Source organism: Micromonospora noduli (genome assembly GCF_003264365.1).
Taxonomy (GTDB): domain Bacteria; phylum Actinomycetota; class Actinomycetes; order Mycobacteriales; family Micromonosporaceae; genus Micromonospora; species Micromonospora noduli.
In genome coordinates this window covers 1-41,172 of sequence record NZ_PYAK01000055.1, presented here as the reverse complement: position 1 = coordinate 41,172, position 41,172 = coordinate 1, and the positions used below count along the sequence as shown (strand labels likewise).

37 protein-coding genes, 1 tRNA gene, 1 pseudogene and 1 riboswitch are annotated in these 41,172 nt (G+C 70.7%); of the genes and pseudogenes, 20 read left to right on the top strand and 19 right to left on the bottom strand.

Translation table 11 applies throughout. From position 1 onward, the window contains the following. Both GUI43_RS27655 and GUI43_RS27650 read right to left on the bottom strand, forming a co-directional pair. Window positions 1-255, bottom strand: a pseudogene (locus GUI43_RS27655) (hypothetical protein); the annotation flags it as partial. Continuing rightward, window positions 252-1,052, bottom strand: coding sequence for a DUF881 domain-containing protein (locus GUI43_RS27650; RefSeq protein WP_091396339.1), 801 nt, complete (start codon window positions 1,050-1,052; stop codon window positions 252-254). The gene GUI43_RS27650 and the pseudogene GUI43_RS27655, both read right to left, overlap by 4 nt. 222 nt (window positions 1,053-1,274) lie before the next feature. On the opposite strand from GUI43_RS27650, the gene GUI43_RS27645 reads away from it, so the two are divergent. The 5 genes from GUI43_RS27645 (at window position 1,275) to GUI43_RS27625 (ending at window position 7,483) form a co-directional block, all read left to right on the top strand. After that, window positions 1,275-1,538, top strand: a complete 264-nt coding sequence (locus GUI43_RS27645) for a cell division protein CrgA (protein ID WP_112601206.1) — start codon at window positions 1,275-1,277, stop codon at window positions 1,536-1,538. 206 nt (window positions 1,539-1,744) lie between these two features. After that, window positions 1,745-3,943 carry a (Fe-S)-binding protein gene (locus GUI43_RS27640; RefSeq protein ID WP_112700122.1) on the top strand — a complete coding sequence of 733 codons (2,199 nt, stop codon included), beginning with the start codon at window positions 1,745-1,747 and terminating at the stop codon, window positions 3,941-3,943. A 39-nt stretch (window positions 3,944-3,982) separates the two neighbouring features. Continuing rightward, a complete protein-coding gene (locus tag GUI43_RS27635; RefSeq protein WP_249037864.1) occupies window positions 3,983-5,308 on the top strand; it encodes a hemolysin family protein in 1,326 nt (441 codons plus the stop codon). Next, window positions 5,301-6,302 (top strand): hemolysin family protein, encoded by a 1,002-nt coding sequence (locus tag GUI43_RS27630; protein ID WP_112601088.1) that lies wholly within the window; start codon window positions 5,301-5,303, stop codon window positions 6,300-6,302. The genes GUI43_RS27635 and GUI43_RS27630 overlap by 8 nt, the downstream gene beginning before the upstream one ends. 167 nt (window positions 6,303-6,469) lie before the next feature. After that, window positions 6,470-7,483 (top strand): C40 family peptidase, encoded by a 1,014-nt coding sequence (locus GUI43_RS27625; protein WP_225855105.1) that lies wholly within the window; start codon window positions 6,470-6,472, stop codon window positions 7,481-7,483. Window positions 7,484-7,538: 55 nt separating this feature from the next. Here GUI43_RS27625 and GUI43_RS27620 read toward each other — a convergent pair whose 3' ends face one another. Further along, a complete protein-coding gene (locus GUI43_RS27620) occupies window positions 7,539-9,521 on the bottom strand; it encodes an N-acetylmuramoyl-L-alanine amidase (protein ID WP_112700119.1) in 1,983 nt (660 codons plus the stop codon). A 235-nt stretch (window positions 9,522-9,756) separates the two neighbouring features. After that, window positions 9,757-9,892: riboswitch (cyclic di-AMP (ydaO/yuaA leader) on the top strand. Window positions 9,893-9,905: 13 nt separating this feature from the next. On the opposite strand from GUI43_RS27620, the gene GUI43_RS27615 reads away from it, so the two are divergent. Then, window positions 9,906-10,946 carry a C40 family peptidase gene (locus GUI43_RS27615; protein ID WP_112601090.1) on the top strand — a complete coding sequence of 347 codons (1,041 nt, stop codon included), beginning with the start codon at window positions 9,906-9,908 and terminating at the stop codon, window positions 10,944-10,946. A 73-nt stretch (window positions 10,947-11,019) separates the two neighbouring features. Here GUI43_RS27615 and dcd read toward each other — a convergent pair whose 3' ends face one another. Continuing rightward, window positions 11,020-11,598, bottom strand: coding sequence for a dCTP deaminase (gene dcd, locus GUI43_RS27610; RefSeq protein ID WP_030332009.1), 579 nt, complete (start codon window positions 11,596-11,598; stop codon window positions 11,020-11,022). A gap of 99 nt (window positions 11,599-11,697) precedes the next feature. Here dcd and GUI43_RS27605 point away from each other — a divergent pair, with 99 nt between their 5' ends. Together GUI43_RS27605 and GUI43_RS27600 are read left to right on the top strand one after the other, a co-directional pair. Continuing rightward, on the top strand, window positions 11,698-12,255 hold the full coding sequence (locus tag GUI43_RS27605) for a pyridoxamine 5'-phosphate oxidase family protein (RefSeq protein ID WP_112586041.1): 558 nt from the start codon (window positions 11,698-11,700) through the stop codon (window positions 12,253-12,255). A 235-nt stretch (window positions 12,256-12,490) separates the two neighbouring features. Then, a tRNA-Gly gene (locus GUI43_RS27600) sits at window positions 12,491-12,564 on the top strand. A 484-nt stretch (window positions 12,565-13,048) separates the two neighbouring features. Here GUI43_RS27600 and GUI43_RS27590 read toward each other — a convergent pair. Further along, window positions 13,049-13,672 (bottom strand): hypothetical protein, encoded by a 624-nt coding sequence (locus GUI43_RS27590; RefSeq protein WP_112601103.1) that lies wholly within the window; start codon window positions 13,670-13,672, stop codon window positions 13,049-13,051. Here GUI43_RS27590 and GUI43_RS35195 point away from each other — a divergent pair. Further along, a complete protein-coding gene (locus GUI43_RS35195) occupies window positions 13,623-14,174 on the top strand; it encodes an integrase core domain-containing protein (RefSeq protein ID WP_112700118.1) in 552 nt (183 codons plus the stop codon). The genes GUI43_RS27590 and GUI43_RS35195 overlap by 50 nt on opposite strands. A gap of 647 nt (window positions 14,175-14,821) precedes the next feature. Here GUI43_RS35195 and GUI43_RS27580 read toward each other — a convergent pair. Beyond that, window positions 14,822-15,385, bottom strand: a complete 564-nt coding sequence (locus GUI43_RS27580; protein ID WP_112586042.1) for a 2'-5' RNA ligase family protein — start codon at window positions 15,383-15,385, stop codon at window positions 14,822-14,824. Between the two features lie 165 nt (window positions 15,386-15,550). After that, window positions 15,551-16,489 (bottom strand): LD-carboxypeptidase, encoded by a 939-nt coding sequence (locus GUI43_RS27575; protein ID WP_249037863.1) that lies wholly within the window; start codon window positions 16,487-16,489, stop codon window positions 15,551-15,553. 262 nt (window positions 16,490-16,751) lie between these two features. Between GUI43_RS27575 and GUI43_RS27570 the strand changes: the two genes are divergently transcribed. Continuing rightward, window positions 16,752-19,889, top strand: a complete 3,138-nt coding sequence (locus GUI43_RS27570) for an ATP-binding protein (protein ID WP_112700116.1) — start codon at window positions 16,752-16,754, stop codon at window positions 19,887-19,889. On the opposite strand, the gene GUI43_RS27565 is transcribed toward GUI43_RS27570, so the two are convergent. Both GUI43_RS27565 and GUI43_RS27560 read right to left on the bottom strand, forming a co-directional pair. Beyond that, window positions 19,873-20,622, bottom strand: coding sequence for an ABC transporter permease (locus tag GUI43_RS27565; RefSeq protein ID WP_112586046.1), 750 nt, complete (start codon window positions 20,620-20,622; stop codon window positions 19,873-19,875). The two genes, GUI43_RS27570 and GUI43_RS27565, sit on opposite strands and share 17 nt — an antisense overlap. Continuing rightward, window positions 20,619-21,563 carry an ATP-binding cassette domain-containing protein gene (locus GUI43_RS27560; RefSeq protein WP_112700115.1) on the bottom strand — a complete coding sequence of 315 codons (945 nt, stop codon included), beginning with the start codon at window positions 21,561-21,563 and terminating at the stop codon, window positions 20,619-20,621. The genes GUI43_RS27565 and GUI43_RS27560 overlap by 4 nt, the downstream gene beginning before the upstream one ends. A 142-nt stretch (window positions 21,564-21,705) precedes the next feature. On the opposite strand from GUI43_RS27560, the gene GUI43_RS27555 reads away from it, so the two are divergent. Continuing rightward, a complete protein-coding gene (locus GUI43_RS27555; RefSeq protein WP_112586050.1) occupies window positions 21,706-22,071 on the top strand; it encodes a VOC family protein in 366 nt (121 codons plus the stop codon). A gap of 25 nt (window positions 22,072-22,096) precedes the next feature. On the opposite strand, the gene GUI43_RS27550 is transcribed toward GUI43_RS27555, so the two are convergent. The 3 genes from GUI43_RS27550 to GUI43_RS27540 form a co-directional block, all read right to left on the bottom strand. Further along, window positions 22,097-22,741 (bottom strand): dihydrofolate reductase family protein, encoded by a 645-nt coding sequence (locus GUI43_RS27550; protein ID WP_112601094.1) that lies wholly within the window; start codon window positions 22,739-22,741, stop codon window positions 22,097-22,099. A gap of 32 nt (window positions 22,742-22,773) precedes the next feature. Further along, window positions 22,774-23,478, bottom strand: a complete 705-nt coding sequence (locus GUI43_RS27545) for a dihydrofolate reductase family protein (protein WP_112700114.1) — start codon at window positions 23,476-23,478, stop codon at window positions 22,774-22,776. 77 nt (window positions 23,479-23,555) lie between these two features. Further along, window positions 23,556-23,924 carry a hypothetical protein gene (locus GUI43_RS27540; protein WP_112700113.1) on the bottom strand — a complete coding sequence of 123 codons (369 nt, stop codon included), beginning with the start codon at window positions 23,922-23,924 and terminating at the stop codon, window positions 23,556-23,558. A 182-nt stretch (window positions 23,925-24,106) separates the two neighbouring features. On the opposite strand from GUI43_RS27540, the gene GUI43_RS27535 reads away from it, so the two are divergent. Further along, window positions 24,107-25,015: an LLM class flavin-dependent oxidoreductase gene (locus tag GUI43_RS27535; RefSeq protein WP_112700112.1), complete on the top strand. Its 909-nt coding sequence runs from the start codon at window positions 24,107-24,109 to the stop codon at window positions 25,013-25,015. A 32-nt stretch (window positions 25,016-25,047) separates the two neighbouring features. On the opposite strand, the gene GUI43_RS27530 is transcribed toward GUI43_RS27535, so the two are convergent. From GUI43_RS27530 to GUI43_RS27520, 3 genes are read right to left on the bottom strand one after another with little or no spacing between them, the layout of a single operon-like run. After that, window positions 25,048-25,479 (bottom strand): ASCH domain-containing protein, encoded by a 432-nt coding sequence (locus GUI43_RS27530; protein ID WP_112700111.1) that lies wholly within the window; start codon window positions 25,477-25,479, stop codon window positions 25,048-25,050. Between the two features lie 49 nt (window positions 25,480-25,528). Beyond that, window positions 25,529-26,575: a questin oxidase family protein gene (locus GUI43_RS27525; RefSeq protein ID WP_112700110.1), complete on the bottom strand. Its 1,047-nt coding sequence runs from the start codon at window positions 26,573-26,575 to the stop codon at window positions 25,529-25,531. Between the two features lie 33 nt (window positions 26,576-26,608). Continuing rightward, a complete protein-coding gene (locus GUI43_RS27520) occupies window positions 26,609-27,160 on the bottom strand; it encodes a phosphoribosyltransferase family protein (protein WP_112700120.1) in 552 nt (183 codons plus the stop codon). A gap of 187 nt (window positions 27,161-27,347) precedes the next feature. On the opposite strand from GUI43_RS27520, the gene GUI43_RS27515 reads away from it, so the two are divergent. The 4 genes from GUI43_RS27515 (at window position 27,348) to GUI43_RS27500 (ending at window position 31,663) form a co-directional block, all read left to right on the top strand. Further along, a complete protein-coding gene (locus GUI43_RS27515; protein WP_181541774.1) occupies window positions 27,348-27,986 on the top strand; it encodes a septal ring lytic transglycosylase RlpA family protein in 639 nt (212 codons plus the stop codon). A 104-nt stretch (window positions 27,987-28,090) separates the two neighbouring features. Next, the gene (locus GUI43_RS27510; protein ID WP_112586070.1) at window positions 28,091-29,215 is read left to right on the top strand and encodes a PP2C family protein-serine/threonine phosphatase; all 1,125 of its coding nucleotides are present in this window, start codon (window positions 28,091-28,093) and stop codon (window positions 29,213-29,215) included. 129 nt (window positions 29,216-29,344) lie between these two features. Next, window positions 29,345-31,201, top strand: coding sequence for an acyl-CoA dehydrogenase (locus GUI43_RS27505; RefSeq protein WP_112700108.1), 1,857 nt, complete (start codon window positions 29,345-29,347; stop codon window positions 31,199-31,201). A gap of 192 nt (window positions 31,202-31,393) precedes the next feature. Then, window positions 31,394-31,663, top strand: a complete 270-nt coding sequence (locus tag GUI43_RS27500; RefSeq protein ID WP_030487564.1) for a DUF6458 family protein — start codon at window positions 31,394-31,396, stop codon at window positions 31,661-31,663. A gap of 48 nt (window positions 31,664-31,711) precedes the next feature. On the opposite strand, the gene GUI43_RS27495 is transcribed toward GUI43_RS27500, so the two are convergent. Continuing rightward, the gene (locus GUI43_RS27495) at window positions 31,712-32,251 is read right to left on the bottom strand and encodes a SixA phosphatase family protein (protein WP_112601101.1); all 540 of its coding nucleotides are present in this window, start codon (window positions 32,249-32,251) and stop codon (window positions 31,712-31,714) included. 112 nt (window positions 32,252-32,363) lie between these two features. Here GUI43_RS27495 and GUI43_RS27490 point away from each other — a divergent pair, with 112 nt between their 5' ends. After that, complete coding sequence (locus tag GUI43_RS27490; protein WP_091396272.1) at window positions 32,364-32,651, top strand: DUF6458 family protein; 288 nt, start codon at window positions 32,364-32,366, stop codon at window positions 32,649-32,651. 633 nt (window positions 32,652-33,284) lie between these two features. Here GUI43_RS27490 and trhA read toward each other — a convergent pair. Further along, the gene (gene trhA / locus GUI43_RS27485; RefSeq protein ID WP_112601190.1) at window positions 33,285-33,962 is read right to left on the bottom strand and encodes a PAQR family membrane homeostasis protein TrhA; all 678 of its coding nucleotides are present in this window, start codon (window positions 33,960-33,962) and stop codon (window positions 33,285-33,287) included. Window positions 33,963-34,069: 107 nt separating this feature from the next. On the opposite strand from trhA, the gene GUI43_RS27480 reads away from it, so the two are divergent. From GUI43_RS27480 to GUI43_RS27470, 3 genes are read left to right on the top strand one after another with little or no spacing between them, the layout of a single operon-like run. Further along, window positions 34,070-34,981 carry a 5-oxoprolinase subunit B family protein gene (locus GUI43_RS27480; protein WP_112700107.1) on the top strand — a complete coding sequence of 304 codons (912 nt, stop codon included), beginning with the start codon at window positions 34,070-34,072 and terminating at the stop codon, window positions 34,979-34,981. Continuing rightward, complete coding sequence (locus GUI43_RS27475) at window positions 34,978-35,841, top strand: 5-oxoprolinase subunit C family protein (RefSeq protein ID WP_112700106.1); 864 nt, start codon at window positions 34,978-34,980, stop codon at window positions 35,839-35,841. The genes GUI43_RS27480 and GUI43_RS27475 overlap by 4 nt, the downstream gene beginning before the upstream one ends. Beyond that, window positions 35,825-36,574 carry a LamB/YcsF family protein gene (locus GUI43_RS27470; protein WP_112586082.1) on the top strand — a complete coding sequence of 250 codons (750 nt, stop codon included), beginning with the start codon at window positions 35,825-35,827 and terminating at the stop codon, window positions 36,572-36,574. Before GUI43_RS27475 ends, GUI43_RS27470 begins: the two co-directional genes overlap by 17 nt. An 87-nt stretch (window positions 36,575-36,661) precedes the next feature. Here GUI43_RS27470 and GUI43_RS27465 read toward each other — a convergent pair whose 3' ends face one another. Together GUI43_RS27465 and GUI43_RS34030 are read right to left on the bottom strand one after the other, a co-directional pair. Then, entirely contained in the window at window positions 36,662-38,494 is a 1,833-nt protein-coding gene (locus GUI43_RS27465; RefSeq protein WP_112586084.1) for an NHL domain-containing thioredoxin family protein, read from the bottom strand. A gap of 117 nt (window positions 38,495-38,611) precedes the next feature. Beyond that, window positions 38,612-41,172, bottom strand: a 2,561-nt coding sequence (locus GUI43_RS34030; protein ID WP_112700105.1) for an LppU/SCO3897 family protein, incomplete at its 5' end; no start/stop codon positions are given.

Genomic DNA, 41,172 nt, shown 5'->3' with positions numbered 1-41,172 from the left:
CGGAGGCGCTTCGGCACCCGGGCGGCCCGGGGTCCCGGTCGGCTCGGGCCGAGTGGCGCTCGGCGGCGGCTGCTCGGCTCGCTGCGGCTGCGGCTGCTCGGCTCGCGGCGGCTGCAGCACCGGCTCGGGCCAGTTGCCGGCCGGGGTGGGTCGGACCGGTGCCGACTCGGGCCGGTCGAACTTGGGCAGGAAGGCGGTCGGCTCGTCGGTCTGGTCCCGGTGTCGCCCGTCGCGTCGCTCGTCCGGCCCGCTCACTTGGGCACCGTAGCCGAGCGCAGGGCGGTGGAATCCTCGAATGCGGGAACTCGCACCGTGGAGGCCGTCTCCTTGTAGCCAAGCTGGTAGTCGTCGACCGCGTCCTTGAACAACCGGACTCCCTGAGAGCTGGCGAGGGCCTGCTGGAGGGCAGCGGGATCGCCGATTGCTACGATCTTGAACGGTGGGGAGTACACCCGGCCGTGAAGTAGCAGGGTGTTACCGACGCAGCGTACCGCGCTGGTGGTGAGCACGCGGACATTCATGATTGACATCGCCTCGGCTCCGCCGGCCCAGAGCGCGTTGACCACCGCCTGTACGTCCCCCTGATGCACCACCAGGTCGTCGTTGCTGGCGTCCGACTGCGTCTGGTCCAGCTGGGGCGCGTCGTTCAGCTCGACGGTTACCCCGGGCCCGCTGAGGGCGGTGAACCCGGCGTCCTGGAGGCTGCCCTGGGCGCGATTCTGCTGAGCCTTGATCGGGGCGTCCGAGCCGGCCAGGGTGTTGGTCCGTTGCTCGACCTCGCCGCGCAGCGTGGCGGCGCGACGCTCGCTGGCGGCGACCTGTTCGCGGCGGTCCTCGATGAGCTGGTTGAGCTGGGGGCGCCGGTCCTCCCGGAGAGCGGTGCCGCCCGCTGTGGTCGCAGTGGTGGTGAAGAGCAACCCGGCCGCCGCGGCGATCAGGGGCACCCCGATCGACCAGCCCGGACGGCGTTGGCGCGGTCGCCGGGGCAGCAGCCCGGCGGCGGCCCGTCGGAGGACCTTCTGCCAGGAGGTTGCGCCGGATGTGTACTCCACCGAGCGTTCCTTCCGCGTGTCGGGGATCGGTCCGTGCCGGCTGGGCCGGCGATGCGAACAGTCCCGCCTCTTTCGGTCACTCCGTGCACCGGCCTGACCCCATTCGTGGTCCAGGCGGCCAATCGGGACTACGCTAGCTCTCGAAACATTATTGGCCATGGACCGTCGCCCCCGCGCCCGGTTGTCAGGCCGGACGAGGTCGTCACCCCTCTGGAGAGCGCCGTGCCCAAGTCTCAGGTCCGTAAGAAGAAGGTGTACACCCCGCCGACGGACGTCCGTCCGACGACGTCGTCGTCGTCGCGCAAGCCTAGCCCGGTGTGGTTGCCGATCACCGCGGTCGCCTTGATCGTCGTCGGCATCGGCTGGCTGGTGCTCTACTACCTGTCCGAGCAGGAGTACCCGGTCATGGCGTGGGGTTACTGGAACCTCGCCGTCGGCTTCGGTGCGATGGTCGCCTCGCTGGCTCTGCTCTCCCGCTGGCGCTGATCAGAGCAGACCGCCGCGTCGGCGGTCACACGTCACCCCGTCGAGCCCCTGCCCGGCAGGATCGGGTGGGGCCCCCTATGGTGTGCGCAGGCAGCGCGGCCTACTGCGAGATGACTCACGTTACCGCTGGGTAACCTTCGCGTAGGCTGCATTGCATGACCGAGCAGAGCGAGGTCATCAGGCAGCAGACCGGGGAGGCCAACTCGATGGGCAGCGTCCAGATCGTCACCACGATCCTCGCGGCCGCCATCACCGCCGTGGCGGTGTGGCTTGCGGTGCGTGCGGTCCTGAAGTTGGTGGCAGTCATCCGGCTCGGGCAACCCGCGCCGGAGCGGTTCACCGACAAGGTCGCCCGCGCCAGGACGATGCTGGTGGAGACGGCCGGCCACACCCGGATGCTCAAGTGGGGCGTGGTGGGCGCCGCGCACTGGTTCGTGATGGTCGGCTTCGTCGTGCTGTCGCTGCTGGTGCTCGAGGCGTACTTCGAGGTGGTCACCACCGACGGCGGTCTGCCGATCATCGGGCACTGGACGATCTTCGGCCTGGTCACCGAGATCATCGGGGTGCTGGGTCTGATCGGCATCCTGGTGCTGATGGCGATCCGGCTGCGCAACCGGCCGACCCGTCCGGGCGGGCGGTCCCGGTTCACCGGCTCGACCATGTGGCAGGGCTACTTCGTCGAGTGGATCGTGCTGCTGGTCCTGATCTTCGGCTTCGTGATCCGGGGCTTCAAGGTCGCCACCGACCACTTCGAGTTCCCGTTCTGGGCCACCCCGGTCAGCCACGCGGTCGGTGCGGTGCTGCCCGACTGGGCGGACGGCGTGAGCGTCGCCGCCGCCATCAAGATCATTATCTCGATGACGTGGCTGATCGTCATCTCCCTGAACGTCACGATGGGTGTCGCCTGGCACCGCTTCCTGGCGTTTCCCAACATCTTCTTCAAGCGGGAGCCGACCAAACCGGCCGGCTCCGGTCTCGGCGCGCTGCGCCCGATGACGAGCCAGGGCAAGCCGCTCGACTTCGAGGAGGCGGACCCGGAGAAGGACCAGTTCGGCGTTGCCCACGTCGAGCAGTTCAGCTGGAAGGGCCTCCTGGACTTCAGCACCTGCACCGAGTGCGGTCGCTGCCAGTCGCAGTGCCCGGCCTGGAACACCGGCAAGCCCCTGTCGCCGAAGCTGCTCATCCTGAGCCTGCGTGACCACGCGTACGCGAAGGCGCCCTATCTGCTGGCCGGCGGCGGCAAGGACCTGACCGGCGAGGAGAAGGCCACCCAGGCGCAGCTCGCCCACCTGGACGTGCTGGCCCTCGCCGAGGCGGACAAGCCGTTGATCGGCACCGCCGAGGAGGGCGGTGTCATCGACCCGGACGTGCTCTGGTCCTGCACCACCTGCGGTGCCTGCGTCGAGCAGTGCCCGGTGGACATCGAACACGTCGACCACATCGTCGACATGCGCCGCTACCAGGTGCTGATCGAGTCGAGCTTCCCCTCCGAGGCCGGGGTGATGCTGCGAAACCTGGAGAACAAGGGCAACCCGTGGGGCGCCCCGCAGAACACCCGCGAGGACTGGACCAAGGGCCTGGACTTCGAGGTGCCCCGGGTCGGCGAGGTGGACGACTTCGAGTACCTGTTCTGGGTCGGCTGCGCCGGCGCGTTCGAGGACCGGGCCAAGAAGACCACCCGCGCGGTGGCCACGCTGCTCAATGAGGCGGGCGTGAAGTTCGCGATCCTGGGCGAGGGCGAAACCTGCTCCGGCGACCCGGCGCGACGGATCGGCAACGAGTTCGTCTTCCAGATGCTCGCCCAGCAGAACGTGGAGACGCTGAACGAGGCGTTCGAGGGCCGGGACAAGGCCAAGCGCAAGATCGTCGCGACCTGCCCGCACTGCTTCAACACCCTTGGCAACGAGTACGGGCAGCTCGGCGGGGAGTTCGAGGTGGTCCACCACACTCAACTGCTCGCGCACCTGGTCGCCACCGGCAAGCTCACGCCGGTGCAGCCGGTCGACGGCGGCGTCACCTACCACGACCCCTGCTACCTGGGTCGGCACAACCGCGTCTTCGCGGCCCCCCGGGAGGTCCTCGGCGACGCCATCGCGGGCGACCTGACCGAGATGCCGCGGAACAGCGAACGCTCCTTCTGCTGCGGTGCTGGCGGCGCCCGGATGTGGATGGAAGAGAAGATCGGCAAGCGGATCAACGTGGACCGCGTCGAGGAGGCCATGGCCACCGGGGCGAAGACGGTCGCGGTCGGCTGCCCGTTCTGCTCGACCATGCTCAGCGACGGGGTCAACGGCAAGGGTGCCGGCGAACAGGTCGAGGTGATCGACGTGGCCAGCGTGCTGCTCCGCTCGGTCAAGCCCGAGCAGCCGCAGGGCGGCAAGGAGACCGCGCCGATCGGCGGCTGAGACGCGTACCCCTGGGATCTGTTCATCGACGGCCTACTCTTGACGACGCTGTTGCCCCTGGTCGGCTTCGTAGCCCTGACCGCGGGCAACGCGTTCTTCGTCGCGGCCGAGTTCGCCCTGGTCACGGTCGACCGGGCGGAGATCGACCGGCGGTCCGCCGCGGGCGACCAGGCCGCCCTGACGGTACGCACGGCGCTGCGCGAACTCTCCTTCCAGCTCTCCGGGGCACAGCTCGGCATCACCATCACCGCGCTGCTCACCGGCTACCTGGCCGAGCCGGCCCTGGCCCGGCTCTTCACCCCGCTGTTGCGCCCGCTGGCCGGAGACAGCACCGAGCGGCTCACGCCGTTCCTCGCGTTGGCCCTGGCCACGCTGATCTCCATGCTCTTCGGCGAGTTGGTGCCGAAGAACGCGGCGCTGGCCCGGCCCATGCCGGCGGCGCTGGCCACGGCCGGCCCGATGCACACCTTCTCCCGGACGTTCGGCTGGGTGATCCGGGGGTTGAACGGCTCGGCGAACCGACTGGTCCGGGCGCTCGGCGTGGAGCCGCAGGAGGAGTTGGCAAGCGCCCGCTCGCCGGAGGAGCTGGGCCTGCTGGCGGCCATCTCGGCGCGGGCCGGCGCGCTGCCCACCGACACGGCGATGCTGCTTCGTCGCACCATCCGCTTCGGTGACAAGCGGGCCGCGGAGGCGATGACCCCCAGGGTGGACGTGGTCGCGCTGCGTGCAACCGCCACCGTGGCCGAGCTGCTGGAGGAGTCGCGGCGGACCGGGCGGACCCGGTTCCCCGTGTACGAGGAGACCCTGGACCTGGTGACCGGGGTTGCCGCGGTGCCCGACGCGTTGGGGGTGCCGCTGGCCGACCGGGCGTCGACGACTGTCGGCTCGGTGGCCCGCGAGCCGGTGTACGTGCCGGAGAGCCTGAACCTGGACGGTGTCCTGGCCGCGCTGAAGGCGGCCGGGGCCGACCTGGCCATCGTGGTCGACGAGTACGGCGGCACTGACGGCGTGGTGACAGTCGAGGACCTCGTCGAGGAGCTGGTCGGAGAGATCGCCGACGAGTTCGACCCGGCGAGCGTGGACGACAACGGGTCGGCCGAGCTGACGGTGCCGGGCGGTGAGCGCACAGTGCTGGTCGACGGTGTGCTCCGCTCCGACGAGTTGGCCGAGCAGACCGGCTTCCGGCTGCCCGAGGGGCCGTACGAGACCCTGGCCGGGTTCCTGATGGCCCAGCTCGGGCACATCCCGCTCGCCGGCGAGACGGTCGAGGCGGACGGCTGGGAGTTCACAGTGGTCGAGGTGGAGCGGCACCGGATCGAGCAGGTCCGGGTGTTGCGCCCGGCGGATCCGGACGACGATGACTGAGCTGCTGGTGACAGTGCTGTTGCTGCTCGGCAACGGGTTCTTCGTGGGCAGCGAGTTCGCGCTCATCGCGTCGCGCCGGACGGTGATCGAGCCGCTGGCCGCCGGGTCGAAACGCGCCCGCTGGGCGTTGTCGGCGATGAACCAGATCCCGCTGATGATCGCCGGTGCGCAGCTCGGCATCACTGTCTGCTCGTTGGGTCTGGGCGCGATCGCCGAACCGGCGCTGGCCCACCTGCTGGAGCCGCCGTTCCACGCGGCCGGCCTGCCGGAGCGGGCGGTGCACCCGGTGGCGTTCGTGCTGGCACTGGGCGTGGTGGTCTTTCTGCACACGGTCGTCGGTGAAATGGTGCCGAAGAACATCACGCTGGCCGGTCCGGAGGTCTCCGCGCTCTGGCTCGGCCCGGCGATGCTGGCATTCTGTGTGGCCACCAAACCGTTGTTGCTCGCGATGAAATGGGCGGCCCGGCGGGTGCTCGCGTTCTGGCGGATCGAGGCGTCCGAGGCGGTGAAGACGGTGTTCACCGCCGAGGAGTTGGCCGGGTTGGTCTCCCAGGCGCGCACCGAGGGGCTGCTCGACGCGGAGCAGCACGCGCGGATCACCGGCGCGCTGGCCCTGCACGCCCGGACGGCGGCGGACGCGCTGCAACCGTGGTCGACGGTGGTGACGGTGGCCGAGGACGTCTCGCCGGCGTCACTGGAGGTGCTGGCGACCCGGACCGGCCGGTCCCGGTTCCCGGTGGTGCAGCGGTCGACCCGTCGGGTGCTCGGCTTTGTGCATGTCAAGGACGTGCTCGGGTACGCCGGGCAGGGCCGCCGGTCCCCGGTGCCGGCCGACGTCTACCGCCCGCTGGCGGTGGTGCCGCCGGACCGTACGCTGGCCGACCTGCTGCTGGCGATGCGTCGCGAACGGCGGCACATGGTGCTGGTCAGCGACGGGCGACGGCCACTCGGTGTGGTCACTCTTGACGATGTATTGACCGCAATCGTTGGGTGATGGACGAATACCCTTGGTGTGCAAGCGGTTGCACGACAGTGATGGTTACCGCGCTCGCCTTGATTACCGTCCCGAGCTTCCCTAATGTGGGGCACCGACCGCTGTGGGTCGTCTGCCTCGGCCCTTCCCTCACGCGAGGCGCCCGGCGGTCGGTTGCAAAGGAGTCGGTGCCGGTGGCAACCATGCCCCCTCATCGTCACGACCTGAACGCGTCTGCTCGCTCTGGTGGTCTGCGTCGCGCCGCGCACCGGGTGCTGGTCCTGGTCGCCGCCGCGGCGGTCGGTGCCGGTCTTCTGACCGCGCCGGCACACGCCGCGCCCTCGGTCGACGAGATCGAGGCGCAGATCGACAAGAAGTGGGAGCAGTTGGAGCCCACCATCGAGCAGTACAACAAGGTCCGGGCGCAGCTGAAGGTCAACCGGCAGAAGTCGGCGGACCTGCAGAAGAAGATCGAGCCGCTGGCGCTGCAGAGCGAGTTGGCGCTCAACCGGGTCGGCGATCTCGCCTCCCGCTACTACATCTCCGGCCCGTCGCACGACATCGGCGCGCTGCTGGTCAGCGCCAAGCCGGACACGCTCACCGAGCAGCTCACCATCCTCGACCGGCTCGCTTCGCAGGAGCGCAAGGAGGTCGAGGGTGTGCTGGCCGTGCGGGACAAGTACGACGGCGAGAAGCGGAAGCTGGACGCGCTGATCGTCACCCAGACCAAGCAGCAGAACGACCTGGCGGCGAAGAAGAAGCAGATCGACGGCGAGATCAAGAAGCTCGAGGCGTCGATGCCGAAGACCACTGTCAAGACCGCGGCCTGCCCGACCATCAACGGGGTGGTCAGCGCGGCGGCCCGTACCGCGATCAAGACCGCCTGCGGCAAGGTCGGCAAGCCGTACGTCTGGGGTGCCACCGGCCCGAACTCGTTCGACTGCTCGGGGCTGACCCAGTACGCCTACAAGGCGGCCGGGATCTACCTCACGCACCACACCGGTGACCAGTGGAACGAGGGCAAGGCCATCTCGCGCGGCGATGCCCGCCCCGGTGACCTGGTCTTCTTCTTCTCCGGCCTGAGTCACGTCGGGCTCTATCTGGGCAACAACACCATGGTGCACGCGCCACGTGCCGGCAAGCCGGTGCAGGTGTCCAGCATCAACACCATGCCCGTCGCCGGATTCCGCAGACCCGGCTGATCCATCTCGCGCGACACGAAGGCCCCCGGTCACCGACCGGGGGCCTTCGTGGTTCTCAGCGCGGCGCGCCGACCGGGGACGGCAACAGCTGCACGTCGGCGAGGTCGACGTACATGATCCGGTGGCCGAACTGGATCTGCGCGTACCGGTTCTTGCCGCGAATCACCGTCCAGTCGCCGGGCGAGGAGCCGTCGAACGTGCTGGCCCGGTAGTACTCGCCGGCCAGCACCGCGCCGACGGCGTACCGCTGCCCGGCGGCCAGGGTGTACTGGAGCGGCGAGATCGCCTGGTAGGGCACCCCTTCCGGGTACGCGGACTGCTCCGGGTACGCCCGTCCGTAGACCGGAACGGTGGTCCGGCCGGGCTTCGGCGTGGCCACGACGCCGATGGTCCAACTGGCGGTCGGCGCGGACGCCGGGTTGTGGAACCAGGCCCGCTGCCCGAGGTACCAGATCGCCGTCCAGTCGCCCTGCCGCCCGGCCAGCGCGTATGTCTGCCCGGCGGATGCCCGGGCCCCGTGGTCCGACACGGTCATCGTGTTCGGGCTGCCGTCCGGGCGCAGCGCGATGTCGTTGACCAGCGGCGCGTCCGCGGACGGTGCGCTGCGCAGCACCACCGCCGAGGAGCCGCGTGGCGCGCAGGGCACGCCCGGGGTGACGCAGCCGGTGAACGCCGGCTGGTTGGTGGTGTAGTCCGGGTCGATCCGGACCATTCCGGTGGCCGGGGTGCCGGTGTCCAGCCGAGGTGCGTGCAGCAGGTCGAAGTAGTGCGTCCAGTCCCAGTACGGGCCCGGATCCCAGTGCATTCCCCGCACTGTCGAGGCGATGGTGCCGGGCACGTTGTCGTGGCCGATGATGTGCTGGCGGTCCAGTGGGATGCCCAGCCTCAGCGCCAGGTGTCGGACCAGCTTCGCCGAGGTCCGGTACATCGCCTCGGTGTACCAGGTGCCCTGTGCCGCGAAGCCCTCGTGTTCCAACCCGATCGACTTCGCGTTGACGTACCAGTTGCCGGCGTGCCAGCCGACGTCCTTGGTCTTCACGTGCTGCGCGATGTGCCCGTCGACCGAGCGCAGCGAGTAGTGCCAGCTCACGTAGGTCGGGTCCTGGACGAGTTTCAGGGTCGTGGCCCAACTCGCCTCGGTGTCATGGATGACGATGTACTCGATCTTCTGCCGGGCGGGTCGGTCGGAGAGGTCGTGGTTGCCGTAGTCCCCGTCGCCGAACGCTTCGTAGGGCGCCGGGATCCACTCGCAGGAGATGGTGCGGGGGCACTCCACCCCGTCCGGGCGGGCCAGGCGGCGCAGGCCCAGCCGGTCCAACCAGTAACGCTCGGGCCGCACCACACGGGCCGGCAGGGTGATCCGCTGGCCGTCGTCGGTCACCCGGGCTTCGCCCGCGCCGATGGTGGTGAAGACCTCGTCGGCGAAGGCTGCCGCGGCGTCGGCGCTGTCCGCGCCCGAGTAGCGGGCGACCGCGCCGTACCAGGCCGCCGGGTCGGTGTCCGCGCCGACCGGCGCGCCCAGATCCCTCTGGTACGCGCTCAGCAGCGCGGCCCCACCCCGGATGTTGAGGCCCGCGTCGGTGCGCAGTGCCTCGGGGGTGGCGCCGGTCAGCGTGGCGGCGGCGTCGACGGTCTGCAATGCGGCGGTGGACGGCTCGGGTGCCTCGACCGGCCGGGGCGCGGGCACCCGGGCGGGACGGGAGTCGTCGCCGCGTGGGTCCTCGGCGCCGGCGTCGTGGTGGCCGCGCCCGGGTAGGGCGGCCACGTGCCGCGCATCGGTCAGGTGCATCGGACCGTAGCCGCCACTGGTGCTCGGTGTGCCGGCGTTGGTGTCCCAGCGCGACTCCAGGTAGGAGACGCCGAGCAGCACGACGGCCGGCACGCCGTACTCGGTGGCCGCTGCGGCGTACTGCTGCTGGCGGTCGGTGGTGGGCGCGGCGGCGGCCGGGCCGACGGAGAGTGGCACAGTGGTTGCGGCGGCGACCACGGTGGCGGCGAGCAGTGCGCGCCAGCCGGTCGACAGGGTTGGATGGTGCATCGAACCCCCTAGATTTTCGCGGAGTGAGGTCAGGTCACCATCGCGCCGTCCGGGAGGTCACGTCAATACCTTTCCATCTATCGAAGCATGCGGAAAGAATTCTTCACACACGGTCGGTGACCTCGTCCAATCCGTACGGAGTGTCACTGCCGTACGGGTTGCGGATCGGTAACAAGCGTCTCTACTCTGGTCATTCGTCGGCCCGACAGCAGCTCCGCCCAGCCCGGGCGGTAACGGACCGACACCGCCGAGTCGTTTCCGAACGAACCGGGGACCCAGGTCCCTCGGGGTGAATCCGCAGCCACTGCGGTAGGGCGCCGACTTCCCGCCCGAACCCGTCAGCTAACCCGGTAGGCGGTCAGGAAGAAGGAGTACGGAACCCCGGTGGCACTCCATGCCCCGCGGCCGTCGTCCGAGCGGTCGGCATCAGCCGGCCCGTCGTCGATCGTGCCGCGCCCACGCTGGTCCCGCTTCACCACCGCACTCGCCGCGCTGGCCGGCATCGCCGTCGTTCTGACCGGCAGTGCCACGGCGGCCCATGCCGACCCGTCCGTCGCCGAGATCGAGCGCCAGATCGACGCCGACTGGAACAAGCTCGAACCGATCATCGAGCGGCACAACGCCACCCGCACCGACCTCACCGCGAAGCGCAAGCAGGCCGACGCGCTGGCCGCCCGGATCACTCCGCTTGAGCGCCAGGTCGACGCCGCGATGGACAAGGTCAGTGCCCTGGCCGTACGCGCCTACAAGGGTGAGAACGTCTCGACCGTCAACGCCGTGCTGGGCAGTCGGTCGCCCGGCGAGGTGGTCGGCCAGCTCGAAATGCTCGACCGCTTCGCGCACAACCAGCAGAAGGACGTACGCCAGGTGGCCGACCTGCGCGACCAGCTGGCCGCGCAGAAGGCGCCGCTGGACGAGATGGTGGCTCAGCTGACCCGCACGGAAGCTCAGCTGGCGGCGAAGAAGAAGCAGATCAACGACGAGATCGACCGCCTGCAGAAGCTGCGCCTGAAGGTGTACGGCAGCGGCGGCGGCGGTCCGCTGCGCCCGGCGCCCTGCCCGGGTAGCTACCCTGGCGGTGCCGCGGGCACGGCGGTCAAGTTCGCCTGCGCGCAGATCGGCAAGCCCTACGTCTGGGGTGCCGAAGGCCCGAACTCGTACGACTGCTCCGGGCTGATGCTGGCCGCCTGGGCGAAGGCCGGCGTGTCGCTGCCGCACAACGCCGCCGCGCAGAGCCGGGTCACCAAGAACGTCAGCAAGGGTGACCTGCGCCCCGGCGACCTGGTCTTCTACTACAGCGACATCCACCACGTCGGCATGTACGTCGGTGGCGGCTGGGTGGTGCACGCCTCGCAGGCCGGTCAGCCGGTAAAGATGAAGAAGGTCGACGACGGCCCGATCCACAGCTACGGCCGTCCAGGCTGACCCCGGGTGATCGAAGGGCCCGTCGCGATCCGTCGCGGCGGGCCCTCGTCGTCTCGGTCCTGGCGGCCGAACCTCAGCGGGTTGGCCAGGTGCGCCAGTGCTGCCAGGCGCGGCTGGGTGTCGGCCCCCGCTGGCCCTGGTAGCGCGAGCCGTAGACCACCGAGCCGTACGGGTGCTCGGCCGGCGAGGAGAGTCGGAAGATGCAGAGCTGCCCGATCTTCATGCCCGGCCACAGGGTGATCGGCAGGTTCGCCACGTTCGAGAGTTCCAGCGTCACGTGACCGGAGAAGCCCGGGTCGATGAAGCCGGCGGTGGAGTGCGTGAGCAGCCCGAGCCGGCCCAGGGAGCTCTTGCCCTCCAGTCGGCCGGCGAGCTGGTCACCCAGCGAGATGACCTCCAGTGTCGAGGCGAGGACGAACTCCCCCGGGTGCAGCACGAACGGCTCGCCGTCGGGGACCTCGACCGCCGAGGTCAGGTCGTCCTGCTGCATGGCGGGATCGATGTGGGTATAGAGGTGGTTGTTGAAAACCCGGAACAGCCGGTCGAGTCGGACGTCGATGCTGGACGGTTGGACCAGCGTGGGCTCGAACGGCTCCAGGCCCAGCGTGCCGGCCTTGATCTCGGAGACCAGGTCGCGGTCGGAGAGCAGCATCGGACCACCATAGCCGCGTTGCCAAAAGTGGCCGGATTCGGTGCCGGTGACCAGCGCGTCGAGGTCGCTGCTCGTACATTTGTTCGATAGAATGCCCACATGGCTTCCTGGTCCGAATTCGCCGCCGACGAGCCCCGACTCGCCGACGGGATCCGCGTTCTCCTCCAGCAATACGGGCCGGGCTTCGGCTATCTGGCCACGGTCCGTGCCGACGGCGGGCCCCGCGTCCATCCGGTCTCCCCGGTCATCACCGCCGAGGGGCTGTTCTGCTTCATCATCGACTCGCCCAAGCGCCGCGACCTCGAACGTGACGGCCGTTACGCGCTGCACTCGTTCCCTGCGGAGGAGAGCGACGACGAGGCGTACGTGGCGGGGCGTGCCCGTCCGGTGACCGATCCGGTCCTCGTGGCGCAGTTGGCGCACAGCGCCCGGGCCGAGCCGCAGGTCGACTGGCGGCTCTTCGAGTTCACTGTCGACGTGGCCATGCTCACCCGCCGCGAGCAGCACATCGCTGGCATCCCGGGCCTCGCGCCGGGTCGGCCGGCCGTTCGGGTCTGGCTCGACCCAAACGCCCCGTCGGCGGTGGCCGCGCCCCTCGCCGTCCCGCAGGCGCGCCCGACCCGCCTCAGCCGTGACGTCCAGTGCACGGCCGCCTGACCAGGGCCGGAAGATCATCGGTGCCGGCTCAGTCGTAACGGAGCCGGCACCCGCCGCCCGCCGCCTGCGGTGATCAACTCGACTTCAAGAAGATCGCGGTGTCCCAGCGCTCCGGATGCCCCGACTTCCAGAAAGCCGAGTGGATCAACCCGGGCGGAGCGGTACGGGGACACCTGCGGCCGGCGGGGGTACCTGGGTGCACGGGTTCGACGACTCGGGTACAGTGGTGCCGCTTGCGGGTGTAGTTCAATGGCAGAACATCAGCTTCCCAAGCTGACAGTGCGGGTTCGATTCCCGTCACCCGCTCCACTGCGAAGGCCCTGGTCAGGACGTCAGTCCGAGCCAGGGCCTTCGACGTTGCGGGGGCCTGCAGCGCCGGACGGGCCATCCACGGGCCAGTAGCCACGCTTCTTGCCCGCCTTTGCTCGGCCTTTCACGGCGTCGCTCACAGGTTCGCCCCGGTCCGGGACACCAGGGCGTTGCCGGTGTGCCTCAGGTCGTGGAAGTGGAAGCCGGGCAGGCCGGCCGCAGCCACCGACTCGCGCCACTTGCAGGCGGTCTGGAAGTTGGAGCGGCGTAGGACGGCACCCTTCGCACCGGTGAGGACGAGGGCGTCCTGGTCCTCGTCGACGAAGTCGTCCAGGTATGAGCGGATGTTGCGCGACGGCCCTGCGGGCCGCCCTTGAGCACGGAACCTTTGCGACCCCTCGGCCGGCTATTGCCGGGCAGGCCAGGGGCCTGCCCGGGGTGCACGCGCCGCATCCCCGCCACGGCCTCGTCGTGACGTGCGGCGTCAGTTCTCGCTTGACGTTGGAAGGGTCTTCACGATCGCCGCCGCCAGGGTCATCGCCTTCTCCTGAGCCGCGGCGGTGATCTCGGCAGCGGAGTTTTGCTTGCGTGGCCACAGCGTGAGCGCCTCGATGCTGATCAGCAGTGGTCCGTGCGCGAAGACCAGCCGGGCGTCGCCGGGCAGATAATTGACCCCTGCGTCGATTTCCGGGTTCACTCGTTTCACCGTCGCCGTGGTTAGCCGCGCGCTCGTCGAATCGATGGTCACCGCGCGTGACCCCCACCGGGCAGTCGCTTGGCCGATGTTGAGGTGGAAGTCGTCGCTCGGGCAGCGTGCGGTTCGCGCCCTCGTTTCGGCGGCGACGGCCGCAGACGCATCGGACAAATGGACCACCCTGACGTCCAAGAGGGTCATCGGGGTTTGAATGTTCTGAAAAGATGGCACGGGGTTGACCTCAAGGCCAGCCGCCCACACCGCATCAAGCTGCAACCCGGCCCCCTTTGCCCGGTCCGGGTCGGCGGTGAGCAAGTCGCAGGGTTCGTACCACGCTTCGCCGATCTCAATCTCGCCCTGCCGGATGTCGTCGCCGACACCGGCCTGCTCGACCAGCCCGCCAACAGTCGCCATCAGAGCCTGCGGCTCGCTGGGTAGAGCCGAGCGCGTGGGGCTCACCGACGGCGGCGGCGGTGCCGGCGGGACAGGCTGTTCCACGCAGCCGGCAAGTCCCGCCAATACCAGCACGCTCGTGATGAGCGGTCCCCCGCGTATCCGATCACCCACACTCATTGATCCCCCGATTCCATTCGGGCCGCAGCATACGGTTTTTCGCCTCCGGCGACTGCCCGTGCCGTTTGGACGACGAGGCTGGCGCTGTCGCCTCGGTCGGGTCCAAGACGACTCGTACGACAACGCGATGCCCGAGGCGTTCAACTCCCTCTACAAGGCCGAACTCGTCCGCAACCGAGGTCCGTGGCGCGGGCTCGACGACCTGGAGATGGCCACCGTCGAGTACATCGACTGGTACAACAACCACCGCTTGCACGGCGAGCTCGGGCACATCCCGCCCGCCGAACACGAGGCCCTACACGCGATGACCCACCCGGTCACCGCACCCCTGAAAACCAGCTGACCATCAAACTCGGGGCTTGACATTGTGCGAGTCCCAAGCTGACAGTGCTGGTTCGATTCCCGTCACCCGCTCCACTGCGAAGGCCCAGGTCAGGACATGTTCCCGACCTGGGCCTCATCCGTTCCGATCACTTCTTGCGCTTGCCGTACCCGCTATCTGCCCGATCCTGACTCCTCTTGCGCTGCGAGTCGAGCGAGCGGCGATCTGCTCGTCCTGGTGCGGTTACGGCGCTACTACTCCAGAGCTGCGAGAAGGCTAGCGACGGCACCGACGAGCGCAGCGATGCTGCCGATCAGCGCTGCCCACTCACCTGGCGTGGTTGGCCGGCCTTGGCCTGTCCGTCTCTCTCGCCTGTTCGTTCGCCTCATCAACCCTGCGCCCTCCTCGGCCCGTGGTTGCAGGTCAGGAGCAACACCGACAACGGATGCACTGCCCTGTCCCCGCACCTTCTGCTGGTCTCACAGGCAGTAGGTCCGTCACCAAATTGGCTTACGTAGCGCTTGAATGCAGGTTGCATCACCAATGGGCATGCACCCCGCACGGGTCCTCGCTGGCGGGCTGCTGTGGGAGGCAGGGCGCACCCAAGTGGACGGCGTGGTCCTGTCATTCGGTGTCGCCCGTCGCCCGCTCCACGGTCGAGGCCCTAGTCAGGACGCTGTGACTTCCGTACCAGCCGGCGCCGGTGGTATCGCACCCAGCGGGAACTCGCAGATGGTAGGCCAAGGGTTGATGTCCGGCGTTCCGGCAATGAGCCGGACTCTGTCGATGGCTGCGTTGATCGGTAGGTGCGCGGAGATGGTTTCCGCGGCGTGACTCAGCGTGAGCTTGGCGGCGTCGTGACCGATGGTCAGGTGCGGCACCACGTCGCTGTGCGCCCCGGCATACGGGGGCGCCTCGGGAAACTGCTGACACACCGCCGAAGTGAGCCCCCGGAACGGGCGAGCTGGCTGCGGAGCAAGCCAGACGACGGTCTCACCAAACCAGCCGACGTGTGTCAGTGCGACGTCGAACCGCGGTATGCCGGCGATGGTCTCGCGCAGCACCGCCAAGACCTGCTCATCGATCTGCTGCGGGGGCAGGAACGGGTAGAGGACTGTCACGTGCGCTGGCACCCCCCACCCGGCGGCCCTGTCGAGCGATGCCCGGAACCGCCCCACCGCCTCCTCAGCCTCGGGTATCGGCACGATGAGGGCCGTCTGTGTCGGTTCCATCCCCGCAGTTTCCAACGACAATGGGTGCCGGTCCACCGGATTCGCGCCCGCCGCAGGAGGACGTCGCACCCACAGAACGGCATCGAGCTCGGCCAACAGCAGAGTCCGACGGGCGTGGTGTGCAAGCTCCTCGGAACCACATTCGTGCGGCGAGGAAGGACGCCCCTATCGGTAGTCGGCGAAGATCCGGCGTTCCACGCCGTCGACGGTGATCGGGCCGCCGTGAGGGAGGATCCACTGTGGTCTGGTGTGGCCGAATGGGACCCCGACGCAGACGACCGCCTCGGGGTTGTATCGGGTCACCACGTCGACGACAGTGTCGCGCTGCTGCTCGCGAAGCCGTGCCCGATCGGCAGCCGAGGGTCGACGGGTGTGGTCGGAGACCGGCGGACGGGCGACCAGGACCGCGTCGACGGCGCTGAGGAGACCGCGTTCACCCAGTGATCGGACGATCCAGCCGACCTCGCGTGCGGGGAGAAGTTCCTCCGACGTCTCGATGATCAGCACCCCACCGTGCAGGGCCTCCGGGGAAAAGGGAAAGCGTCCCGCCGTCAGGATCCACTGGATGACCTCCAGGCAGCCACCCCAGGTGGGGCCGGTGACCGCGCGGGGCGGCCCGTACCAGCTCCACGGCTCTGTCGGTTCGCGCTCTCCAAAGGACTTCAACGCCTGCGGGTCTGCCCAGTCGATGCCGATGTCCTCGGACTCACCCGGGTCGGTGATCTCCAGCTGCTCCCCGGTGAGCAGTGCCGCCCGCAGCGACCGGACGTGGATGTCGTCGACGGCAGGCCCGGGGCCGAGGTGCACCTGGGAGGACCCGCCGTAGAAGCTGGCGATGCCGAGGCCCCAGAGCCAGTGGTGCAGGTTGGTGTTGTCGCTGGTGCCGAGGAACGGCTTCGGGTCGGCGCGGGCCAGGTCGGCGTCCAGGTGGGGGATGACGGTGATCTGGTCGTCGCCGCCGATGACGGCGAGAATGCCGCGTACCTGGGGGTCCGCGAAGGCGGCGTTGATGTCCGCCGCGCGCGCTGCCGCGCTCGCACCCACCTGGCGGGTGGTGGGGTATTCGACCGGGACGAGGCCGGTCAGGTCGGCAAGCCGTCGCATGGCCTGCTCGTGGATCCCGGGATAGGCACCGGGCGCAGCGAAGGACGGCGAGAGGACCGCGAGGTGGTCCCCCGGACGTGCTTTCCGAGGACGAACGAGCTCATGCGCCATGTCGAGATCCAACAGGTCGGCCAGCCGGTGCGCATCTCATTTCGGGACGGGCGCCAGGAGCTTCACGCGTTTCTCCTCCGCCCCGACAGCCGCCGGCGGAGCGGGTGCCGGCGACACGGATGCTTCTCATGTTCATGGCAAGATCTGCCAGGTGCAGGTCGGGATGCTTGGTCCATTCGAGGTTCGCACGGACGTCGGCACCCTCATTGACGTGCCGGGCGCGCGGCTGCGCGGGCTGTTGACCGCCCTCGCGCTCAACCCGGGCCACGTGGTCCCGAAGGGGACCCTCGTCGACTGGATCTGGGGCGAACATCCGCCCTCCGACGCGGCGAACGCCCTGCACCGCCTGGTTTCCCGGCTGCGGAAGGCGCTGCCGGAGGGGGCGATCGACGGACAGACGGACGGCTACCGGTTGCTGGTCGAACCCGACGTCGTCGACGCCGTACGGTTCGAACGCCTCGTCGGCCTGGCTCGCGATGACGAGGGCCCGCAGCGGGTACGGCGGCTGCGCGAGGCCCTCGACCTGTGGCGCGGTGCGGCGATGCAGGACGTCGGTCTTGTCGACAGCACCGCGCTCGACGCGGCGGTCACCCGATTCGACAGGCTGCGTCTGACCGCCCTGGAGGATCGCTTCGACGTGGAGGTCAGCCTCGGCCGCGGGCCGGAGCTGGTCGCCGAGCTGACCGACCTGGTGGCCGCGCACCCGGTGCGGGAACGGCTGGTTCTCGCGTTGATGCGGGCCCTCGCGGCGAGCGGCCGAGACAACGAGGCGCTGCTCGTGTATCAGCGCACGAGCGAGGCCCTGGCCGACGCGCTGGGCGTCGACCCCTCACCGGAACTCGCGGCGTTGCACGTCGCGCTCCTGCGGGGTGAGGTGCAACGCCGCGAGGAGAACCGGAAGACCAACCTTCGCGCCGAGTTGAGCAGCTTCATCGGTAAGGACGAGGCCGTCGCCGAGGTCGGCGCGCTCGTCGCCGAACACCGGCTCACGACCCTGATCGGGCCGGGTGGCTCCGGGAAGACCCGGCTGGCCACGGAAACCGCGCGCAGAATGCTCGACAACCTGCCGGACGGCGCCTGGCTGGTCGAGTTCGCCGCCATCGGCGCGGACGGTGACGTCGTGCAGGCGACGCTCACGGGGCTCGGACTTCGGGACGCTCTGCTCGGCGAGGCACCGAGCATGGAGTTGATCGACCGGCTCGTCGCCGCTATCCGCGAGCGGGAGGCGCTGCTGATCCTGGACAACTGCGAGCACGTGATCGAGTCGGCGGCGGTGCTCGCCGACCGGCTGCTCGGGGAGTGTCGGCGACTGCGGATCCTCGCGACGAGCAGGGAACCGCTCGGCATCACTGGCGAGGCGCTCTGGCCGGTCGCGCCACTGGCCCTGCCGGACGTCGACGCCGACCCCAGCGAGATCGAAACCTCTCCCGCTGTCCGGTTGCTGCGGGACCGAGCGGTCGCGGTGCGGAGGGATCTGGCGGTCGACGATCTCACGTTGTCGACGATGGCGCGGATCTGTCGGGCGCTGGACGGGATGCCGTTGGCGATCGAACTGGCCGCCGCCAGGTTGCGCACCATGTCCATCGACCAGCTCGCCAGGCGGCTCGACGATCGGTTCCGTCTGCTGACCGGCGGAAGCCGTACCGCGTTGCCCCGGCACCGAACGCTGCGCGCGGTGGTCGACTGGAGTTGGGAGCTGCTGACCGACGCGGAACGGGCGGTCCTGCGCCGGCTCTCGGTGTTCTCGGGCGGGGTGAGTCTGGAAGCGGCCGAACGGGTCTGCGCCGGCGACGAGGTCGAGCCGGAGGACGTGCTCGAACTGGTCACCGCGCTGGCCGAGAAGTCGCTGTTGGTCGCCGAGGGCGACGAGACCCTGCGCTACCGGATGCTCGGCACGATCAAGGAGTACGCCGCGCACCGCCTCGTCGAGGCGGGGGAATCGGACCTGGCGCGCCACGCGCATCTGACGTACTTCACCGAACTGGCCGAGACCGCCGAGCCGCAGCTTCGCCGCGCGGACCAGGTGAAATGGCTCGCCGCTCTCGAAGTTGAGCACGACAACATCGGTTCCGCGATGCGTGGGGCCCTCGCCGCCGGTGAAGCGCCCGCGGCCATGCGACTGGCCGCGGGCGCCGGCTGGTACTGGTGGCTCGGTGGCCACCGGACCGAAGGCATGGAGCTGATCACGGCGGCCACTGAGACGCCTGGTGAGGTCAGCGACGAGATCCGGGCCACTGTGTACGCGCTCGTCGTGCTCTTCGTGAACTCGGGACCGGGCGACGAACACCATGCGGCGGAGTGGATCCACAAGGCGTACGAGTTCAGCCAACGCAGTCACGGCAGCCACCCGGGGATGGCGCTGGTCGTCCCGCTGGAACGCATGTTGCGAGCCCCGGACGCGATCCTGGCCGCGTGGGAACCGTTGCTGAACGACGAGGATCCCTGGGTACGCGCACTGGCCCGGTTGCAACTCGGCAAGATGCGGATCATCTTCGGCCAGGACGGTCGGGATGTGGAGGCGTATCTCGTGGCGGCGCTCGCCGAGTTCCGGGCACTCGGCGAACGGTTCGGGATCTCCTTCGCCCTGACCGAGCTGGCGGAGTTGATTGCCGTACGCGGTGAGTTCGCCGCTGCGTGCGAGCACTACGAAGAGGCCGCCGCGGTCGTCACCGAGGTCGGCACCGTCGAGGACATCATCCGGATACGGTCCCGGCAGGCTCAGCTGTACTGGTTGCTTGGTGATGAGGAGTCCAGCGCGGCTGCCATGGCCGAGGCGCGGCGATGCGCGGCGCGGGTCACGTGGCCGGGTTCGTTGGCAGTGCTGGCCCTGTCACAGGCGGAACTCGCTCGCTGGCGTGGCCACGCCGACGAGGTGGCCCGCCAGGTCGGTGTCGCGACGACAGTGTTGCGCGACGAGGCGGAGCAGGCGCACATCCGCGTGGTGACCCACGATCTGCTCGGTTATGTCGCGGACGATCTCGGTGAGGCGCGCAGACACCATTCCTTGGCCTGCGAGGCGGCAGCCGCGACGGGACACGCACCCTCGATCGCGCGGGTACTCGTCGGCGTCGCGGACCTGGCGCTGCGCCGTGACCAGCATGAGCAGGCCGCGCGGCTGCTCGCCGCGAGCACCGGTGTGCGCGGACGGCAGGATCATTCCCAGCCGGATGTGGCCCGGATCGAGCGGGAAATACGGCGCCGCCTCGGCGAAGCGAGCTTCGCAGAGGCGGCGCGGGAAGGCAGTCGGACGGACTGGAATCGGTTGGTAGCGGTCACGCTCGCTTCGTGAACGTGGATCGCGCCCACAGGTAGCCGACGAGAGCGATGCCGACGCACCAGACGAGGGCGGGGATCAGGTCACCGCTGGACGGCGTTCCGTTGAGGAACCCGCGCAGGGTTTCGATGATCGGCGTGAAGGGCTGGTATTCCGCGAACTCCCGCAGCCCGGGCCCCATCTTGTCCGCCGGCACGATCGCGCTGCTGAAGAACGGCAGCATGACCAGCGGTACGGAGGCCAGCCCCGCCGTTTCCGGAGACTTCGCCGAAAGCCCCAGGGCGACAGTGAGCCAGCCGGCGGCGAAGCCGAGCAGCACGATGACGCCGATCGCGCCGAGCCAGCCGAGGAGGCTCGCCGACGGGCTGAATCCGAGCAGGAAGGCCACCCCGACAAGGGCGGCGATGGCGACCAGGTTGGTCAGCACGCTGGCGACGACGTGACCGGTCAGCACCGCACCGCGGGAGACGTGCATGACTTTGAACCGGTTGATGATGCCCTTCGTCATGTCGGAGTTCACAGCGGTTGCGGTGGCCCCCAGCCCGTAACAGACCGCCAACAGCATCAGCCCGGGAGTCGCGTAGTCGATGTAGTCGACACCGACGTTGAAGGCGTCACCGAACATGTACACGAACATCAACATGATCACGATAGGCATCAGGACCGCGTTGAACACCGAGGTCGGGTTCCGGGCGATGTGCTTGAAGTTGCGACGCAGCATGACGATCGAGTGCGACTTGGTGCTCATTTCGCGGAAACCTCCTGGGTGCGGCTGCCCGTCAGGGCGAGGAAAACGTCGTCGAGGTCCGGCGTCTGCACGGAGAACCCTTCGGCGCTGATCGCGTACTCGTCGAGGCGGTCCAGCAGGGCCCGCAGTGAGGCTGTTCCGCCGTCGCTGGGAACCCGCAGCGCCAGTGTCTCGTCGTCCCGTGTGGAGTCGGTGAGCACCCGGGCGGCCGCGTCGAGTTCCGCGACGGTGGTGAACCGGAGCCGGACGTGAGTGCCGGGGATCTGGCGCTTGAGCTCGTCGGGCGTGCCCTGGGCGACCAGACGCCCCTGGTCGAGGACGGCGATCCGGTCGGCGAGCTGATCCGCTTCCTCCAGATACTGAGTGGTGAGGAAGATCGTCACGCCGTCGGCCACCAGGTCACGGATGATCGACCACATCGTGCGGCGGCTACGTGGGTCCAGGCCCGTCGTCGGCTCGTCGAGGAAGATGATCCGCGGGTCGCCGACAAGAGTCATCGCCAGATCCAGCTTCCGGCGCATACCACCGGAATAGGTCGACACCGGCTTCTGTGCCGACTCCACCAGGTCGAACCGCTCCAGCAGCTCCGTGACGACCCGCCTGCCGTCCTTGCCCGGAACCTGGCTGAGATCCACCATCAGTTGCAGGTTCTCCCGGCCGGTCAGCAGTTCGTCCACCGCCGCGAACTGACCGGTGACACCGATCGCCGCGCGCACCGCCTTGGCCTCGGTGGCGGCGTCGTGCCCTGCGATGCGTACGGTCCCGCCGTCGGCCTTCACCAACGTGGTCAGCACGTTCACCGTCGTCGTCTTACCCGCCCCGTTCGGGCCGAGCAGGGAGAAGATCGTGCCCGCAGGGACATCCAGGTCGATGCCATCGAGCACGACCTTGTCCTTGTAGGCCTTCCGCAGCCCGGAGACTGCAATCGCTGAACTCGTCATGCAGCTACCATCGGCGGCTGGGCTGTCACCCCCCTGTCATGGCACTGACACGGCCACTGACACCGTGTTTCTCCTTGTCGCGCCCCCGTGGTGGTTCCTGCTGGGCCTCGACACCGGCTAATGTCCGGCCTGGAGGTGGTCCGTGTTCACCGAAGCCTTCCCGATCGTGACGACACCTGACCTGCCACGACTGATCGCGTTCTACCGGGACGTGGTCGGCTTCGAGCTGACCTACCGGTTCCCGGACGAGGGCGCCCCGGAGTTCGTCGCTCTGCGGCTGGGCAGCAGCGAGCTCGGCCTGGCCGCCAACCCGGAGGCTGGCGGGCCGGCCGACTCGCACCGCTGGGAGTTGTGCGTCTACGCCGACGACTGCGACGCAGCCGTGGGCGCGCTGCGCACGGGTGGGGCGACAGTCACCGAGGAGCCGGTCGACCAGCCGTGGGGCGAGCGGTCCGCGCGGGTCACCGACCCCGACGGCAACCGGTTGCTGGTGCTGGCCCGGCTCTAGACGGCAGTGCCGGGGAGGAGGGCGGTCATCGCCTCCAGAACAGGAGATGGGTGACCCCACTGGGGCTGGGCACCGACTCGAGGTGGAAGCGGTCGAGCAACTCGTCAGGGCTGCCCCACAACCGCTCGCCCCGGTGGAGGTCGACGGGCGCCACGGCGATGTGCATCGTGTCGACCAGATCGGCCTCGATGAACTCGCGGATGGTCGCGACCCCACCACCGAGGCGTACGTCCCGACCCTCGGCTGCCTGCTTCGCCTCGGCCAGTGCCTCGGCCGGGCTGACATCGCGGAAGTGGAACGTGGTGTCGGACAGGCTGAACGACGGGCGCACATGGTGGGTGAGCACGAAGACCGGCGTGTGAAACGGCGGGTTGTCCCCCCACCAGCCCTGCCAGTCATGGTCCTTCCAGGGGCCACGCTGGGGGCCGAACTTGTTGCGACCCATGATCTCCGCGCCGATGTTGCACTCGGCGTCGCGGGTCAGGTAGTCGTCCAGCCCACGGGTGCCGCCCGGCTCGGTGCGATACACGAAGCTGGCGGTGGCGGCACGCCAGGAGAACAGCGGGGTGGGGTCCGCGTGACCGAAGGGCCGTTCCAGGCTCTGCCCCTCTCCGGTTCCGAACCCGTCGCGCGAAACGTTGAAGCACTGCACCCGCAACAGTTGCGCCATGGTGTCTCCTCCTTCCTCCGATGGGCCGTGATTCAGTTCGCGGTGACCGTCGGGCCACCGCCGCGGCCCCGGTCGTCGAGCACGAGCGGGGCGCGACCGCGCACCGCGTACCGGATGTGGGTCACCTGTGGGGTGGCAAGGACGCGAGTCGGCGTCAGCTCGACTCCCTCCCGGTCACCCAGGTCGAGGTCCGCGTCGAAGAGCCGCAGGCCGGTGCCGAGCACAACCGGTACGACGTGCAACTCCAACTCGTCGAGCAGACCGGCCTTGAGCACCTGCCGCACCAGGCTGCCACCTCCGGCCACCGCGACGTCCTTGCCTCCGGCCACGGCGCGCGCCTGCTCGACGGCGCTGGCCACGCCATCGGTGACGTAGGTGAAACTGGTGCCCCCGCCCTTCAGCAGCCGCTGGCGGGGGCGGTGGGTGACGACGAAGACCGGCGCGCGAAACGGCGGCTCCTCACCCCAGGGGATCTCACCCCCGTCGGCCATCCGGCGCCCCATCACGTACGCGCCGGCCGCCCCGAACGACTCGGCGATCACCTCGGAGTTGGTGTCCTGCTCCCCACCGGCGAAGCCCTGCCGTTCGCGCCAGGCCGCCGCTTCGGTCGCCCACCGGGTGACCCGGAAGAATTTCGCGCTCTCCGCCGAGTCCATCCAGTTGCCGTTCCCGTCGAACTGCGGGCCGGCGTAGAAGCCGTCCACCGACACCGACAGCTGTGCGGTCACCTTCGTCATCGCGCTCTGGTCCTCTCCTCGGGCGACACCCCGCCTGGGTGCCGCTCCCCGAGGGGTCGGAGCCGAACGCGATGTCCCTACCGGGAAGAAGTGTGACCCGTGCCACTCTCGGGCTCGGTCAGGCACCACGTCCCGGCGTGTTCCGGGTCGCGTGACCAGCGCATCCGGGCCCTTTCCTCCGGGCGGGGGCTCCAGTCCCGGTAGGGCGCGAGGGCCACCCGCCAGGCGATCACCGCGAAGAAGTAGAGGCCCGGGCCGACCAGCCAGAGCAGGGCATCGCGTCGCCGGTAGGAGGCGTACGGCGCCAGCCACGCGGTCGCCGCTATCGGCACCGCGACCGCGCTGAGATCGGCGATCGGCCCGCGGCCGAACCGGGCCTCGATCAGCTCGCAGAGAACGAGGGACGGAACCATCACCCCGACCAGCAACGCCACCGTGCGGATCATGCGGATCCGACGCGCCCGGCGATCCGGGGATACGCGGTCAGCAGCCGCTCCTTCGGTGGGCATCCCCGGAGGGTACGGGCTGGCCGCAACGGTGGATTTACGACTTCCGGTCGGCGAAGGTCGGCTGGCGAAGGTGTTCCGGACGCCTCCCCGTCCTCTGCTCAGCGTGATGCTGGGGGCGGATGACCGGTCCGACTAGGGTGGCGATCATGCGGATTGGCATCGTGATCCTGCCGGACCAGCGGTGGGCGGAGTCGCAGCGTCGCTGGCGGCAGGTCGACGAGTGGGGCTTCGACCACGCCTGGACGTACGACCACCTGGGTTGGCGTGACCTGGTCGACGGCCCGTGGTTCGACTCGATGGCCACGCTGACCGCGGCCGCCACGGTGACCTCGCAGATTCGACTGGGCACCCTCGTGGCGTCGCCGAACTTCCGGCACCCGGCCGCGTTCGCCCGGCAGATCACCACCGTGGACGACGTCTCCGCCGGCCGCCTGCTGCTCGGCCTGGGAGCGGGTGGCATCGGCTTCGACTCGGCGGTGCTGGGTGGTGAGACCCTGCCGCCGCGTCAGCGGGTCGACCGGTTCGCCGAGTTCACCGAGTTGTTGGACCTGATCCTGCGGGAGGACGGCACCACCTGGCGTGGCGACTGGTTCGCCGCGGTGGATGCCCGCAACAACCCCGGCTGCGTGCAGCAGCCTCGGGTGCCGTTCGTGGTGGCCGCCAACGGGCCACGGTCGATGCGGTTGGTGGCCCGCTTCGGGCAGGGCTGGGTGACCACCGGCACCGGTGACGACAACGACCTGGCGGCCTGGTGGGCCAGTGTGTCGGCGCTGTCCGCGCGGATGGACCGGACCCTGGACGAGGCCGGCCGCGACCCGGCCAGTCTGGACCGCTACCTCTCACTGGACGCGGCGCCGGTCTTCTCGCTCAGCAGCGCACAGTTCTTCGCCGACCAGGTCGGCCGGGCCGCCGAGCTGGGCTTCACCGACGTGGTGACGCACTGGCCGCGCGCCAGCAGTTGGTACGCCGGTGACGAGGCCGTCCTGGTGGACGTGGCGACGCGGTTGCTGCCACAACTACGCGGCTGAGGCCGCCACACCGAGCCGGCCGGGGCGGCCGGTCAGGTGCCGAGATCGCCGCTGGCCACACCGCCCTCGCCACCGGAAACCAGGCGGAAGCGCAGGCAGACGATCGGGGTGTCGCCGTCGACCGGCGTGCCGAGCCGCGCCCAGTAGGTCGAGTGCCCGGCCCGCCACTCCTCGATCGAGCGGTCACCCTCACCCTCGGCGTGGGCGAAGTCCCAGGGCACGTCGGCGAAGCGGACCACCTCGACTCCGGTGATCTCCACGACGCCGGCCAGTGCGTTGTCGTCGTCGACCAGGGCCAGGCGTTCGCCGACGTGCTCCAACTCCTCGCCTTCTTCCGCGTACTCGGCGAGCCGGCCGGCCGTCGCGGTCTTCACACCGGCCAGCACCAGGGTGTTGAGGGTCGACCGCAACTCGCCGGGGGTGCCGAGGGCGAGGGCGCGCAGTTCACCGATCCGAGGCCACATCCTGCCGAGGCTAGGCCAGCGCGGCCGGGGCCGCCGCCGCAATACCCGCTCAGATCAGTTGGCCGGCGTAGCCGGGTGCGGTGAGAAGCCGCTCGTCAGCACTGGTCGCGTACGCGTCGAGGATCGCGTCGGCGAGCTTGACCACGTGCTCGTCGCCGTGGCGGGCCGCGCGGGCGAAGACCTCCGCCGGCGTCGCTGGGGTCACTGTGGGTGGCGCGATGCCGTTGGCTGGGGCGTACACGGAGGTCATGGCCGCCGTCGCGGCCCAGGCCGCGGCGAGGCTCGGCGCCCACAGACCCCGGTCCAGTGCCGGCAGGGTACGCAGCACGGCGGTCGGCGCGGTGACCGCGTGCACCAGCATGACCGGCGCGGCGTGTCCGAAGCGCAGGTAGTCCAGGCCGGCCCGGTGCACCAGCGTGGTGAGCCCGCGCTCCGCCTCGGCCGGGCTCCGCACGGGGCGCAGCGTCGCGAGTGCCGGCTCCCATCGGGGTACGCCCGGCAACTGCTCCAGCCGATCCCGGACGCCGCCGGTCTGGTCGTCGATCCGGGGCAGTCCCGCCAGCGCGGCCGCCACGTCGTTGTCGTCGGTGCCTGGCTGGTCCGTGACGCCGGTGAGCAGCCGGTCGGTGCCGGGGATCGGCTGCCACCGGGCCGCCCAGTAGCCGAGGGCCTGGCCCAACTCGGTGAGCCGCTGTCGGTTTCCGTCGTCCGGGTCGAGCGCGCGTACGGCGTGCCCGACCCGGATCACACCGTGCGTGGCGCCGGCGGCGATGCCCGGCAGCAGCCGGGGCCACCAGGTGCCGAGCACCGCACGCCACGGGTGTTCGCGCAGTTGCCTGTCGAAGTAGTCCAGCCAGTCGCCGGCGCGCTTCGGATCACCCAGCGCTGACCGCCAGTCGTCGATCGGGTGCAGCCCTCGGGGCAACTCGTCGAGGCGGCCGAGGTAGTCGTCGAGCCAACGGTGCACCCGGTGCGGGTGCCCGTGTCGGACCAGCGCCTCGACGGCCATCGGCCCGTGGTTGGACAGCCAGCCCTGGTATTCGGGGCCGGTGCGGTGCAGCCGCTCGTACGCCTCGTCGAGAACTCCGTCGCTCATCCGCCGATCGTCGGTGTTGAACCTCGCTTCAGGTCAAGAGGGCAGATCCGCGGCGTCGATCAGGCCGGTGATCCGTAGGTCGGCCACGACCTCGGGCGGGCAGTCCACGGCCACCACGGCGGTGCCCAGCACCTCGGCGCCCCGCGCGGCGCAGATGTCGTAGAGGGCGTGTAGCTGCGCGCCGGTACGTACCCAGTCGTCCACCACCAGCACCCGGTCGTCGGGGCCGAGGTGTCGGTCCCGTACGGCGAGGTCAATCCGTCGGCCCCGGTAGTCCGGTGGGCTCTGCGCCCAGGTGAGTGGCCCGGCCGGCAGTCGCCCGTCAGCGGGCTTGTGGGCGGCCACGAAGCCGACCCCGAGGGCGGTGGCGGCCAACGGCCCGAGGAGCAGCCCGGTGACGGCCGGCGCGAGCACCACAGTGGGCCGGGCGGCTCGGTACGGTGCCACCAGGGCCGGCCCCAGCTCGGCCAGCACCGCCGGGTCCCGCCACCAACCGGAGATGTCGCTGACCAGGTGACTGGTGTCCGGGCCGGGGTCGATCCACTGGAACAGGGCGGCCAGGCGTTCGGTCAGATCGGCGGGCATCCGCTCATCCTGCGGCACGGGCGGCGGGCGTGGCGGCACCCGGGCCACCCGGCCCACCCCGGGTCGGATGATCGGCTACACGTATCTGGGTAAATACGGGCATACCACCATGATCACGTTGACTTCGGAAGTGCTTCTCTCGTTACGGTCCGACCCGGTTTGTTCAGACGACGAAAGGACCGGGCCGGTGGCAGGCAAGCACTCCCGTACCCGCATCTTCTCCTCCCCGGCGGGCATCGTGGCCACCGCGGCGGTCGGGGTCGCCCTCGCCGTCGGAGGCACTGTGGGCGCCGTGCAACTGGTCTCCGGCCCCGACCAGTCGGGGCAGGTGGCTCTCGACCTCACCCCGACCACCGCCGCGAGCAGCCTCACCCCCAGCTCCCCGGCCGTCACCCCGAGCGTCAGCGCCTCGCCCAGCGTGACCGCCAGCCCGTCGGCGACCCGGTCGCAGCAGGCCGCCTCCCGGGGCAAGGAGCGCACCTCGTCGCCGAAGCCGAAGCCGAAGCCGACCGTGAAGAAGACCACGGCAGCGGCGAAGGTGCTGGAGAGCGGTTCCTGCGGCGCCTCGTTCTACTCTGACGGGCAGCTCACCGCCAACGGCGAGTCGTTCAACCCCAACGCGCTGACCGCCGCGCACAAGACACTGCCGTTCAACACCAAGGTCCGGGTGACCAACCCGGCCAACGGCAAGTCGGTGACGGTGCGGATCAACGACCGCGGCCCGTTCATCGACGGCCGCTGCCTGGACCTCTCCCGGGCCGCTTTCGCCAGCATCGCCTCGGTCGACGTGGGCGCGCTCACCGTCCGCTACGAGGTCCTCGGCTGAGCGGGACCGGCGACGCCGATTCGGCCGGCCGACTGGGCCGGCCGGACAGAACCTCCTCGGACGACGGGTCAGGTTCATTCACCGGTTCACGTGGATCAGGCAAACTGTCCCTCGTACCCACGCGACTCCTCCAGTCGGGCCGTCGCCCGCTGAGCCCCGGATCCCGCGCCGGCCTCGGCGCGGCCCTCGTTCTGCTCGCGATCGTCTCGGCGGTGGAGGCGGCGGACGGCCGCAAGGTGCACTACGTCGCGCTCCTGGCGGCCGCGCCGGTTCTCGCCGCCGCCCTGGCGTCCTGGCTGGTGGTCCTGGGGGTGGGCGTCGCGGCGACAGTGATCGGCGCCGGCTTCGCGCTGGTCGCGCCGAAGGTCTCGTTGGCCACCTCGGTCAGCGTTGTCGCGGTCGCGCTCGTCACCGGGATGGCCGTGGCGGTGGCCTGGGTTCGCCAGCGGCAGGCCGAGCGGATCGTCGAGCTGACCAAGCTCGCCGCAGTGGCCCAGCAGGCGGTGTTGCGCCCGCTCGGGCCGCAGGTCGGCACGCTCTCGGTCGCGGGACGCTACATCTCCTCCACAGCGACGGCCGAGATCGGCGGCGACCTGTACGAGGCGATCGACACGCCCTACGGCGTCCGCATGATCATCGGTGACGTGCGGGGCAAGGGCCTGGACGCGGTCCGGCTGGCCAGCATCGTCCTCGGTTCCTACCGGCATGTGGCCTACGAGCGGGCCGACCTGCGGGCCGTCGTCGCCGACCTGGACCGCGCGGTGGCCCGCAACGTCGGCGACGAGGACTTCGTCACGGCGGCACTGGTCGAGGAGCGTGGCGGCACCCTCACGATCGTCAACTGCGGGCATCCGCCACCGCTGCTGCTACGCCGGGGTGCGGTGATCCCACTGGAACCGCCGGCCCCGGCGCCTCCGCTCGGGTTCATGCCGGTGGTCCGCCCCCGGGTCGAACGCCTGGAGCCCGGGGACCGGCTGCTGCTGTTCACCGACGGTCTCGGCGAGGCGCGACGGGACGGCGAGTTCTTCCCGACCGCCGACCGGGCCTGGCGACTGCTCGGCCACGGCACTGTCGCCGACGGGCTGGCCTCGCTGGAGACCGCCCTGGTCGAGTGGGTGCACGGTCGGCTCGACGACGACATCGCGCTGGTCCTGATGGAGTACGTGGGTGCCCGTACCGGCGCGGCCGTCGCCGTCCCGAGCTGGGAGGTCGGCGCCGCCGAGAGCTGAGCCGGCCGACCGTGCCCGCAGGTGTGTAATCGCCGTCACTTGGGTGATCCGCTTGTCGCTGCCTACCCGCGAGTAATACAGTCGGGGTTACTGATCGGTAACACCTGTCCGGAAGCGGGGCCAGCGAGCATGACCCACTACAAGAGCAACCTCCGGGATCTCGAGTTCAACCTGTTCGAGGTCTTCGGGGCGGACCAGGCGTTCGGCCAGGAACCGTACTCCGAACTCGACGCCGATACCGCCCGCACTTTCCTCTCCGAGCTTGATCGCCTCGCTCGCGAGGACCTGGCCGCCAGCTACACGGACAGCGACCGCAACCCGCCGGTGTTCGACCCGGCCACGCACACCGCGCCGCTCCCGGAGTCGTTCAAGAAGTCCTACCAGGCATTCATGGACTCCGAGTTCTGGCGCCTGGACCTGCCGCCGCACCTGGGCGGGACCAACGCGCCGCGCGCCCTCTGGTGGGCCCTCGCCGAACTGGTGCTCGGCTCGAACGCCCCCATCTGGATGTACGCGTCCGGCCCCTCCTTCGCGCACGTCCTGCACGTCGAGGGCACCGAGCAGCAGAAGCGGTGGGCCAAGCTCTTCATCGACAAGCAGTGGGGCTCCACGATGGTGCTCACCGAGCCGGATGCTGGCTCGGACGTTGGCGCGGGGCGCACCCGGGCGATCCAGCAGCCCGACGGCACCTGGCACATCGAGGGTGTGAAGCGCTTCATCACCTCGGGTGAGCACGACCTGAGCGACAACATCGTGCACTACGTGCTGGCCCGTCCGGTCGGCGTGGAGGGCGTCGGTGGTCCCGGCACCAAGGGCCTGTCGCTCTTCGTGGTGCCGAAGTTCCACTTCGACGAGACCACCGGCGAGCTGGGCGAGCGCAATGGCGTCTACACCACCAACGTCGAGCACAAGATGGGCCTGAAGGTCTCCAACACCTGCGAGCTGACCTTCGGCGAGCACGGCGTACCGGCCAAGGGCTGGCTGCTGGGCGACAAGCACGACGGCATCCGGCAGATGTTCATGATCATTGAGTACGCCCGGATGCTGGTCGGCACCAAGGCGATCGCCACCCTCTCCACCGGCTACCTCAACGCCCTTGAGTACGCGAAGAGCCGGGTGCAGGGCGCCGACCTGATCCAGCAGGCGGACAAGACCGCGCCGCGGGTCACCATCACCCACCACCCGGACGTGCGCCGCTCGCTGCTGCTGCAGAAGTCGTACGCCGAGGGCCTTCGCGCTCTGGTCCTCTACACCGCCACCTGGCAGGACAAGGTCGCCATCGCCGAGGCGGCCGGCGACGAGAAGGCCACCAAGCTGGCCAAGCGGGTCAACGACCTGCTGCTGCCGCTGGTCAAGGGCGTCGGTTCGGAGCGGGCGTACGAGATGCTCGGGCACGAGGCCCTGCAGACCTTCGGCGGCTCCGGCTTCCTCCAGGACTACCCGCTGGAGCAGTACGTCCGGGATGCCAAGATCGACACCCTGTACGAGGGCACCACCGCCATCCAGAGCCTGGACCTGATCTTCCGCAAGATTGTTCGGGACAACGGCAAGGCCCTCATGGCGGTCGCCGGCGAGATCCAGGAGTTCATCTCCTCCGAGGCGGGCAACGGCCAGCTCAAGGAGGAGCGGCAGGCGCTCGGCAAGGCGCTCGGCGAGGTGCAGAACATCCTCGGTGTGATGACCGGCTGGCTGGGCGAGGCGCAGGGCGGCGACACCCGCGCCCTCTACAAGGTCGGGCTGAGCAGCCGGCGCTTCCTGCTGGCCATCGGCGACCTGGTGGTCGGCTGGCTGCTGCAGCGGCAGGCCGAAGTGGCGCTGAAGGCCCTGGCCGGCGAGGTCTCCGCCAGCGACAAGGCGTTCTACACCGGCAAGGTGGCCGCCGCCCGCTTCTTCGCCCGTGAGGTGCTGCCCCGCATCGGTGCCGACCGGCGGATCATCGAGGGTGCCGACCTCGACATCATGGACCTCCCGGAGGAGGCCTTCTAGGTTCTGTGCTGGGTCGCACCACCCGGCACCGGCGGCCGGTGGGGCTTCTGCCCCGCCGGCCGCCGCCGTCTCACTCTGGCCACGGCACGTATTGGCCGAGCCCGGTCGGGTATGCCGCTGGCGTGGCGGGTAACCGTCGCGTGACCTCGAAAGGGAACGCCCAGAGCCACCGCACGGGGGAGTGCAGCGCACATGGGTGTAGGAAGCGGCATTTTTCTCATCGCGATCGGCGCGATCCTGACCTTCGCGCTGAGAGCCAACGTCTGGTGGATCGACGTACGGGCGGTCGGCTGGGTGTTCATCCTGGCCGGGCTGGCCGTACTGCTGACCACGGTCTGGTTCTGGCAGGACCGGCGCAAGCGGGCTCGAACCCTCATCGTGGAGGAGAACCGGCTGTCTCATCCGACGGCGATGATGCCGCCACCGCCGGACCCGCCGCCACCAACCGCGCCGCCGTCCTGATCCCCGCACAACGCGTACCCCTGAGCCACCCGCCGGATCGCGGGTGGCTCAGCCGCGTGCGGTGTGCCGAGCCGTGAGTGGCGCTCCCGACCTGCTCAACTCCATCCAGCTGGGCGGGCAGCGGTGCACCGCCAGCTCGGCGGTGCGCAAACCCTCGTCGTCCACTCCCTCGGGATCGAGGAGCGCGGAGAGCAGCGAGATGCCCGGATTGTGGGCAATGAGCAATGCCGTGCGGGCCTCCGGGTCCACCGTGCGGACCAGCGACAGCAACTCCTCGGGGTGCGCGTCGTACGCACCCGGCTCATAGCGGACGGTCGGGCGAGGACCAGTCGGGCCACCCTCCGGCGGCGAACCGGTCATCCCCATCGCCACCCCGTGCCAGGTCTGCCGGGTGCGTCGGGCCGTCGAGCAGATCACCACGTCGGGCAGCAGCCCATGGTGCGCCAACCAGGCCCCAGCCGCAGCCGCGTCGGCGTTCCCGCGTGCGCTCAGCGGCCGCTCCGCGTCGTCCGCCGCGTCGCTGCCCTGCTCGGCCTTCGCGTGCCGCAGCAACACCAGTGTCAGTGTGTCGGGGTCGGCGTCCGTCATGCCCCCAGCTTGCCCGATTGGCGATCTCCGTGCCTGGGTAAGTCGATGGATGCCGCACCCCCACCGACGGCCGCGGCGCGACGTACGCCAGGTTAGAGCCGAGGAGCGAGACATGGGCATTGGTGGCAGCATCTTCTTGATCGCATTAGGCGCGATCTTCGCGTTCGCAGTGGAAGCCGACCTGGGCTGGCTGGACCTGGCCGTGGTCGGCTGGGTGCTGATGCTCGCCGGCGTCGCCGGCCTGCTCACCACCCTCTACTTCTGGAACAGCCGCCGCCGCCCGGCGGTGGCCGCGCCGGTACGCGAGGAGCGCGTGGTGGCCGACCGGGTCGTGCCGGTCCAGGACAACCAGGTCGTGCAGGAGTACCGCGAGGTTCGTCGGCCGGGCCGACCCGTCTGATCCTCGCCCACACACTCCGGGGTCCCGCAGCGTCGCGGGGCCCCGGCTCACGTCTGCGCCCCGGCTGGTATGTGCGCCCGGTTGCTGTGTGCGCCCTGGTTGGTGTGTGCGCCCGCGCGTGTGGGGCCTGGCTCACGTGTGCGCCCGGCTTTTGCGTGTGCGACGGGACCGCCGCCGCCCCGCTACCCCTGCCAAGATCCGCACACTTTCGGGGAAACTGCTGCTTGAGGGCGTGTCGAGGCAGCAGTTTCCCCGAAGTTGTGCGGATCTTGAGGGCGGGCCCGATCCCGGGAGCGGTGATCGGCCGAAGATCGTGCTCGATCCAGGAAGTAGGGCTTTCGGGTGCGAGCGAGGCCACTACATCCATGATCGAGCACGATCATGGCGGCTGCCGCCGTGTCGTTCCCGGCGAGCGGCGTTCCCGGCGAGCGGCGTTGCCGGGACCAGGACGCCGGCTGCGCTCGCGCCGGGGTGGGTTCGCGCGCCGGGTTGCGTTCGCTGGGCCGGTTGTGTTCGCGCCGGGGTGGGTTCGCGCGCCGGGCTGCGTTCGCTGGGCCGCCTGCGCCCCGGCCGTTTGGGGCCGGGCCTGCGGCGTGGTCGTTTCGGGCCGTGTCCTGCGTCCTGGCCGTTTGGTCAGGCGAACAGCGCGAAGTAGATCGCGATGTGGTGACAGAGAGCCGCCAGCAGCGTGCAGGCGTGGAAGAACTCGTGGTGGCCGAAGACGGTCGGCCACGGATTGGGTCGGCGCAACGCATAGAAGACCGCGCCGACGCTGTAGATCGCACCACCGACGATCAGCAGCACCAGTGCCGCGACGCCGCCCCCGTGCAGGATCTCCGGCAGCATGGCCACCGCCACCCAGCCCAGCGCCAGGTAGAGCGGCGCGGACACCCAGCGCGGCGCGTGCGGCCAGATCACCTTGACCGCCACGCCGGCCAGCGCGCCGCCCCAGACCAGGGCCAGCATCACGGTGGCCGGCCGGGGCGCGAGCAGCATCGCGCAGAGCGGTGTGTACGTGCCGGCGATGAACACGAAGATCATCGAGTGGTCCATCCGGCGCATCACCTGGTAGCCGCGCTCTGACCACACGCGACGGTGGTACAGCGCGCTCGTGCCGAAGAGCCCGCAGACCGTCAGGCTGTAGATGAGGCAGCTCACCAGGGGTGCCCACCCCGGCCGGGTGGCAGCGATCGAGCAGAGCACGATGCCGCAGACCACGGCGACGAAGAAGGCGTACGTGTGCAGCCAGCCGCGCATCCGGGGCTTACCGATGTCGACCGGCTTCAGGCGAAGCGGGGCGGAGGTGGTCACCCCATCAGGTTACGGCACCGTAGGTTACTTGTAAGTAGTGGCGTTGGTGACACCCGGCACCGTCAACGTGAACACCGGATCGGCGCGACATCGGCGAGGATGAGCGGATGCGGATCCGACCCGTCGGGGCGCACGCCCTGCTACTCGACTGCACCACCCCGGCCGACACCCCCGAAGCCGTGGCCGACATCCCGGAGGCCGCGTTTGTCGAAGCGTGGCGGGCCGAGCTGTGGCGGCGTCGGGAGCGGGGCGACCTGATCGCCGTGGAGATCGTGCCGGCGGCCCGGACCGTGCTGCTCGACGGCCTGCCCGACCCGACCACCACGGCCGAGCAGTTGACCCGATGGACGTCCGCCGTCACCGCCGCGATCACCCGCCCCGACCAGGCCCACGCCGAAGCCCACGCCGAGGCCGGAGCCAAATCCCACGCCAAAGACCACGCCCACGCCCACGCCCACGCCAAAGACCACGCCCACTCCAAGGCCGAAGCCCAGGCCGGAGCCGACGCCCACGCCGGAGCCGGAGCCGGAGCCGGAACCGGAGCCGACGCCGACGCCGACGCCCAAGCCCAAGCCCAAGCCCAAGCCCAAGACCGCAACGCCACAGCCGAAGACGGGGCCGAAGACCGGGCCGACGACGCGGCGGACGTTGTCGTACCGGTCACCTTCGACGGGCCGGACCTGCCGGCGGTGGCGGAGCACTGGGGCGTGGGCGTGCCGGCAGTGCGGCACCGGTTGACCAGCACCCGGTTCCGGGTCGCCTTCTGCGGCTTCGCCCCTGGATTCCCCTACCTGACCGGGCTGCCCGCCGAGTTGGCGCTGCCTCGGCTGGCCACGCCCCGTCCTCGGGTGCCGGCCGGCTCGGTCGCATTGGCCGGCCCGTACGCCGGCATCTACCCGGGCGCTTCCCCGGGCGGCTGGTTGCTGGTCGGTCGGACCGACCTGGTGCTGTTCGACGTGGCCGCCGACCCGCCGGCCCGACTTGGTCCGGGCACCACTGTGCGGATGGTGGTGGCGTGACCCACCCGGCCACCATCGAGGTGCTCCGCGCCGGTGCGCTCACCACGGTGCAGGACCTGGGCCGGCCCGGCTGGGCGCACCTGGGGGTACCCCGGTCCGGTGCCCTCGACCCGGGTGCCCTGCGGTTGGCCAACCGACTGGTCGGCAATCCGGAGCACGCGGCCGGCCTGGAGATCACCCTGACCGGTTGCACAGTGCGGTTGACCCGGGCGGCCACGGTGGCGGTCACCGGCGCCGAGGTCCCCGTCCAGGCGGGTGTCCGGCCCGGTGACACCGGACGCCCGCTCACCGTGCCGGCCGGAACGGTGCTGCGGATCGGTCCCGCCTGGCGGGGCGTACGGAGTTGGCTGGCGGTGGCGGGCGGCATCGACGTGTCACCGGTGCTCGGGAGCCGGGCCACCGACACCCTCTCCGGGCTCGGCCCGCCCCGGCTGCGGGACGGTGACCTGCTGCCGCTCGGTGATCCGGTGGGCACCCCCGCACCGGTGGACCTGACCGTGTGCCGCACGCCGCCTGAGGAGCTGCACCTGACGCTGGGCCCCGGTCCTCGCGAGGACTGGTTCACGCCGACCGCGTTCGACCGGCTCTTCGGCAGCGCGTACACCGTCAGCCCGGTGAGCAACCGGGTCGGCGCGCGGCTCGCCGGCGCGGCGCTGCCCCGCGCGGTGGCCGGCGAACTCCCCAGCGAGGGAATCGTGCTCGGCGCGGTGCAGGTGCCGGCGGACGGACAACCCCTGATCTTCCTCGCGGACCATCCGACCACCGGTGGATACCCCGTCATCGGGGTGGTCACCGACGTGACCCCGCTCGCGCAGGCCCGGCCAGGTACTACCGTCAGATTCCATGGACCTCAACGCTGACCTGGGCGAGGGATTCGGCATCTGGCGACTCGGTGACGACGAAGCGCTGCTGAGCCTCGTCACCTCCGCCAACGTGGCCTGCGGCTTCCACGGCGGTGACCCGTCCACCATGCGGCGGGTCTGCGAGGGCGCTGCGCGGCGAGGGGTCGCGGTGGGTGCGCAGGTCGGCTACCGGGACCTGGCCGGTTTCGGCCGGCGGCACATCGCGTACGACTTCGCGGAGCTACGTGACGAGGTGACCTACCAGTTGGGGGCGTTGGACGCGTTCTGCCGGCTGTTCCACACCCGGGTGCGCTACCTCAAGCCGCACGGCGCGCTCTACCACGCGGCCAGCACCGACGAGTCCCAGGCGGCGGCGGTGGTCGCCGCCGTCAGCGGTTACGACCCCGAGCTGCCCGTACTCTGCCTTCCCGGCTCGACGCTCGCCCAACTCGCCGTGGGCGCGGGCCTGCCGGTGGTTGCCGAGGCGTTCGCCGACCGCGCCTACCTGCCCAACGGGGCGCTGGTGCCGCGTGGCACCCCCGGCGCGGTGATCACGGACCCCGAGCAGGTCGCCGAACGGGCGGCGCGGATGGCCACCGAACGCAGCGTGGTGGCGGTCGACGGCACCGTCATCCCGTGCTCGGTCGACTCGATCTGCGTGCACGGCGACACCCCAGGCGCGGTCTCCGCAGCCGAACTCGTCCGCGCCACCCTGATCGACGCCGACATCACACTGGCCCCGTTCGCCTGACCGGAGGGGCCCAGCTGGGCCCCTCCGATCGCGTCACGCGTTCAGGCCGCGGAGCACGCGTCAGGCGTCCAGGCCGCGGAGCACGCGTCAGGCGTCCAGGCCGCGGAGCACCAGCGGCAGCCGGGTCACGGCGCCGTCGACCACCCGGACCGGTACGCCCCAGTCCTGCCGGGTCAGGTGGCACGCCGCGTGCTCGACGTCCGCGTCACAGGTCGCCGCCTGCGCGGTCACCTGAAGCACCCCCGCGGTGACCTCGCCGTTGAGCACCAGCCGGCGGGACAGCTCGGTGCCCGTGCCGGCACCGTCCACCAGCAGCTCCGGTGGGGACGCCGAGACCACCAGCCGGGTCGACGGCCCGTACGTCTCGTCCAGCTTCTGCCCCGGGGCCGGAGTGAAGACGATATCCAGGGTGACCTCGCCGGCCGCGACGTCGGTCGGCTTGCGCTCGGTGCGGTGCCGAGGCCCGTCCACAGTGCTGGCACCCGCAGCCGACAGGGCACCGGGGGCGAGCCGGGTCAACCGGTGCGCGGCGGACTCCACCACCAGCACCTCACCCGACGGGGTGAGCACCAGGTCGCTCGGCTCCGCCAACCCGTCGGCGACGGTGGAGACCTGGTTGCTGGCCGGGTCGAAGCGGCGCACCGCGCCGTTGTACGTGTCCGCGATCAGCACCGAGCCGTCCGGCAGCGCGCACACGCCCAGCGGATGCTGGAGCAGCGCCGACTCCGCCGGACCGTCCACGTGACCGAAGTCGAACAGGCCCTGCCCGACGGCGGTGCCCAGCACACCGTTCTCGACGTACCGGATCGAACTGGACTCGCTGTCGGCCACCCAGAGCCGGGTGCCGTCGACAGAGACGGAGAGCCCCGACGGCTGGGCCATCCACGCCTCGGCCAGCGGGCCGTCGCGCAACGCCTCGACAGTGGTGCCGGCGTACATGCCGGCGGTCCGCTTGATCGGGTCGAACCACCAGAGCTGGTGGATACCGGCCATCGCGATGATCAGCTTGTCGTCGTACCAGGCCAGGTCCCACGGGGAGGAGAGGTCGACGGCGAACGCGTCGTGGGCGTGGTCGTCGACCTCGGCGCGCCACTGCCGCCCACTGCCGGCCACGGTGACCACCTCGCCGGACTCCAGCCGTACGCCGCGCAGCAGGTGGTTGACAGTGTCGGCCACCACCAGGTCGTAGCCGGCCACCTCGGCGACGTGCGTGGGCAGCAGACACACCCCCTGCGGCTCGGAGAACGTCGCCGCGGCGGCCGGCCCGTCCGCCCGGCCGCGCTCACCCGAGCCGATCCGACGCACCGGCGTCTCGCCGTCCGGGTCGATCTCGACCAGGGAGTGCCGGGCCGAGTCCGAGACCAGCAGGTTGCCGTTGGGCAGCAGCACCGCCTTACCCGGGAAGCGCAGCGCGGTCTCCGGTGCCGGCGGCGGGACGTACGGGCCGTTCCCCCGGTGCAGAGTGCCCTTGGCCTCGTGGGTGGCGACCAACTCGTCGATCAGTCGGGCCAGCCCCTCGGCGTGCCCCTCGCCGGCCATGGTGGCCACCACGTAACCCTCGGGGTCGATCACCGACAGGGTCGGCCAGGCCCGGGCCGCGTACTGCTGCCACATGTCCAGCTCAGGATCGTCGAGTACGGGGTGGTGCACCCCGTACCGCTCCACCGCGGCGGCGAGCGCGTCGGCGTCCTTCTCGTGCTCGAACTTCGGCGAGTGCACGCCGATCACGACGAGCACGTCGCCGTACTTCTCCTCCAGCGGGCGCAGCTCATCGAGCACGTGCAGGCAGTTGATACAGCAGAACGTCCAGAAATCCGCAATGACGATCTTGCCACGAAGGTCGGCGAGCTTGAGGTCGCGTCCACCGGTGTTCAGCCAGCCCCGACCGCGCAGTTCGGGAGCCCGTACTCGTGCGCTCATGCACCCATCGTGCCTGACCACCGGCCCGCGTCCGGCCGGAGGGGGCGAGATTCGGTACCACCTGCGGGTACGACGACGGCGGGGTCACGGTTGCCCGTGACCCCGCCGTCGATGCAGCTACTTCGTGGCCGGCTTCAGGCAGAGCACCCGGTTGGTGCCCTCACCCGGCAGCACCACGTGGGGCTGCGTCGTGTCGGTGCACTTCTCCTTGGCGTCCACCTTCGAGACGATCGTGAACGCGCCCGCCTCGCCGCAGTCCGCCGCCGAGGCCCCGCCCTGCCCGGACTGCTTCACGCAGGTGCCGACCGCCGGGTCGAAGGCCGGCGTGTCGTTCCCGCCGACCTTGCCGAGCAGCAGCAGCAGGCCGAGCGGCACCGCCAGGATGAGCATCGCGGCGATCAGCACCGCGGCCAGCACCCTGCCGTTGCGTACCTTCGGCGTCGGTGGCTCCACCTTCGGCTCGTCGGCGGCGTCCGGCTTGAACGCGTCGAACCGGCCCTGGTCCGCCTGGCCGGTCTCCTGGCCCCAGGACGACGCGGGCTGCGGCGGTGGCGGGAACGACGGCGGGAAGCCGCCGCCCGGCACCGGTTCGGTCGCCGGCCCGCCGAAGCCCGGCGCGCCGGAGCCCGGGCCACCGAAGTTCGGCGCACCGAAGGTCGCCGTTCCGTTGGCGGCGCCGGCGGCAGGCGACCCGGGGCCGCCGAACTGGTCCGCCGGCGGTTCGGCACCGGAGTGCGGGCGGGTGCCGTTCACCGGCCTGTTGTTGCCCGGGGCGTCGACGAAGGACGGCACACCGGGCGGGAACGCCGGCGGCGCCGACGGGGCCTCGTTGAACGCGTTCGGTGCCGGCTGCCGGTCGTCGAAGCGCGGATCGGCCGGGGACTCGCCGCCCCAGCCGGGCCCAGCCTGCCGCTGCGCGTCGTTCTGCCACTCGGGTGCGGACTGCTGCCGCTGCGCGTCGTTCTGCCAGTCGGGAGCGATCTGCCGCTGCCCCTCGTGCTGCCAGTCGGGCGTGGCCTGCCGTGGTGCGTCGTTCTGCCACTCCGGAGCACCCTGGCGGTCGGCGCCCGAGTCGCCCTGGAACGCCTCCGGCTCCGGCTCGGCCTCCGGCTCCGATCGTGCCGGACGGCCGTACACCCGGGGTTGCGGGGTGGCCGTGCCGGTCGGTCGGATGGCCTGGTCGGTCGGGGGCATCACCCGGCTGGCCAGCGGCACCGAAGCGCTCGCCGTGGCCCGGGCCGCTGCGCCGGCTGCCGACTCGGCGTCCGACACCGGTACGACCGCGCGGCCCGCTCCGGACTCCGGAGAGGTACGCGGGGCGGGCACCACAGCGCCGCTCGTGGAGACGTCCTCGGAGCGGCCACCGTACTGCGCGGCGGCGTCCGGGGTCTCCCGCTCGGCGTAGGCGGGCTGCTCGGGGATCGGAGCGAACTGGGCCTGGGGCGCATAGTCGGCCGGCGGGGCGGCAGCCAGGCTGGCACCCGGGACGCGCTGCTCCTGCGGGGGCAGCGGCACCGCGTTCGCCGGCGAGATGCCCGGTGCGGGCCCAGGCTGGTAGGCCGGTGCCTCGTCGCCTCGGTCCGCCTCCCAACCGCCGCGGGACTGGGCGGAAGCCTCGGCCTCCGCGCGACCCCACACCTCACCGGGGGCCCACGGCTCGACCTCCGGCACGCCGCCGGAGTTGCCCTGGGCGGCGTTGTCCGGGCCGGCGGCCCAGTTGGGCGCGCCGCCGCTGGTCGGCACGCTGGCGCTGGCGCGGGCGGGGAGGTTGCTCGGCTCTGCCGGGGTCCACCCTGCCTGCTCCGGCCGCTCGGTCGGCTGCTCGGGTTGGGAGAGCACCCAGTCGGGCTGCTGCGGACGGCCCTCGGCCTCACCCCAGGCGGCCGGCTGCGCGGGCTGGTCCTGCCGCGCGTCGCTGCCGTCGTTCCACACTGCGGGCTGCGCCTGCTGCTGCTGCGCGGCCCACCCGCCAGAGTTGGCCGGATCGTCCTGCGCGGGCCAGTTCGTCGTCGGGGCCGGGACCTGGGCGGCGCCACGGGCCGGGCTCGGCTGGGCGGCCTGACCCCAGCCGGGGGCGGGCTGCTCGGTCGCCTCGGCGGGCTGGCCCCAGGTCGGTGGCGACTGCTCCGCTGGCGTCCACACCGGCTGGTCGTCGCGGGAGGCGCCGGCGGCGGGCCAGCCGCCGTTGCCAGCGGCCTGGTCCTGCTGAGCGCTGCCGGACCAGCCGGCGGCCTGCGGTGCATCGGATTGCGGAGATTCGGTCGCCCGCCAGTCGGCGGCGGGCGGGCTGGCCTGCGCCGCGCCGCCCCAGCCGCTGGCCGGGTCCTCCTGGGCGGGCCAGGCGGCGGTGGCCGGGGGAACCTGCGCGGCACCCCGTGCGGCTGGCTGGGCCTGAACCCAGTCCGGCTGCTCAGCGGGGGCGTTCGGGGTCCAGGTCGGTGCGGGTGTGCCCTGCTCGGCGGGCGTCCAGCCCTGCTGCTGCGCGGCCCAGGGGTCGGGCTGCGCCGGAGCTGGCGCGCCATCATTGCCGGGCCACGTGCCGGGCTGCTGCTGCGGCGGCTCGCTCGCGCCACCGCCGGCGGCCCAGGCGGGCTGCGCCGGGTCGTTGGGGCTGCCCGACCCGTCGACCGGACTGGGGGTGTGGTCCCCGTCGAACGCCGCCCACTGCACCGGGTAGC

Excerpts from the sequence above, each read along its gene's own strand:
- GUI43_RS27530 (WP_112700111.1), bottom strand. The coding sequence starts at position 25,479 with ATGTGGCCTCGGATCGGTGAACTGCGCGCCCTCGCCCTCGGCACCCCC.
- GUI43_RS27620 (WP_112700119.1), bottom strand. The coding sequence starts at position 9,521 with ATGCACCATCCAACCCTGTCGACCGGCTGGCGCGCACTGCTCGCCGCC.
- GUI43_RS27550 (WP_112601094.1), bottom strand. The coding sequence starts at position 22,741 with ATGGCGCAACTGTTGCGGGTGCAGTGCTTCAACGTTTCGCGCGACGGG.
- GUI43_RS27565 (WP_112586046.1), bottom strand. The coding sequence starts at position 20,622 with ATGAGCACCAAGTCGCACTCGATCGTCATGCTGCGTCGCAACTTCAAG.
- GUI43_RS27490 (WP_091396272.1), top strand. The coding sequence starts at position 32,364 with ATGGGCATTGGTGGCAGCATCTTCTTGATCGCATTAGGCGCGATCTTC.
- GUI43_RS27545 (WP_112700114.1), bottom strand. The coding sequence starts at position 23,478 with ATGACGAAGGTGACCGCACAGCTGTCGGTGTCGGTGGACGGCTTCTAC.
- GUI43_RS35195 (WP_112700118.1), top strand. The coding sequence starts at position 13,623 with ATGTCGTCGCCGACACCGGCCTGCTCGACCAGCCCGCCAACAGTCGCC.
- GUI43_RS27640 (WP_112700122.1), top strand. The coding sequence starts at position 1,745 with ATGGGCAGCGTCCAGATCGTCACCACGATCCTCGCGGCCGCCATCACC.
- GUI43_RS27605 (WP_112586041.1), top strand. The coding sequence starts at position 11,698 with ATGGCTTCCTGGTCCGAATTCGCCGCCGACGAGCCCCGACTCGCCGAC.
- GUI43_RS27535 (WP_112700112.1), top strand. The coding sequence starts at position 24,107 with ATGACCGGTCCGACTAGGGTGGCGATCATGCGGATTGGCATCGTGATC.
- GUI43_RS27505 (WP_112700108.1), top strand. The coding sequence starts at position 29,345 with ATGACCCACTACAAGAGCAACCTCCGGGATCTCGAGTTCAACCTGTTC.
- GUI43_RS27520 (WP_112700120.1), bottom strand. The coding sequence starts at position 27,160 with ATGCCCGCCGATCTGACCGAACGCCTGGCCGCCCTGTTCCAGTGGATC.
- GUI43_RS27575 (WP_249037863.1), bottom strand. The coding sequence starts at position 16,489 with ATGCGACGGCTTGCCGACCTGACCGGCCTCGTCCCGGTCGAATACCCC.
- GUI43_RS27465 (WP_112586084.1), bottom strand. The coding sequence starts at position 38,494 with ATGAGCGCACGAGTACGGGCTCCCGAACTGCGCGGTCGGGGCTGGCTG.
- GUI43_RS27470 (WP_112586082.1), top strand. The coding sequence starts at position 35,825 with ATGGACCTCAACGCTGACCTGGGCGAGGGATTCGGCATCTGGCGACTC.
- GUI43_RS27495 (WP_112601101.1), bottom strand. The coding sequence starts at position 32,251 with ATGACGGACGCCGACCCCGACACACTGACACTGGTGTTGCTGCGGCAC.
- dcd (WP_030332009.1), bottom strand. The coding sequence starts at position 11,598 with ATGCTGCTCTCCGACCGCGACCTGGTCTCCGAGATCAAGGCCGGCACG.
- GUI43_RS27580 (WP_112586042.1), bottom strand. The coding sequence starts at position 15,385 with ATGGAACCGACACAGACGGCCCTCATCGTGCCGATACCCGAGGCTGAG.
- GUI43_RS27525 (WP_112700110.1), bottom strand. The coding sequence starts at position 26,575 with ATGAGCGACGGAGTTCTCGACGAGGCGTACGAGCGGCTGCACCGCACC.
- GUI43_RS27540 (WP_112700113.1), bottom strand. The coding sequence starts at position 23,924 with ATGATCCGCACGGTGGCGTTGCTGGTCGGGGTGATGGTTCCGTCCCTC.
- GUI43_RS27560 (WP_112700115.1), bottom strand. The coding sequence starts at position 21,563 with ATGACGAGTTCAGCGATTGCAGTCTCCGGGCTGCGGAAGGCCTACAAG.
- GUI43_RS27630 (WP_112601088.1), top strand. The coding sequence starts at position 5,301 with ATGACTGAGCTGCTGGTGACAGTGCTGTTGCTGCTCGGCAACGGGTTC.
- GUI43_RS27590 (WP_112601103.1), bottom strand. The coding sequence starts at position 13,672 with ATGGCGACTGTTGGCGGGCTGGTCGAGCAGGCCGGTGTCGGCGACGAC.
- GUI43_RS27480 (WP_112700107.1), top strand. The coding sequence starts at position 34,070 with ATGCGGATCCGACCCGTCGGGGCGCACGCCCTGCTACTCGACTGCACC.
- GUI43_RS27500 (WP_030487564.1), top strand. The coding sequence starts at position 31,394 with ATGGGTGTAGGAAGCGGCATTTTTCTCATCGCGATCGGCGCGATCCTG.